Raw genomic sequence first — 53,182 nt, 5'->3', positions numbered from 1 at the left:
GCGAGAGACGGCTAAAACCGTCCGGGGGTTCAAATCCCTCCGCCACCGCTGAATCTGGTCAGACCTGGTCTGGTCCAATATGCTGTGCTTATGGTCGCCGACACCGTCAACGTCTACGACGCGAAGACAAACTTCTCGCGCCTGCTCGCCCGTGCGGAAGCCGGAGACGAGATCGTCATCAGCCGCCACGGCCGGCCTGTCGCGCGCCTGGTCCCCTACAAGCCCGACCGGGTGGAGCGGAAACCGGGCCTGTTGAAGGGCAAAATCAAGATCGCGCCTGACTTCGACGATTTCTCGACCTCGGACGAACGCGACTGGTATGGGGCATGAGGGGGCTGCTCGACACTCACGTTCTACTTTGGTGGCTCGCTGACGACACGAAGCTGTCGGCTGCTCATCGTGCGATGATCGCGGAACCTGACAACGAGCTCTTCGTCTCCGCTATCACCGTCGCTGAGGTTGCGATCAAGGCCTCTCTGGGAAAGCTGAAGGCTTCGGGGTTTCACGAGTCGTTGCATGAGGCGGGCTTTTGTGAATTACCTTTCACCGCAACGCATGCCGAGGCTCTGGGCGAGTTGCCCTGGCACCACCGAGATCCCTTCGATCGGATGCTCATTGCCCAGGCCATCGCCGAACGTTTAGACCTGGTGACAACAGACGCTCGGCTGCAGGCTTATCCAGTCGTCTGTGTGTGAGACTCAGCGATCCCGCGGAATCTCGCCGGCAATGAGGTCCATCAGCGCCGTGTAGCGCTTGGGCGCAACGTCCTTGCCGGGCTTGCCGCTGCTGACCAGGCCTGCCGCGAGCTTGCGCTGCGGGTCGGCCCAGATGGCGCAGTTGACCAGGCCCAGGTGTCCGAACGCCGCAGGCGCGTTGCGGCCGAACGGCCCGAACCTGTTGGAGCCCAGCATGAATCCCGTGCCCCAGCGCAGCGGCGCGCCTCCTGTCGCCACATCCGGTCGCAGCCGGCGACATTCGCGCACCGCACTCTGCAGGGTCTGCGGGCGCATGATCCGCACGCCGTCGAGTTCGCCTCCGCGGCGCCAGATTTCGGCAAAACGCGACAGCTCGTAGGCGTTCGACACGGTGTTCGACGACGGGACGACAGTGGTGAGGAACATCGGTGTGTTGGAAAGCGGGATGATCTGGTGTACCGTTCCGCCGATCGCCTTACGGAAGGCTACCGCGATCGGGGCGGGTAGTTGCCTGCCGGTGGCGTGGCTGGGTGCCACGAGCGGGAGATCCTGTTCAGCCACACCGAAATTGGTCCAGCGGAAGCCCAATGGGTCGAGAATCTCGGCGGCCAGAATCTCGCGGATGTCCTTGCCGACAGCGGCATAGACGATCTCGCGCATCAGCGGACCCCAGGTCAGCGCGTGATAGATGTGCACCAACCCGGGCCGGTACAGCGGCCGCAGCTTGCCGAGCTGTTCCTGCGCGTACTCGTGGTCGTCTGCCCGCTTGAGGTCCGGCCGGGGACCGGTGGGGAACGGGACACCCGCACTGTGCGTCAGCACGTGCCGGATCGTGGTGCGGTCCTTGCCGTGGCTGGTGTAGGTCGGAATGTAGTCGCACACCCGGTCGTCGAGCGAGAACTGGCCGCGTTCGACCAGCATGTGCACCACGGTCGCGGTGATCGCCTTGGCCGTCGAATACACACAGAACGGGGTGTCGGTCCTGACGGGAATCTTCTCGGCGTCGGGCGGATCGGTTGGGCCGTTGCCCCAGCCGTGCCCGATCGCACGGTTGAGCACCACCTTGCCGTCGTGCCACAGGCACAGCTGAATCGCGGGATGCATCCCCGCCTGATACCAGTAGCGGGCCGCCTGCCAGATGCGTTCGACCGCCGCGGGATCGATCCCGGACTGGTCTTCGTCACCAATTGCGGTGACGGCGTCGAGATCGGCTGGGACGCGGATCCTGCCGTCGTCTGTCATGCGTGCCTCTCTTCGAAAAATGAGCTGAGTCCCCTCCGCGAGGTTACGGCGCGACGGTCGCACCACCGACGTACGCTCTCGTTGTTTCGTCTGAGGAGGGGGCCATGCCGTTGTTCAGGAAGCGTCGGCCCGCGGCGACGACGCCCGGGTGGGGTTACGAGGCGCCGCCGCTCGAACAGATGCGTGACGAGCCTGCTTCGGGCGTCATGCCGCACGCCGGGCTTACGCCCCAGGATGTCCGCAGCGTGGTGTTCAGCAAGCCGCCCATCGGCAAACGCGGCTACAACGAAGACGAGGTCGACGCATTTCTCGACCGCATCGAGGAAGCGCTACGAAATCCGCGGGCAACCACCCTGAGACCTGAAGATGTCCGCAGCGTGGCATTCAACAAGCCGCCTCTCGGTAAGCGCGGTTACAACGAAGACGAGGTCGACGCATTTCTGGACCGCGTCGAGCAGCAACTGCAACAGCGACGGTGAACGCGATCAGTGCAGCGTCGGCGCGTACCGCAGTACAGCGCCCACGCCGTCGGCGGGCGCGATGCGTTCGTCGGTGCGGACCAGCGACGCCCCGACGGAAACCGCGAACAGGGGCAGCGCCTCGTCGGCCCGCAGCGTGCGATCGGCCGCGGCGCCCTGCTCGGAGAGCACGTTCGCGTTGGGTGCGACGGTCGTCAGGTCCTGGTCGGCAACCACCGTTTCGTCCCCGATGTCGCCGATGATCAGCGTTTCCACCGCGCCCTGACGCAGCGCCGAGCACACCGGCCCGAGCCCTTCGGCGGCCAGACCGGACCCCCGGCCGATCTCGGCCGTGAAACGCTGGGCGGCGTCATCGAGGACCGCCAGGCGGCGCTTGAGCAGCTCCTTCTCGATCGCCTGCTGCACCTCGTCGAAGTCGTGGCCGCTGTGGCGCGCGCCAACCCCCAACGGCACTGCCAGCGCCTTGACCCGGTCGGCCAACGTCGTCAGCAGATCCGAACGGGACCGCACCTCGCCGACCACGAAAACGACGTCGGCGCCGGCGTCGTCCACCAACTCGGCGACGCGATCGGCGACCGCGCGCAGGTTCTTGCGGGCCGCTTCGTCGGTGCGCAGCTGCGGGTCGCCGTAGCCGCCGGTTTCGGCCCCCGACGCCTTGTGCACGGGATGGCCGCCGCCGGCAACGGTTTCCGAGCTGAGCGTGCCTTCGACGTGCACGGTGATGTCGGCGCCGGTGTGGTCGACGGCCACCAACACGTAGGACGGGTTGTCGAAGCCGTGCTCGACGATCGGCACGATGTAGGGCAGTTCCGAGACCCGGACCACCGGGGCGGCGGTGGGGCGCAGCAGATGCTCGTTGAGCACGACGCCGTCGGCGCCGGCGACTATGCCGCGCCCGCTGCGGCCGATCGGCGGACGCAGATCCATCACGGCGCGTTCGATGTCGGCTGTCACCGCGTCGCTGACCCCGTGCTCGGCGAGCTGATCGCGGATCCCACGCCACTTCAGCTCGAGCTGGGTCTCGGCGTCCTGGGTGTCGTGGGTGTCCTCGAAGTAGACCGATGCGAACGGCCCTTTGGTGGTCAGCAGCGGGCGGAAGCGTTCCGAATCCATGCCTGTTTGGGTTGCCCGCGGGCCGCGCGGACAAACGGCCTCACTCGGTGTGTTCGAAGAACCGCCAATCGCCGTCGATGTTGACTTCCATCCGCCAGCCGAGCTCGCCTTTATCGGCCTTCTGGTCGACGAACCAGGCGTGCGCGTCGTCGGCGCTGGCGATGTCTTTGGTGGCGACGACCTCGCCGTGCGGGTTGATCACTCGGTAGTTGGACATAACCGAGTGTTCCCAATAGCGGGGGCCGTTATTCGCCGGTGAACTGCGGCGGGCGTTTGGCGAACGTCGCCGAGATGCCCTCGGACAGGTCCTTGGACGGCAGGAACGCCGCATTCCATGCCGCGACATAGCGCAGGCTCGCCGACACCGCCGAAATACGTTGCTGGTCAAGGACATCCTTGATGCCGTGCACAGTCAGCGGTGGGTTGGCGGCGATCTCGGCGGCGGTGGCGTGCGCGGCGGCCAGCGTGGCGTCGGCGTCGTCGAACACGTCGTTGACCAAGCCGATCTTCTCCGCACGCGCGGCGTCGATGTCCTTACCGGTCAGCGCCAGCTCCCGCAGATGGCCGTCGTTCAAGATCAACGGCAGTCGGGCCAGGCTGCCGACGTCGGCCACGATCGCCAATTTGACTTCGCGGACCGAGAACTTGGCGTCCGCGCTGGCGTAGCGGATGTCCACCGCCGAGATCAGGTCGACGCCGCCGCCGATGCACCAGCCGTGCACCGAGGCGATGGTGGGGGTGCGGCAGTCGGCCACGGCACTGATCGCCTTCTGCATGCGCAGCACCGTTTGGTGGAAGTCGGCCCGCGGCCGCGCCGACGCGCCCTCGGTCATGACCCCGGCCAGCGACCCGCCCATGGCCGGCAGGTCCAGGCCGTAGCTGAAGTTGCGGCCCGACCCGGTGAGCACAATGGCGCGCACATCGCGGTCGGCGTCGAGTTCGGCGAACAGCTCGGGCATCTCCGACCAGAACGCCGGGCCCATCGCGTTGCCCTTGCCCGGTCCGATCAGCGTGACCTGCGCGACGTGGTCTTTGGTTTCGACTGTGACGGATTCGTACGGCTGGCCCATGGGCAGACCGTACCGTGGACGTCATGCCTTCCGACCTGCGGCCCGGCCCCGACTCACCGCCTACCGACGAGCTCACCAGCGCAGAAGCCACGCTCGGCGTCTTGCAGCGCGTCCTGCATCCGATCGCCCGCGACGATTTGGCCAAACCCACCCCGTGTTCGGAATTCGACGTCTCGAAGATGACCGATCATCTGCTGAACTCCATCACCGTGCTCGGCGGCGCGGCCGGCGCGGAGTTCCCCGACCGCGACCCCGGCGACTCGGTAGAGCGGCAGGTGATCGGCGCGGCGCGGCCGGCGCTGGACGCCTGGCACCGCCGCGGACTGGACGGCACCATCACAATCGGCTCCAACGAGCTGCCGGCCAAGGTGGCCGCCGGGATCCTGTCGATCGAATTCCTCGTCCACGCTTGGGATTACGCGAAGGCGACCGGCCACCCCATTGATGTCGCCGACTCGGTTGCCGAGTATGTGCTGGGCCTCGCCAAGAAGAACATCACGCCGCAAGGTCGTTCGGTGGTCGGGTTCGACGACCCCGTCGACGTCGCCGACAACGCGCCGCCCCTCGACCGCCTGATCGCCTTCACCGGCCGCTCGCCTTATCGTTGACTCTGCGCTGACCAGGCAAGCTACTCGAACTTTCGCGTGGTAGCCGCAGAGTCAACGCGGACCGCTACACGCGCTCCAGATAGAAGTAGAAGTACCGGCCGCCATCGACGACGCCCTTGCCGTTCATGATGCCCATCACGGCGTTGTCGTCGATTTTCTTGAAGTGGTCATGCACGGGCTGACCGTCGTACACCATCGTCGCGGTGACCTCGCCGCGGAACTCCTCGAGCCACAGGCTGGCCTCGCCCTTGCCCATCTTGACGTTGGAGAACCGGTTGCCGTCGTCGTCGAGACACACCAGCGGCTGCACGTCGGTAGCCGAGTTGAAGGTCTTGCCGAACCAGCGGGACTTCTCGAGTTGGCCGTTCATCCGGTGGCCGGTGACGAATTCGCCGCCCTTCCACTCGCCGAGCATGCCGTCGATGGTGGCCGGCGGCAGGCTGGCCCAGTAGTCGTCGAGCTCCGCGTCGGCGATGGTGCCGGTGCGCTCCTTGAATTCGGTGAACTTTTTGCGCGCCAACTCGTCACTCATCAAATCCATCCTTTCGCGAACCGCAATAACGCGTCATTCTCCTCCGGCGCACCGATCGTGACCCGCACACCGTCGTCGGCGAACGGTCGCACCACGATTCGCGCGTCGGCGGCCTGTTGCACGAAATCCCGCGTGCGTTCGCCCAGCGGTAGCCAGACGAAGTTGGCCTGCGACGGCGGCAGCGTGAAACCGGCGTCGCGCAAAGCTTGAGAAACCCGCTCACGTTCGGCGACAACCGCGTCCGTGCGCGCGAGCAGCTCGTCGGCGGCGTCCAGCGACGCGATCGCCGCCGCTTGCGAGACGTTGGTCAACGTGAACGGCACCACGACCTTGTCCAGTGCCGCGATCACCTCCGGGTCACCGACCGCATAACCCACCCGCAACCCCGCGAGCCCATAGGCCTTCGAAAACGTGCGCAGCACAACAACATTCGGATACGCGCGGACCAGCCTCAGGCTGTCGGGCAGCATGCCGTCGCGGATGTACTCCACATAGGCCTCGTCGATCGCGATCAAAACGTCCGAGGGCACCGCCTCGACGAACCGGGTCAGCGCATCGGGGTCGACGACCGTGGACGTGGGGTTGTTCGGGTTGCACACGAAGACCAGCCGCGTACGGTCGGTGACCGCGGCGAGCATGGCGTACAGGTCGTACGTCTCGTCGCGCAGCGGGACCTCGACGGGAGTGGCGCCGGCTACCCGCACCTGCAGCGGATACATCCCGAAGCTGCGCCACCCGTAGAGCACCTCGTCGCCGACCGACGCCGTGGCCTGGATGAGCCGTTGGCACAGTGCCACCGAACCGCAGCCGACGGTGACCTGCTCGGGCGCAAAGTCCCCCAGATGCTGCGCCAGCCGTAACCGAAGCTCGACGTTGTGGTTGTCGGGATAGCGGTTGACGTCGCCGACGGCCTCGGCGATGGCCGCGCGCACGCTGGGCAGCGGCTCGTGCACCGTCTCGTTGCTGGCCAGCTTGATGGTGCCCGGGATGGTCTTGCCCTCGACGTAGGGCGCCACCTCGGCCAGCTCAGGACGCAGGCGGGCGGGCATTTAGACAGCATATGTGGGGGCTGTGTACGCTGTGCTCCGCGGCGGTTCCGGGGCCCGAGCCGGGTCCGGTACCCTCAGAAATCCAAGGAGGCGTGCCAGAGCGGCCGAATGGGACTCACTGCTAATGAGTTGTCCTCTTACCGGGGACCGGAGGTTCAAATCCTCTCGCCTCCGCCACCGTGGCGATCGCGAGCGCGGCGTAAGCCGGGCGAAGCGGGGCGCCACAAGGTACGAGACAAGTGAACACAGGCGCCCGTAGCTCAACGGATAGAGCATCTGACTACGGATCAGAAGGTTGGGAGTTCGAATCTCTTCGGGCGCGCTCAGTTACCCAGTTGTTGTATCGCCAGCGCAACTAGTCGCGGAAATCATCGCTTCCGCATACCGAGTGGAACCCCAGTCCCTTGGATGTGCGTCTAGCCACAACATTCGGTGGGCGGTCCCGAAGGCAAATATGTGGCGTTTTCTCCTACAGCTACCGCCGACGCTTCCCGGGAAGATTGATCTCGCGCGTAACCAATGGCAGCGGTTGACGTACGGCTATCACTCGTCGCCCAACATATTGCCCCTGACCTGTCAACAAATTTGTCTAGCACGATGCACTAGATAGTGTCTAGCGCGCTAGACTATGTCGTGGTCAAAGAAGAGCCCACCCGGTCAGTCACCAAACGACTTCGGAAAGCTGGATTCCGCCGCACCGACGCAGAAGGCAGCCACGAAGACCGCCGCGCTGCTGAATTGGCAAGCGTGCGTGCTCAACAAGAAGCAGCTGACTACGCCAATGCCTTAGCGAAAGCCGGCGTTCCGGTTCGTGATACGGCCGAGTTGTTACATGTTTCGCCACAACGAGTCAGCCAACTCGCGCGTTCAGCCCGCCGCTGACCTACCCAGTGTTCTCGACCGTTTCCCGCGGCCACACCGACATATCAGACCGTACGTTTAACGTAAAGCCGAGCGGAAGTGGGGAATCCGGCCCTCGTGACCAACACCTTTCGGAGGTCACGCCCGAGTGGGCGACCGCCGACGCTCTGCCGCAGTCGCTTCGGCTGATCTTCGCATGACGCGAACTTCCGGTTGCCCCACCGCCGGATCTGAACCCAGGCCAATCCGCATGACCGGCGAGCTGACCTTTCAAGTTATGGCCGGCAGCCCCCGGGTAGCACGGATTGCGACCTCGCAATGACGTCCAACCGCCAACGACTAGACGCTTATCAGTCCGCACGTGAATCGTCTTGTGGCGCAACGAATTGATCGGTGAGCTGGCCGGAGTCGAAGTAGTCACGCCATGCGGTGATCTTGCCGTCGTGTACCTCGAAGACGCCCACCACCGGCAACGCAATCGTTCGCTCGCTGCCGACAAAGTGATCGACTCGTTCGAGCATCACGACCGCAACCTCCGCGACGATGTGACGGATATCGACTGTCACATGGCCACCCATCGCCATGAAGCCCGCCACTGTCGCCGCAATTGCGTCCCGCCCCTGGACGGGATCCATCGGGATGTTGTGATAGACCGCGTCGTCGCTGAAGAAGGACGCAACCTGAGCCGCATCCCTGGTCGCCCAGGCCGACGCGAACACGGCCATGAACTCCTGGATCGTTTCGGTAGGAGTTGTCATCCGTTACCCAGCAATTCCAACATCACGTGGCTGGCGATTTTCGCCCCGAACGGGATCGCAGCAAGGTCGACGACGTAGTCGGGGCTGTGCGGCGAGTAGGGGAACAGCTTGCCGGCCGCTAACGCGTTGGCGTACACCTGCGGATCGGCGACGCCGAGGAACAGGTAGCACAGCGGCACGTCGGTGTGCGGGCCCTTGAGCAGGTGGCAGTCCTCGGAGGCGGTCACCGGCGGCATGTTCGTCAGCACGTTCGCGGATCCAATCGCACCGCCCAGCGTCGACGCCACACGCGAGGCGAGCCCGTCGTCGTTGACCAGCGGAGGCGAACCGCCCTTCACCGTGACCGTCGGCAGCTGGTCCTCGGGCATCCCGTAGCTGCGGGCAATCCCTTCGCTGACCGCCTTCACCCCGGTGAGCAGTTGTTCGCGGACGTGCGGGTTGAACCACCGCAGGTTGGCCTGCAGCAGCGCGTGATCGGGGATGACGTTGTGCGACGAGCCGGCCTGCACCGAACCGACCGTCAGTACCGCGGTCTCCTGCGGCGGGATCATCCGGCTGACGATGGTCTGGAACTGCACCACGGCCAGGGCGGCCATCAGCACCGGGTCCTTGGCCAGCTGCGGCATCGAGCCGTGACCGCCGACGCCCTTGAACATGATGTCGACCTGATCGGTGCCGGCCATCCTGGGACCGCCCGAGGCGGCCAGCATGCCGACCGGTACCGGAGCGGTGTGCATGCCGATCAGGCAATCCGGCTTGGGCACCACGTCGTAGAGCCGGTCGTCGACCATCGCCTGTGCGCCGCCGATCAGTTCCTCGGCGGGCTGGCCGATCAACACCGCGGTGCCCGACCAGGCGTCGGTCGTCGCCGTCAAGACCCGGGCCATCCCCAGCATCCAGGCGACGTGCGCGTCGTGGCCGCACACGTGCGCGACGGGTGACTCGGTGCCGCCGCGCCTGACCCGCACCGTGCTGGCGTAGTCCAGCCCGGTGGCTTCCTCGACGGGAAGGGCGTCCATGTCGGCGCGGTACATGACGGTCGGCCCGGAGCCGTTGCGCAGGATTGCCGCGACGCCGGTGCCGCCGATGCCGGTCGTCACCGCGAAACCCAGCTCGGTCAGCGCTTGCGCGACGATTCCCGCGGTGCGGGTCTCGGCGAAACCGAGTTCGGGGTGACGGTGGATGTCCTTGAACACCTCGACCAGGCGCGCCGTGTCGGCATCCACGAGGGTGTCGATGAGCTGCTGCGGCATTCTAGGCCTCCCCAGACAGGCTAAACGTCATGTCGACCGTGGTTCCCGACGACGTGCAAGCCATCTCGAGCCAGTCGGTGACCGCCCGGATCAGCAGTAGTCCCCGACCACGGTTACCCGGGTCGGCGGGCGCAGGCTTCCACGAACCGGTATCGACGATCCGCACCCGCACTTGCGCACCGTCGCAGTGGGCTTCGACGCGAACCTTGCCCGGTTCATGCCCCCGGTAGGCGTGCTCGATGCTGTTGGCGCACGCCTCGTTGACCGCCAGCACGACGTCGGCACACAAATCCTCCGGGACCGCGGCTTCCCGCGCCCAGGCGATCAGCCGATGCCGGATATCTGCCAATTCGACTGCGGCTGCATCGCTTTCGATGCTCAGCGGCCGATAGGGCCTGCGGTAGACCACGATCGCCACGTCGTCGTCGTATCCGTCGGGCGGTGCCATCTCGGCAAGCGCTGCGTCCGCGACGGCATCGGCCGACAGCGTCATCCCGTTGGCCACTACCTCGGCGACGCGCGCGATCCCGTCGTCGATCGATGCGTCGCGCCGCTCGACCAGGCCATCGGTGTAGAGCATCAACGTGGACCCGGGTGCCACCGTCACGGATGCCTGTCGGCGAGGACCCCTGCCGTGCACCGCAATTGGCACCGACTGCGCATCGGAGAGCAGGGTTGGCTCGCGCCGCGGTGCCACCAGGACCGCCGGCAGATGCCCGGCGCTGCTGTAGCGCAACTCGCCGGATTCGGTGTCGAGGATCGCCAGAAACACCGTGGTGCAGAAGGCATCCGGAATGAACTCGGCTGCGACGTCGAGTTGTTCGAGTAGCATCCCGGGTTCGGCGCCGGTCAACAGCAGTGCACGCGCCGAGCTGCGAAGCTGACCCATCACCGCCGCGGCGGATAGACTGCGGCCGACGCAGTCGCCGACGATGATGCCGATCTGATGTTCGCCGACCGGCAGCACCTCATACCAGTCGCCGCCGATCTCCAGCGGCGGCACGGCGGGTTCGTAGCGTACCGCGAAACCCGCCGGTGGATCGGTGGAGGGCAGCATGGCGCGCTGCAATGTCAGCGACGTCTCGCGGGCGTTCTCGAACTGGCGGACGTGCTGGATGGCCAGGCTCAGGTGACCGACCAGCATGGTGACCAGGAGCCGATCTTCGGCGCTGATCCGCCGCGGTGTCCCCAACTCCAGCCACAGGGCGACGTCTGCAGTTCCGGAGAGCACCGCCACGATTCCGCGGGACTGCCCCGGTGTGTCCGCCCATTCCACCGTCTGCACGGTGAGCGGCAACTGGCGCCGCGCATCCTCAAATGTTTGCCGCAGCAACGGATCCAGCTCGCGCCAGGTTGCCGCGTCGGGTTTCCCCGCCACCAGTACGGTCGGGTCGGCGCCGTTGGTGGCCCACAGTGCGGCGACCACTCGCGAAACGCCGATCACCGTTCGGCACTCGTCGAGCGTGATCGCCAGCACCTCGGCCACGCTTTTGGCCACACCCACGGCGGTGGCCAGGCGCAGCACCGCGTTTTCCCGTGCCGCAAAAGCCCGTTCGGCGGTGATGTCACGAATCGTCCCCACGTATGCGACGCCTTCGGCGCCCTGGGCTGTGCTGATGTTCACCGCCACCCACACGAGGTGGCCGTCGCGGTTGCGAATCGGCGTCTCGTATTGGACCTGGCTTTCCTCCGAGGTGAGCCGGGATTGTTGCAGTGCAGCGGTTTTCTTGTCGACCAGCCACGGGTGCGGCCACGGGTAGGGCACGCCGTCGGCCGGGTAGCCGGTGATCTTGGCGAAAGCCTCGTTGACCTCGATGACCGCGCCGTTGTCGTCGGCGACGAAGAAGCCCTCCTGCAACGAATTGACCAGCGCGCTGCGGAACTCGTCGCGGTCGGCGAGGTCATCCGCGCGCGCCCGCTGCTCCTCGTAACGCCTTGTGCCGTCTAGGAATCCGCGCGTTGCCACATCGAGCGGGGCGAGTGTCTGCAGCAGGAACTCCAGCGCCGCCGACGGGTCGAAGCCGGGTTCGGCCGCAAGGTCGCCCGTCAGCAGGACGTGCTTTTCGATGATGTCGAGCATGCTGATCTGTTCTTGCAGCGCGCGCCGCCCGAGTTCGTGGCCCACGGCGAGGCTGGCTTCGCCGCGCGCCTGCAGATAGGTACGCAGCGCGGCGGCGTACCGGGCGTGAAATTCCTCGGCGCGCCTCATCCTGTCGTGCCTCGATGACGGGCGGCGAGCACCAGCGCGTCATCGGTCTGCTTGCCGTGCCGGCTGAGGATCTGCTCGGCGATCACGGTGCTGGGCGCGGCGAAGTCGATGTCGGCCAAGTGGTCTTCGGCGATTCCGTCGCTGGCGATGACGAGCAGGTCACCGGGACGGATCGGCACTTCCTGCGGCGTTATCCCTTCGGGTAGCCGGTATCCGACAATGCCGCCGATGAGACGCGCGGACGACCGCACTTCGACGCCACCTGGATGTTTGGCGACGAGGTCGGCGCTGACGTTGCCGATTCCGATCCACCGCAGCGTGTCGGTTGCGCCGAAGTCGATGCGCGCCAACGTCATCGCGGCACCCCTGGTGCCCGACAGCGCGCGGTGGCAGTGTTGGACCAGTACCTCGAGCGGCTTCGCGCGGGCTTCGTCCAGCACCATCACCCCGCACAGCGCCGCCGTCGCGGCGTCCGCACCATGGCCGAGCCCGTCCAGCACTCCGATCAGCGCGGCGGTGCCGTCGACGGCGACCGCGATCGCACGGTCGCCGCACACCTGCTCGCCCGCTCGCGGGCGCACCGCGGTCGCCCATTCCAGCGGCCCGAGCCGGCCGTTCTCATTCATCGGGCGGAATCCATTTCCACATCTCGACATTCGTCCCGCGGCCGGGTGTGGACTCCACGATCAGCCGGTCCATCAGGCGGCGTGCGCCGGGCAGACCCATACCGAGCCCACGACCCGTCGAAAACCCGTCCTCCATAGCTCTTTCCACGTTGGCGATGCCCGGCCCGTCGTCTTCGGCGCGCACCACCAGCGCCTTGCGTCCCTCCCGGTCTTGCACGCTGACCCGGACCTCGCCGCGCCCGGCGTAGCTGGTGATGTTGCGGGCGATCTCGGAGATGGCGGTGGCGATCATGGTCACGTCGGTCAGCGAGAAACCCAGGTCGCGGGCCAACTGATGCCCTGCCTGTCGCGCGGCAACGATGTCGTCCGAGTTGACGATGTCGACTCGCAGGTCGACGCCGACGTTATCCGCCACTCTCACGTCCGATCGACTTTCGCAGGGCCAGTTGTCGATTCAGCAGCGCGAGGCCCTCCTCCAGGTCGAGCGCCGTATACATGTCGTCGAACGCCAGCCCGAGCTGGACCATCGCGAACGCCACTTCGGGCTGCAGGCCCACAATCACGGTGTCCGCGCCACGCAGCCGGGTCATGTGCGCGATCGTGCGCAGCGACCGGGCGGCGAAGGAATCCATCACGTCGATGGCGGTGACGTCGACGATGATGCCCTGGGCGCGGAACCGGCTGACCCGTTCCATCAGATCCTGACGGAGCCGTTCGGTGTCGGAGTCGGTGAGCGCGGCTTGCACGGTCGCGATGAGAATCGCGCCCTGCTTCAGGATGGGTACTGGCATGGGGCGCTCGTAATGGCGGTGCTCACCCGCTCTGCTCGCCGGTGCGGGTGACTTCGTAACCCAGCAGCCGCTCGGCCTCTTCGATTCCCCCCTGCAGGTCGCCGACCGCGTTCATCTTCGAAAGATCCAGTCCGATTGTCACCAGGGTCAGCGCGATCTCCGACGACAGGCCGGTGATGATCACGCTGGCGCCCATCAATCCCGACGCGTCGACGGTTTGCACCAGGTGGTTCGCGACGGTCGAGTCGATGGTGGGCACACCGGTGATGTCGATGACCACCACCTTGGCCCGGTTGGCCCGGATCGCCCGCAGCAGCTGTTCGGTGACCTGACGGGCGCGCTGGCTGTCGAGGATGCCGATGATCGGCAGGATCAGCAGCTGCTCGCGCACCTGCAGCACCGGCGTGGACAGCTCTCGGATGGCCTCCTGCTGTTGGCGGATGATGCGCTCGCGTTCCTGGACGAAGCTGACGGCAACGGTGTTGGCAATGCGGTTGGCGGCCGGCTCGTAGGCGTCGAGTACCCGGTTGAGCATCTTGAAGTCGGACTGGTACTTCTCGAACAGCGAGCGGGCGAGCACGTCGCGCAACAGCAACACGATGCCGACCACCTCGTCGGTCTCCACGCCCCGCGGGATGATGCGTTCGGACAGGTCGCGCGCGTAGGCCTGCAGGGCCTCGACGCTTCCGGTCTCGAGCACCTCGACGTAGTTGTCGTAGACGGCGGTGGCCTCGGAGAAAATCTCCTCCGGCGTCATCGCGGTGAGCAACTGCGCCTCGGTGATCCGCTGGGCCCATTCCTCACGCAACGCGGTGCGGTTCTGCCGCAGGTGCTGGACAAGCTGCGGCAGCAAACCCTCGGTGGAGACGCCCATTGGTTGGCTGACAGCGGTGGTGCTCGCTAAGCCCGTCGACGGATCCGACATCGAACCTCCCGGCTCCTGCCTGCACCCCCCGGCGGTGGCCCGCACATGCTTTGCCCAGCGTAACCGACCGCTAAGCGGCAGTGGTTGAAGTATCATTTCTGGCAGTCTGCGAGAGCGGGTTTGGGTCGGCACCACAGCTCGTATTGCAGCTCAGCGCCGGACGAAGGATGGCCGTTGTCAGCTCCGGATCCGATCAGTACCTCAGTCGAGCATCTCGACGGCGTCGCGGTGCTGACTGTGGGCGGCGAGATCGATTTGAGCACCGCCCCGGCGTTCGAGGCGGCAATCGACGAAGCGCTCGCCGGAGAGCCGGCGGTCCTGGTCGTCGAACTGTCCGCGACGGAGTTCTTGGCGTCCGCCGGTGTTCGGATCCTGGCAGCCGCCCGCGAAAAGCTCGGCGACGCGGGCCAGCTCGCAATCGTGGCGGACAGCCCGGTGACCAGGCGGCCTATCGATTTGCTGGGTCTCGACAAGACCGTGTCGCTGTACCCGACGCTCGAGGACGCCCTGAGGGCGCTGCGGACGAGCACCGAGTAGCGCTAGGGCGAGCGCAGCACCTGCCGGGCGATGGCGTACTTGTGCACTTCGGTCGGGCCGTCGTAGAGCCGGAACGCGCGCATGTCGGAGAAGATCATGCCAACCGGCGTCTCGTCGGAGATGCCGATGCCGCCGAGGATCTGCACACAGCGGTCGGCGACTTTGAACAACTCTTCGGACACGTAGGCCTTGACCATGGAGCTTTCGTGCCGGCCTTTCGCGCCGTTGTCCAGCGCCCAGCACGCCCACCAGATAGCCAGCCGGCATTGCTGCAGGGCGATCTCGTTGTCGGCGATCATGAAGCTCACGCCCTGGTGTTCACCGATGGGTTTGCCGAACGCGGTGCGGGTGCGGGCGTGGTGCAGCGCGATCGACTGTGCCCGCGAGGCGGCGCCCAGCCAGCGCATGCAATGGGTCAACCGCGCCGGGGCCAGCCGCAGTTGCGCGTAGCGCAGCGCCTGCCCCACCTCGCCGAGCACCGCCGACGCCGGCAGCCGCAGGTCGGTGAAGCGCACCACGCCATGGCCTTCGACGTAGTTGCGGTCCATCGTCGACATCACCCGCTCGAGCTCGATGCCGGCCGTTCGGCCGTCGCACACAAACAGCGTCGGCCCGTCGGCGCCGTGCGGGTTCGGCGCGACGCGGGCCATGATGATCCACGTCCGTGCACCCTGAGCCCCCGTGATCAACCATTTGCGGCCGTTGATGACGTAGTCGGTGCCGTCGAAGTGTGCCTCGGTGGCCAGCTGGTTGGGATCTGAGCCGGCGCCGTCGGGTTCGGTCATCGCGAACACCGACCGCTGCCTACCGTCGATCACCGGCAGCAGAAACTCGTCGACCTGCTGCTGGTTGGCCACCTTGGCGAGCAGGTACATGTTGCCTTCGTCGGGTGCGGCGCAGTTGAGCGCCACCGGTCCCAGCGTCGACCAGCCAGCCGCCTCGAACAGCACCGCTTGTTCGCGGTGCGACGGCTCCCGGCCGCCAAATCGCTTGGGCGCCTGGAAGGTCAGCAGCCCCGCGGCGCGGGCCAACTCCACCAGCTCGGCGCGCAACTCGTCGTCGGGACCGTGCCGAGTCAGACGCGGATCGGTCTCGTACGGAACGATCTGTTCGGTGACGAAGGTGCGGATCTCGTCGCGCAGCGCCGCTAGCTCTGCCGGGATGTCGAAGTCGATCAATTCATGAGCTCCAGCGCCTGCTCGAACAGCTTCACCGTGGCGGCGTGCAGGTGGTCGCCGACTTCCTTGGGCGCCTTGCCCGCACAGGCCCGCGCCAGCGTGCCCTCGATGACGATGCCGAGCTTGAAGCAGGCCAGCACGGTGTACCAGGTGATGTGTGACAGGTCGCGGGTGGTGTTGGCCGCATAACGCTCGATGAGGTCGTCGGGGCCGGCCAATCCGCCCATCTCGGTGAGGCTGTGGCCGAACACGCTGGTCCCGTCGGATTGCCGCCAGGTGGCCAGCATCCAGCCCAGATCCAGCAGCGGGTCGCCGATCGTGGACATCTCCCAGTCGACGATCGCGACGACGTCCGGGCCGGTGCGGGAGAACATCACGTTGGCGGCGTGGTAGTCGCCGTGCATGATGCCCGGCTGCCACCGCGTCGGCCGGTTTTCGTCGAGCCACTTGGCGACGTCGTCGACGCCGGGTATGTCCGGGCCGGGATAGTTCTCGAATTGGTTGTAGGACTCCAGTTCCGAAAGCCACCGTGGCACTTGGCGTTCCAGGAACCCCTCCGGCTTTCCGAAGTCGGCCAGCCCGACGGCCACATGGTCGACCGCGCCCAGCTTGGCCAGCGCGTCGGCCATCGACAGCCCCATGCCGAAGCGCACGCTGGCGTCGCTGGCATGCAGTGCAGGTAGCTCCTCGCCGGCGTTGAACCCGTCGACGGGCTCCATCAGGTAGAACACCGCATCGCCGAGCACCGACGTGTCGTCGCAGGTGGCGATCAGATGGGGATGCGGCACGTCGGTGTCAGCCAGGGCGGCCAGCACCCGGGTCTCCCGCAGAATCACCGTGTTGCTGCGGGGACGCAGGTGTCGCGGTCCGCGTCGTAGCACGTACTCCCGGCCGGAACGGGTGAACCGCAGCATGATGTTCTGTGTTCCGCCGCTGATCTCGCAAACATCCTCCAGCGGGCCCTCGTCCAGGCCCTGCCGCGACATCCATTCCGCGACCGCTTCCAGGTTCTCCACGGTGGAAAAGCTACCGTCTGCGAGGATCGGGCTATGACGCCACCAGTGATCGAGCGTTGGCTGCAGATCATCGAGAACGGCCGTGTCGACGAGCTGGACAGTCTGCTGGCCGACGATGCCGTGTTCTACTCACCGGCGGTCTTCGCCCCCCAGGGGGGCAGGCAGAAGACGGCGACCTACTTGCGAGCAGCGGCAAAAGTGTTTGGCGACACGGATTTTCACTAAATCGAGCAGTGGTATCAGGAGCGGTCCGCCATCCTCGAGTTCGCCGCGACCATCGACGGTGTCTACGTCAACGGAATCGACATGATCCACTGGAATGACGACGGGCAGATCGTGTCGTTCAAGGTCATGCTGCGCCCGCTCAAGGCACTACAGACGATCATTCCGGCGATGGCACAACTGTTGGGCCAGTGACGGATCGTCCGGCCCGACTGAGCGACGTCCACGAGACCGCCGCCGGAATGCCGTTCGCGCGGCGCATCGAAGGGCCGAAGGGTAACCCGATCTACCAGGTCGGCGGCAAGTCGTTCGTGTTCTTCCGCACCCCGCAGCCTGACGCCGCCGACCCCGACACCGGCGAGCGGTACGCCGACGTGATCATGATCTGGGTGGAGTCGGAGAGCGATAAATTGGCGTTGGTGCAGGACCCGGATTCGCCGTTTTTCACCACGGACCGCTTCGACGGCCACCCGTCGGTGTTGGTGCGGGCCAGCCGGTTGGCCGACGTCAGCAGAACCGAGCTGGCCGAGCTCATCCAGGACGCATGGCTGTCGCGGGCGTCGAAGCGTCGCGCAGCCGAGTGGCTGTCCGCTCACCGTCCAGACGGCTGCGATTGAGAGGTAATGGCGATGCCGAGAACCGACGACGACTCCTGGGACATCACCGAGAGCGTGGGGTCGACCGCGCTCGGTGTCGCTGCGGCCCGTGCCGCGGAAACCGCCGCCGCCGACCCGCTCGTCCGGGACCCGTTTGCCCAGCTGTTCGTGAACGCGGCGGGGCGCGGAATGTGGAGCCTGTTCACCGATCCCGCCCTTCGCGCTCAACTGATCGAACGTGATCCCGAGCTGCGCAGCCGGATGCAGGTCATGGTCGACTTCATGGCCGTGCGGACGGCGTTCTTCGACGAATTCTTTCTCGAAGCCGCGAAATCCGGCGTTCGGCAGATCGTGATTCTCGCAGCCGGTTTAGATGCGCGCGCCTGGCGGTTGCCGTGGCCGGACAAGACCACGGTGTATGAGCTCGACCAGCCGAGTGTCCTCGAATTCAAGTCGGCGACATTACGCCAGCACGGCGCGCGCCCGACGTCGCAGCCGGTGAACGTTCCGGTCGACCTGCGGCAGGACTGGCCAACAGCCTTGCAGGAAGCGGGTTTTGATCCATCGCGGCCGACTGCCTGGTCGGCTGAGGGGCTGATCCGCTACCTGCCGGCGTGGGCCCAGGATCTGCTCTTCGAGCGCATTCATGCGCACAGCGCGGCGGGCAGTTGGCTGGCCGTCAATGCACCTGCCCAGAATTTCCTCAACCCGGATCTCCTGGCCCGCCAGCGTGAACAGGCGCAACGCTTCCAAGCCGCGGCTGCCGAACTGCTCCGGACCGAGCTCCCCGACACCGACGACCTCTGGTACCGCGAGGAGCGAACAGACATCACCGATTGGCTGCACGAGCATGGCTGGCAGGCTGCATCAACTGGCATGGCTGCGATGCTGGCTCGTTATGGTCGTGATATTCCCGCTGAAGACGTAATGCCGCCAACGGTTTTCATCTCCGCACAGCGGTCAGGGTGACCGTGGTGTGTTTTGAAGCGCCGGAACGCGGGTAGGGCTGGCCGATGACTCCCACCACACCCGATCCGACACCAGAACGCGGCACCCCGCCAGAACCGCCCGAGCGGCTGACTCCGGCGGAGCCGCCGGAGCGGCTGACACCCGACGAACCGCCCGAGCGGTTGACACCCGCCGAGCCGCCGGAGAAGTAAATCCGGCGCAAATCGCCACCTGCCGCACAACATTTTCGCCTACCCTTGAAGGCAGAAAACTAAAAAACGACCTGCTGATGCCCTGCCACCAGCGCGTGTTTGGAAATTCCAACGCTGGGTAGACAGTGCACCAGAATTTGTGCCCGGACCAATGGAGGTCACTATGCGGTACGGCGGAATTATCAGCGTCATTGTGCTGATTTGGCTGATCATCGGGGCGATCGCCGTCTGGCAGCGCGGCTACTTCGAGAGTGAGGCAAAAACCTGTGCCTCCGTTGGCAACATCGCGCTGACGGTGATCGCGGGGCCATTGAACTACGCAGGCGTAAACCCGAAAGTCAGTTGTCATTTGCCGGAGCCCAGTTCGATGCCGGCGATCAACATCGAACACCTTGTTGGAATGGAGACATCATGATCGTCCTCGGAATCATTCTTCTGGTCCTCGGATATTTTTTGGCGGTCCCGGTTTTAGAGGTGCTCGGCATCATCCTGCTGGTGATCGGCGCGGTCTTCTGGATCATGGGCAGCGTCGGCCGCCCGGTCGCCGGCCGGCGATACTGGTACTGACCAGCGCCTGAACCGCTCACAGCGCGCGCATAGGATCGGCACAGCATCGACTCAGTTCGCTGCGCATACTAGGGAGTTGTGAGCCAACCCAGTGGCGATCACCGGCGCGGCGACGTGACCGTCGAACGCGTCGTGATGCGTCGTGCCGACGGCAATCCGATCAACGTGCTGGTGGTCGACGACGAGGCCGTCCTCGCCGAAATGGTGTCGATGGCGCTGCGTTACGAAGGCTGGAACATTTCCACCGCCGGGGACGGGGCCTCGGCGCTGGCGGTCGCCCGAAAGCAGCGGCCGGACGTCGTCGTCCTCGACGTGATGCTGCCCGACATGAGCGGGCTGGACGTGTTACGCAAACTGCGCGAACACAATCCGCATCTGCCTGTGCTGCTGCTCACCGCCAAGGACGCGGTGGAAGACCGCATCGCCGGGTTGACCGCCGGCGGCGACGACTACGTCACCAAACCGTTCAGCCTGGAAGAGGTGGTGTTGCGACTGCGGGCGCTGCTACGGCGCACCGGGGTGACGACGGTGGACAGCGGCGCGCAAATCGTCGTCGGCGACTTGGTGCTCGACGAGGACAGCCACGAGGTCACCCGCGCCGGCGAACCGATCTCGTTGACCTCCACCGAGTTCGAGCTGCTGCGGTTCATGATGCGCAACGCTAAGCGGGTGTTGAGCAAAGCGCAGATCCTGGACCGGGTGTGGAGTTACGACTTCGGTGGTCGGTCCAACATCGTCGAGCTGTACATCTCGTACCTGCGGAAGAAGATCGACAACGGGCGCGAGCCCATGATCCATACGCTGCGCGGCGCCGGCTATGTCCTCAAGCCGGCCCGTTAGCGCGCGGCGCACCTGGTCGCTTCGGGTTCGTCTGCTGGTCGGCCAGGTCATCGTATTGACCATCGCCTGCCTGGGAATCGGTGCGGTGACCGAGCTCGCGTTGTACCGGTACCTGGTCGGCCAGCTCGACGTGCAAGTGCACGACGCGTCGCATCGTTCGGTACGCATGTTCGGTGAACCACCGCCACCGCCGGTGCCGTGGCACCATCACCGCGCTCCCAGGCCGGGGCCGGGACCCGAATTCCTTGACGCGCCGGGCCAACCGGTCGGCATGGTGGCCGCAGTGGTCAGTGGCGGCCGGGCCGTCGACGCCGGATACCTGACCACCACCGGCTCGCGAGCCGCGTTGTCGGACAAGGCCAAAGCCCAACTGGACGCGGTCGTACCGAACCGCACACCGGTGACCCGCGACCTCGACGGCCTCGGCCGCTACCGCGTGATTGCCGCCCCTGCACGGCACGGCGGCGACGTGATTGTCACCGGGCTGTCGATGTCCAACGTGGACGCCACCATGATCCGGGTGCTGCTGATCTTCGGAGTGGTCACCGTGGTCGCCCTGGCCGCGGCGACCACTGCGGGCATCGTGATCATCCGGCGCGCCCTGGCCCCGCTGCGGCGCGTCTCGCAAACCGCGAGCAAAGTCGTCGACCTGCCACTGGACCGCGGTGAGGTGGCGCTGCCCGTGCGCGTGCCCGAACCCGACGCAAACCCGCACACCGAGGTCGGCCAGCTCGGGTCGGCGGTGAACCGGATGCTCGACCACATCGCCACCGCGCTGTCCACCCGACAGGCCAGCGAGACCAGGGTCCGCCAGTTCGTCGCCGACGCCAGCCACGAGCTACGCACCCCGCTGGCCGCGATCCGCGGTTATACCGAACTGGCGCAACGGGTTTCCCAAAAAGAGGGAGACAAGGATGCGGTTGCGCACGCGATGAGCCGTGTGCAGTCCGAGACCGAGCGAATGACCCGCCTCGTCGAGGACCTTCTGCTGCTGGCCAGGCTGGATTCTGGGCGGCCGCTGGAACGCGAACCGGTGGACCTGTCGCGCGTCGCGCTCGATGCGGTCAGCGATGCCCACGTCGCCGGGCCCGATCACCAGTGGGAGCTCGACCTGCCCGACAAGCCGGTGATGGTCACCGGTGACGCGGCCCGGCTGCATCAGGTGTTGACGAACCTGCTCACCAACGCCCGCATCCATACCGGCCCGGGAACCATTGTGACGACGGGGCTGAGCATCGACACAACGCATGCGGTGCTGACGGTGAGTGACAACGGCCCCGGAATTCCCGAACCGTTGCAGTCGGAGGTATTCGAGCGGTTCGCCCGCGGCGACACCTCCCGCTCCCGCAAGGGCGGCAGCACCGGGCTGGGCCTGGCGATCGTCTCGGCGGTGGTCAAGGCGCACGACGGCAGCATCGATGTGCACAGTGCGCCGGGCCACACGCAGTTCACGGTGCGGTTGCCGCTCACAGCCGAGGCATAGCCGCTACCCACTGCAACCCCACACCCGTCGCCGACGATCGGATCCATGACCACGATCGCATCGACCGGCGAGCGGGCCAAAGCCCGGCCCAGCGCCGCCCTGATCGCCGCGGAGCGGGGCGTACCGGTACTCGACATTGTCGTGCCGGTATACAACGAGCAAGCGGCCCTTGCAGATTCGATTCACCGCCTTCACGAGCACCTGACCCGCGACTTTCCGTTCACGTTCCGGATCACGATCGCCGACAACGCCAGCGTCGATGCCACACCGCTGATCGCGGAGGCGCTGGCCGGCGAACTGGCCGAGGTGCGGGCAATCCGGCTGGAGCAGAAGGGCCGTGGCCGCGCCCTGCATGTGGTGTGGGAGGAGTCGGATGCGCCGGTGCTAGCCTACATGGACGTCGACCTGTCGACCGACCTCGCCGCGCTGGCACCGCTGGTGGCGCCGCTGATCTCCGGGCATTCCGACTTGGCAATCGGGACGCGGCTCGACCACGGGTCGCGCGTCGTGAGAGGCGCCAAGCGCGAGGCGATTTCGCGCTGCTACAACCTGATCCTGCGATCGACACTGGCCGCCCGGTTCTCGGACGCCCAATGCGGGTTCAAGGCAATCCGCTCGGACGTCGCGCGACGGCTGCTTCCGTACGTGCGCGACACCGGTTGGTTCTTCGACACCGAGCTGCTGGTGCTGGCCGAACGCAGCGGGTTGCGGATCCACGAAGTACCGGTGGATTGGATCGATGACCCCGACAGCCGTGTGGACATCATCGCGACGGCGTTGGCCGACCTCAAGGGAATTGCCAGGCTGGTCAAAGGCTTTGCGCGCGGCGAGATACCGGTCCAGGCAATCGGCGCACAGTTCGGCCGCGGCGCCGGTGCGTCCCGGTCGTTGCTGGGCCAGACCGTGCATTTCGGCGTGATCGGGGCCCTCAGCACGCTGGCCTACCTGGCGCTGTTTCTGTTGCTGCACCCGCTGGGCGCGCAGCCCGCCAACCTGATCGCACTGTTGGCGACGGCGCTGGCCAACACTGCGGCCAACCGCCGCTTCACGTTCGGCGTGCGCGGCCGTGCGGGAGCGGCCCGCCATCAGTTCGAGGGCCTGGTGGTGTTCGCGGTCGGCTTGGGGCTGACCAGCGGGGCGTTGGCCATGCTGCACAATGTCACCGATCCGCCGCGGCTGCTCGAGCTCGCCGTCTTGGTGCTGGCCAATCTGGCCGCGACCGTGGTGCGATTCGTACTACTGCGCGGGTGGGTGTTCCATCCCGGCCGCGCAGACAAGGAGGAACTGCGATGATGCTGGTGGCAGACGTTGCACCGGAGGCGATTTCGGCGCCGCCCGCCGATTCGCGGCGACCGCGATGGGAGCGCCGTGCGCTGTGGGCGCTGCTGGCGGCGACGGCGGTGCTCTACCTGTGGGACCTGAGCGCTGTGGGCTATGCCAACGAGTTCTACGCCGCCGCCGTACAGGCCGGCACGCAAAGCTGGAAGGCGCTGTTCTTCGGCTCGCTGGATTCGGGCAACGCCATCACGGTCGACAAGCCGCCGGCAGCGATGTGGGTGATGGGATTGTCGGCACGGCTGTTCGGCTTCAGCACGTGGTCGATGCTGGTGCCGCAGGCTCTGATGGGCGTCGGGTCGGTGGCCCTGCTGCACGCCGCTGTGCGACGGGTCGGCGGTCCGGCCGCGGGCCTGCTGGCCGGAGCGGTGTTGGCGCTGACTCCGGTGGCGGCCTTGATGTTTCGCTACAACAACCCGGATGCGCTGCTGGTCTTGTTGCTGGTCGCGGCCGGCTACTGCGCGGTCCGTGCGCTTGACGGGTCATCCGGTCGATGGCTTGCGCTCGCTGGAACCGCGCTCGGGTTCGCTTTCCTCACCAAGATGATGGAGGCCTTCCTGGTGGTGCCGGCGCTGGCGGTGGCGGTGCTGGTTGCCGCCCCGGGTTCGCTGTGGAAGCGAATCGGCGATCTGCTGATCGGTGCGACAGCCATGGTGGTCTCGGGTGGCTGGCTGGTTGCCCTGGTGAGCCTGTGGCCCAAGGATTCTCGACCCTACGTCGGTGGGTCTACCGACAACAGCCTGCTGCAGCTCGCGCTGGCCTACAACGGCGTCGGCCGCGTATTGGGCGGCGACGGCAACCACGGCCCGGGTGCCAAACCGGGCGGCGGATCGCCGATGTTCGGTGGCGGACCGGGCATCACAAGGCTGTTCGGGGCGTCGATGGGGACCGAGGTTTCCTGGTTGCTGCCCGCCGCGGTGATCGGACTGATCGCCATGCTGTGGTGCGTGCGGTCTGCGCCGCGGACCAGCCGGTTGCGGGCGGGATTGCTGCTGTGGGGCGGTTGGCTGTTGGCGACCGCGCTGGTATTCAGCTACATGCAGGGCATCATGCATCCCTACTACACCGTTGCGCTGGCACCGGCGGTCGCCGCCGTCGTGGCGATCTCGACTCGGGAGCTCTGGCGGGGCCGGCAGTACGTGTCGTCGCGAATCACGCTGAGCGCCATGGTCATTGCTACCGGTGTGTGGGACTTCGTCCTGCTGGACCGCACACCGCAGTGGCTGCCCTGGCTGCGCTGGACCGTGCTTCTCGGGACCGTCGCCGTCGCAGCGGCACTGCTGATCGGCCCTGCGCTACGCCGGTACCCCGCCGTGCTGGCCGCGGCCGGCCTGTTGTTCGGGTTGGGCGGTACTGCGGCATACACGATGGAAGCCGTCGCGGTCTATCACGGCGGCGCCATCCCCAGGTCGGGGCCAGCGCGCGCGTCGGACCGTGGCCCCGGCGGCCCGGGACCACAGGTCGGCGACAACAAGGCCCTGGACGCGCTACTACTGACCGCTGCCGACAAGCGGTGGGCCGCAGCAACAATCGGCTCACACATGACCGATAGCCTCGAGCTGAGCACCGCGACGTCGGTGATGGCGATCGGCGGCTTCAGCGGTCAGGACAACTCGCCGACGTTGGCCCAGTTTCAGCAGTATGTTGCCGAGGGTCAGATCCGCTACTTCATTGCCGACGACGGCCGCGCGCATCCGGGTGCACCCGGTGGTCCGCGCAAACCGTCCGGCACCGCCGCCGCCATTATGGAATGGGTCAAGGCGCACTACACACCGCAGAAAGTAGGCGGGACGACGGTCTATGACCTCGCCGGTTGACCTGGCGCTACGGGCAGGTCACGTCGACCTCGAATGGCTTGCTCACCATGCCTGCCATCGGATTTGACGGGTCGACGCCGGTTGCCGTCCCGGTGAACTTGTAGCCGTCGCCGTCCTTCGACGCTTGGGCGCTGGCTCCGGGACTTCCCTGCTGGTATGCCAGGTTCACACCGTTGACGGTGCCCAATGCGATCTGATGAACCACGGGCGGATTGGCGTCGGTGGCCTGGACTGCGACGGCGCCCGACGAGCCAGGCTGGCCGATCCCGATCTGGAGCTCTCCCGCCGCCTTTTGGCAGGTGACCTGACCCTTGGCGTTCTGATCCTGGCCGTCGACCACCACCTTGGCGTGGCCCTTGGTGCTGACCTTTTGGCCTCCACCGCCGGAACAGCCCGTCAAACCCGTGACGACGATCGCCGTCGCTGCTGCAGCGATCGTTACTGAACGTTTCACCCGTGCTCCTTTGTAGTTGTGGCGGCCTGTCGACATCGATGGACCGTTTCGGCAGTATGCAGCTTGGCGAGATCAGGAGCATCACATTCGACAAAAATTTAATTGCCACGTCACAAAGCTATTTTCGCTCGATCGGTTTTGATCCGGCGCAGATGAATTGATGGCACCGTTATGACGGTGGAACACAAGCCGCCGATCGATGACATAACCGATTTCGCCGATGCCGACCGCGGTTTCATTGCCGCGCTGAACCCCTGCGTCGTCAACTCCGCCGCCGGCGGCGTGGTGTGGGACAACGATGCTTACTCGTTTCTCACCGGTGACGCACCGACATCGGTGCATCCCAGCCTGTGGCGCCAGTCGAGGCTGACCGCCAAACACGGCCTTTTCGAGGTGGTGCCGGGCATCTACCAGGTTCGCGGCATGGACATCTCCAACATCAGCTTCGTCGAAGGCGATACGGGGATCATCGTGATCGACCCACTGGTTTCCACCGAAGTTGCTGCCGCCGCGCTGGCACTGTATCGCGCCCATCGCGGGGACCGCCCCGTCGTCGCGGTGATCTACACCCACAGTCATGTCGACCATTTCGGCGGCGTGCTCGGGGTCACCTCGCAAGCCGACGTGGACGCGGGAAAAGTAGCGGTGCTGGCTCCCGAAGGATTCACGCGGCACGCCGTGCAGGAAAACGTCTACGCCGGCCCGGCGATGGCCCGTCGCGCGACCTACATGTACGGCACCATGCTGGCGCGCGGCCCGCAGGGCCAAGTCGGTTGTGGGCTGGGTCAGGCGCCGTCGACCGGCGAGGTGGCGCTCATCGTCCCGACGGTCGATATCCGCGCCACCGGTGAGAGGCACACGATCGACGGAGTGAACATTGAATTCCAAATGGCGCCCGGCACCGAAGCGCCCGCCGAAATGCATTTCTACTTTCCGCAGTTCCGGGCGTTATGCATGGCAGAAAACGCCACCCATAACCTGCACAACCTGCTGACCCTGCGCGGCGCGCTGGTGCGCGACCCGCACGTGTGGTCGGGATATCTCACCGAGGCGATCGACATGTTCGCCGCCCGCGCCGATGTCGTGTTCGCCTCTCACCACTGGCCCACCTGGGGGCGCGATCGGATCGTCGAGTTCCTGTCGCTGCAGCGCGATCTGTATGCCTATCTGCACGACCAGACGCTGCGCCTACTCAATCAGGGCTACACCGGCGCGGAGATCGCCGAAGTGTTCGAGATGCCACCGGCGCTGGAGAAGGCATGGCATACTCGCGGCTACTACGGGTCGGTCAGCCACAACGTGAAGGCCGTCTACCAGCGCTACATGGGCTGGTTCGACGGCAATCCGGCCCGGTTGTGGCCGCATCCTCCCGAGGCGCTGGCCAGTCGTTACGTCGACGCCATGGGCGGTGTCGACCGTGTCGTCGGGCTGGCCCGGCAGGCTTTCGATTCCGGTGACTTTCGGTGGGCGGCAACACTACTCGACCATGCGGTGTTCACCGACAGCCAGCACGGCGCGGCGCGCCACCTCTACGCCGACACGCTGGAACAGCTGGCTTATGGCGCCGAGAACGCGACATGGCGCAATTTCTTTCTCTGCGGAGCCGCCGAATTGCGCGACGGCAACTTCGGGACCGCGACACAGACAACCTCGCAATCGCTGCTGTCCCAACTGACGCCGGAGCAGATCTTCGACACGCTGGCGATCAGCGTCAACGGGCCCCGCGCATGGGATTTGGATCTGACACTGGATATCACCCTGGCCGATCTCGCCACCAATTACCGGCTCACTTTGCGCAACGGAGTACTGGTCTATCGCAAACTGCCCGCCGACTCCGCGACCGCGGACGCGACGGCGCGGCTGGACACCAAGGACCGACTGCTGGCCGCCGCCGCAGGCGATTTCACCTCACCGGGCCTGGAGCTTTCCGGCGATCAGACGACGCTGCAGGCGCTGCTGGGTGTCCTCGACCGGCCCGACCCGGCGTTCAACATCGTCACGCCATGACATTGTCAATCGACCTCGATGACGACCTTGCCGATCGATTTGCGTTCGGCCACATACCGTAGTGCCGCCGGAGTGTCGGCCAGCGCGAACCGCGCACCGATGTAGGGCCGGATGCGCCCGTCGGCCAACATCGCTCTCAGCTCGGCCATGTCGCGCTCCGCCTCGACCGGATGGTCACCGAGAAACGTACGGATCTCCATGCCGCGGATCGTGATGCCCTTCAGCAGCACGAGATTGAGTGGTATCGCCGGAATCGCTCCCGCGGCGTAGCCCAGCGTCACAAAGACGCCGCCGCGGCCGAGTCCTCGTAGGGCCGGCTCCGAATAGGGCCCACCGACGGGATCGAGGACAACGCGCGCACCGTCGCCGGTGAGTTCGCGGATGCGGGACTTCAGATCCTCACGGTCGTAGTCGACTGTCGCCTCGGCGCCACGCCGCCGGCACACCTCGAGCTTCTCCTCGGTCGACGCCGCGGCCAGTACCCGGGCCTTCATCGCGACCGCCAGGTCGACCGCGGCCAGCCCGACCCCGCCGGCTGCGCCGAGAACCACCACCCAATCGCCTTCTGCGACTTGGGCAACCGATCGCAGGGCGTGATAGGCGGTGCGGTAGGCGACGCCGAACGCGGCCGCGGCAGCGTAATCCGCGCCATCAGGAATGGTCGACACCGCCTCGGCGGGCAGCAATGCCTGTTCGGCGAACGCCCCCACGAACGCGGTACCACTCACCCGCTCGCCCGGCGCGAGGTTGACGCCTTCGCCCACGGCTACCACGTCGCCGGCCAGTTCACTGCCCGGCGTGAACGGCACCGGAATCCTGACCTGATATTTGCCGTCGATCAGCAGCACGTCGGGGAAGTTCACCGCCGCGGCCCGCACCCGCACCACCACCTCGCCGGGGCGCGGCGTCGGGTCGGGAACCTCATCGATGACAAGGTCTTCCGGCGGACCGTACCGACGGCAGACAACGGCTCGCATTACGTCACGCCCAAGCCGCGCAAGCAGAACTGGACCAAATGATCGACGTCGTCGCGACTGGGACGAGCGGACGAATCCAGGTAGCGGCGTAACGTTGTGGCGGTGCAGTAGAACACCGCGTCGGCATCACGCTTGACGTCGTTACTGCCCAGCGCGGCAACAGGTTCGGTCAGCAGGTCACGCATCGGCCGCATGACCTCCTCGCCAGCGTTGGCGGTCGCCGACATCTGCCCGGCCGCCGCCCGGCTCATGCTCAGCAGGTGCGGATCGGCGACTTGGGCCAGCACACCTTCGATCCACCGTGCGATTTTGCCTTGCGGCGTCGGCTCTTTGGCCATCTGATGCGCAAGGTAGGAGACCACGATGCCCACACCGCGCTCCATGACCGCCAGAATGAGATCGTCCTTGCCGGCGAAGTACCGGTAGAACGCCTTGTTCGACGATCCCGCCTCGGCGACGATGTCGCTGACCCGCGGCGGATCGGGGGCAGCCCGTTCCATCACCCGCACCGCCGCGGCCAAGATCCGCTCGACCTCCTCGGTGGCCTCGCGCTGACGTTCGTCGAGCGCGCGCTCGACGGCCGCCGTGAGCCGGCTACTGGTCAACGAGGTCACCGTACTTCGCACGCGCGGCGTCGCGGCGGACGTCGAGCATCTCGCTGGGCCATTCCGGGTCCTCGGCCTCGTAATCCTTCAGCAGCATCCGGGCCAGGTTCACCTTGTGTGCCTCGGTGGGCCCGTCGGCCAGCCCGAGCGCCACACCGCCGAGCAGCACATTGGTCAACGGCAATTGGTCGGTCAGCCCCAACGCGCCGTGGACTTGAATCGCGCGCAGCCCGATCGACTTGAGTACCTGCGACGCCAGGATCTTGCACGCGCCGATCTCAGTGCGGGCCGCATGTTCGCCCGCGGTGTCGCACAGCCACGCGGCATGCAGCACCGCCAACCGGAATGGCATCAGTTCGGTGTAGGAGTCGGCGATAAACGCCTGCACCAGCTGCTTGTCGGCCAGCGAACTGCCTTGGGTGAAACGGCTTTTCGCGCGTCGCGCCATCATGTCGATGGCGCGCTGGGCCATGCCGATCGAGCGCATCGCGTGATGCAGCCGGCCCCCGGCCAGGCGGGTCTGCAGGATCAAGAAGCCCTGCCCGGGTTCGCCGAGCAGCGCGTCGGATGGCACCCGAACGTTGTCGTAGCGCACCAGCGAATGACCGGGCTCATGCGGGAGCGCGCCGGTCAGATGATGGGTGGCTTCCACGACCAGGCCGGGCGTGCCGGCCGGGATCAGGAACGTCGACGCCCCGCGGTGCACCGGCACGTCCGGGTCGGTGATCGCGACGACGATGAAAAACGATGCGACGGAGGCGTTGGAGGAGAAGTATTTTCGCCCGGTGATCACCCACTCGTCACCGTCTTTGACCGCGCGGGTGGTGAATACGCGGGGGTCGGCGCCGCCCTGCGGCTCCGTCATCGAGAAGCACGAGAAGATCTCGCCGGACAGCAACCCGGCCAGGTAGCGGTCCTTTTGCTCCTGGGTGCCGAAGCGGGCCAGGATTTCGGCGTTGCCGGTGTCCGGTGCCTGGGTGCCGAATACGATCGGCGCCCACGGGCTGCGTCCCAGGATCTCGTTGATCAGCGTCAGCTTGACCGCCCCGAAGCCCTGCCCGCCGAGTTCAGGCCCGAGGTGCGGGGCCCACAATCCTTGGTCGCGGACTTGTTGTTTGAGCGGGTCGACGATGCGGCGACGCTCGTCGGTCAGCGGCAGGAACTCGCATCCCGGGAAGAGCACCTCCAGCGGCTCGACCTCTTCGCGGACGAACTCCCGGATCCAGTCCAGCTTCTTCTCGAACTCCGGCTCGGTGGAGAAGTCCCATGCCATGTCGCAACTCCTAGGTTGATTGGCGGCGACCCACTGCGCCCGGCTTCGCCGCGCTTGTGATCGCCGCTCAGGGGATCCCGCCGTCGGCCCGCACGGTCGAGCCGGTGGTGAAGCTGGACGCGTCCGAGGCCAAAAACAAAGCGGCCCCGACAATTTCGGCCGGATCACCGGCTCGCTGCAACGACAGGTGCCGGAAGGGGTTTTCGGTCGCCTGCTCCAGACCCCACGCCTTGCTGACGTCCGTCAGAAACGGGCCGGCCATCAGCGTGTTGACCCGCACCGTCGGCCCGAACGCTTTGGCCAGCGCCTCGGTCATAGCGTTGAGCCCGGCCTTGGCTGCTGCGTAGGGGATGATGTCCGGCGTCGGGCGCAGCGAGCCGGCGGTGCTGACGTTGATGATCGAACCGCTCCCGGCAGCGACCATGCGCTCACCGACCAACGCCGACAACCGGAACGGTCCTTTGAGGTTGAGGTTGACGACGGCGTCGAACAGCTTCTCGGTGACGTCGGTCAGCGTGTCGTAGAGCGGGGACATGCCGGCGTTGTTGATCAGCGTGTCGATCTTGCCGAACCGGTCGTAGGTCGCGTCGACGAGGCCGTCGAGTTGGTCCCACCGCCCGACATGTACCTGATACGGCATGGCGGTCCGTCCGGTTTCGGCCTCGATCTCCTTGGCGGTGGACACGCAGTTGTCCATGTTGCGGCTGGCGATCACCACGTCGGCGCCGCAGCGGGCCACCCCGAACGCCATTTCCCGGCCGAGTCCGCGGCTGCCGCCGGTGATCAGAACCACCCGATCGGTCAGATCGAAAAGCTGCTCGGCGTAGCTCATTTCGAACGCGCCAATTCGGCCGCCGTGGCGATCAGCTGCAGGATCATCGGACCGAACGCCTCGGTGATCTTCGGGTCGACCTTTCCGGTAAGCACACCGGCAGCGTAGGTCTTTTCCAGCACGATGCCGAGCTTCCAGTTGGCCAGCACCAGGTAGTAGTCGATGTTCTCGGTCGACAGTCCGCTGATGTTCTCGTAATGCTCGAGCAGTTCGCTGCGCGCCGGCATGCCAGCCATGTCCAGATAAAACCCGTCGGCGCGCGGGTGTTCGCCGTCGTAGCCCAGCAGGCACCACGCCAGGTCAAGCAGCGGGTCGCCGATGGTGGTCATCTCCCAGTCCACGATCGCGGCCAGCCTGGCCGGAGCCCCGTGCGCGAACATCACATTGGCGAACTGATAGTCGCCGTGCATGATGCCCGGCGTGTAGTGGCTGGGCCGGTTGCGGCGCAACCAGTCGGCGGCCTCGTCGAGGCCTGGAAGCTCGCGCACCCGATAGGCGTCCAGAAAGGCCAGCCAGCGGTCGACTTGCCGCTCGTGGAAACCGTCCGGACGGCCGAAGCCCTCCAGCCCCTGCGCATGCCAGTCCACCCGGCCCAGCCGTGCCGCACCGCCGACGAGTTCGAACGCCAACTCCCGCCGCGCCGCCAGGTCGGTGTCGAACGGCGCCGGCCAGCCGCCGTCCATCGGGCTCCACCCGTCGATCGCCTGCATGACGTAGAAGGGCATGCCGAGCAGATCGCCGGCATCGTCGGCGGCGATCAGCGCGGCATGCGGCACATCGGTGCCGGACAGGGCCCGCACCAGCCGGATCTCGCGCCGCACGCCGTCGATCCGGGCGGCGTCCGCGCGGGCGCCCGGCATCCGCAGCACCATCCGCTCGCCGCCGCGCTCGACCAGATACAGCGTGTTCTGCGAGCCACCGGACAGCGGCTTCAACGCCGGTTCCTCGCCGGCGGCCGGTACGTCATTTGCATCCAGCCAGCGACCGAGCACGCCTGCGTCCAGCATCCGCACACCTCACTCTCCGTGCAGAGAATAGCATTCTCCGCCTGCGTGCGAGAGCACTTCGCCCCGGGTGCGAGGCTGAGCGGATGCAACTGCTCCTGGTCCGGCATGCCCTGCCGCTTCGTAGCGAACCCGGCCAAGGGTCCGACCCCGACCTGTCCGACGAGGGGTTCACGCAGACCGAAAGGCTGCCCGGGGCGCTGGCCCGCTTTCCGATCACCCGGGTGGTCAGCAGTCCGCAACGACGCGCCATCCAGACCGCCGAACCGGTCGCCGCCGCACGCGACCTCGCCGTCCACGTCGACGAACGGTTCGCCGAATACGACCGCGAGCTCCCCGTCTACATCCCCATCGAGCAGATCCGCGAGGAGAAACCTCAGGAGTGGGCGCGGATGGCCGAGGGGCGGTTACCCAGCTCGGTCGACGAGGTCGCTTTCCGCGCCCGCGTGAACGCCGCCGTCGACGACGTCGTCGCAGCGGCCGATCCCGACGACACCGTGGCGGTGTTCAGCCACGGCGGGGTGATCAACGTGGTGCTACACGAAATCCTGGGCACCCGGCGGCTGTTGTCGTTTCCGATCGACTACGTGTCGGTGACCCGCCTGCTGTTCTCGCGGTCCGGGCAGGCCAGCGTCGCGGCGGTCAACTGCACCGAACACGTATGGGACCTGCTGCCCCGGAACCAGCGTTAACGCCGACCCGAGGCGTGCTTCTTCGCCGCCCGGCGCAACTGGTAGATCCGCGCGGTCCCGGCCAGCACCGTGATCAGCCCGCCGCACACCGCCGCCAGCAGAATGGCCACCCCCAGCGGCAGGCTCCAGTGCCAGCCCAGAAATTGGAACTGTGCCGACGCCGTGTTCTGGGTGATGAAGATCAGCAGCACGATCAGAATCAGGAACCCGACGGTCAGCGCCGTCCACACCGCGCCGGCCCGGGTGAACATCACCGGCGAACCCGACGGTGGTTTGGCGGCGTCGCGCGCCGGTACTTCGGTCGGAGGCGGCTGATCGGGCGATACAGGTGGATCGCTGCTCATAGTGCCATCTTTGCAGGAATCACCGCCCTGTGGCACAGCTTCTGGCGATAGTGTCGGCAAGTATGGGCACGCTGCGACGCCGCGCGGCGGTGTGGCTTGCGACGTGCCTTGTGGTGGCAGGCTGCGGCAGTTCCAACCCGCTTGGGGGAATGTCGGGCAGCATGAAGTCGATCGTCGTCGGGTCGGCCGACTTTCCCGAATCTAAGATCGTTGCCGAGATCTATGCACAGGCGTTGCAGGCCAACGGTTTCGATGTCGGGCGCCGGCTGGGGATCGGCAGCCGCGAAACGTATATCCCGGCGCTCAAAGACCATTCGATCGACTTGGTTCCCGAGTACATCGGCAACCTGCTGCTGTATTTTCAGCCCGACGCGACGGTGACCATGCTCGACGCCGTCGAATTGGAGCTCTACAAACGGCTGCCGGGCGACTTGTCGATCTTGACGCCGTCGCCCGCATCGGACACCGACACGGTCACCGTGACCGCCGCCACCGCCGCCATGTGGAATCTCAAAACCATCGCCGACCTGGCTCCGCATTCGGCCGAGGTGCGCTTCGCGGCGCCGTCGGCGTTTCAGAGCCGGCCGTCGGGACTGATGGGGCTGCGGCAGAAGTACGGCCTGGACGTCGGTCCCGGCAACTTCGTCGCGATCAGCGACGGCGGCGGCGCGGTGACGGTACGCGCGCTGCTGGACGGAACGGTCAACGCGGCCAACATCTTCAGCACCTCGCCGGCCATACCACAAAATCATCTGGTTGTGCTCGACGATCCCGAGCACAATTTCCTGGCGGGCAACATTGTGCCGCTGGTCAACTCGCAGAAGAAGTCGGACCGTCTCAAAGATGTGCTCGATGCGGTGTCGGCCAAACTCAGCACCGCCGGGCTGGCGCAACTCAACATGGCGGTCGCCGGCAACTCCGGTGTCGACCCCGACGAGGCCGCGAGAAAGTGGGTGCGAGACAACGGCTTCGACCACCCGGTCCGGGAATGATCGGCTTCGAGGAGGTCAGCAAGGTCTACCCCGACGGCACCGTCGCCGTCGACCGTCTGTCCCTGGACGTGCCGAAGGGGGCGCTGACTGTCTTCGTCGGCCCGTCGGGTTGTGGCAAGACCACCTCCATGCGGATGATCAACCGGATGATCGAGCCCACGTCGGGCACCGTCACCGTCGACGGCGCCGACGTGGCGGGCATCGATCCGGTGAAACTACGCCTGGGGATCGGCTACGTCATCCAGGGCGCGGGCCTGATGCCGCATCAACGGGTGATCGACAACGTCGCGACCGTGCCCGTGCTCAAGGGCCAGTCGCGCCGGTCCGCGCGCCAAGCCGCCTACCAAGTGCTGGAGCGGGTCGGGCTGGACCCCAAGCTGGCTAGCCGCTATCCCGCGCAGCTCTCGGGCGGCGAACAGCAACGCGTCGGCGTCGCCCGAGCATTGGCGGCCGACCCGCCGATTCTGCTGATGGACGAGCCGTTTTCCGCCGTCGACCCGATTGTCCGCCGCGAGCTGCAACGCGAAATCGTGCGCCTGCAAGGCGAATTACGCAAAACCATCGTGTTCGTCACGCACGACATCGACGAGGCGGTCCGGCTGGCAGATTTCATCGCGGTGTTCGGTCCGGGCGGTTCGCTGCAGCAGTACGACGAACCCGCGCGGCTGTTGTCGCGTCCGGCCAACGATTTCGTATCGAGCTTCATCGGTCTCGGCCGCGGCTACCGGTGGCTGCAGTGCCTGGATGCTGACGGCCTGCCGTTGCACGACATTCCACGGATCGCGGAATCCGAGGTCGGCACCGCGCAATTGCGTGACGACTGGACGCTGGTGGTTCACCAGGACGGCAGGCCGCTGGGATGGATCGACGCGGCAGGCCTGCGGCTGTACCGCGACGGCGCGTCGTTGTCGGACAGCGTGACCGCCGTCGGTTCGCAGTTGCGCCCGGACGGAAACCTCAGCCAGGCATTGGACGCCGCGCTGGCTTCGCCGTCCATGCTGGGCGTGGCAGTGGACAAGGCGGGCAAGGTCATCGGCGGAGTGCTGGCCACCGATGTGTTGGCCGCACTGGAGTCGCGGCGGCGGGACTAACCGTGCATTACCTGCTCACCCACCTGCCGGCGGCTCGGACGCTGACGGTGATTCACCTGCGGCTGTCGCTGGTGCCGGTGCTGCTCGGGCTGGCGATCGCACTGCCGCTGGGTGTGGCGGTGCAACGCCGGACCACGCTGCGGCGGCTGACCACCGTGACCGCGAGCATCGTGTTCACCATCCCGTCGCTGGCGCTGTTCGTGCTCTTACCGCTGCTGATCCCGACGCGCATCCTCGACGAGGCGAACGTCATTGTGGCGCTGACGCTTTACACGACGGCGCTGCTGGTGCGAGCGGTCCTCGAGGCGCTGGACGCAGTCCCGCAGCAGGTGCGGGACGCCGCCACCGCGGTCGGCTACCGGCCGAGCAGCAGAATGCTGAAAGTCGAACTGCCGCTGGCTATTCCGGTCCTGGTCGCCGGACTGCGGGTCGTCGTGGTGACGAATATCTCGATGGTCTCGGTCGGCGCGGTGATCGGCATCGGCGGCCTGGGCACCTGGTTCACCGAGGGCTATCAGGCCGACAAGAGCGACCAAGTGGTCGCCGGCATCATCGCGATCTTCGGGCTGGCGGTCGTCATCGACATGCTGATCGCGCTGGCCGGCCGGCTTGCCACACCGTGGCAGCGCACCTCGCGGATGAGCCGGCCCATCCGCCCCCTGCGGGCTCCGATCGTGGGCGGCTCGCGATGAACTTTCTCGCCCAGGCACTGTCCTACCTCTTCACCGCCGCCAACTGGACCGGGCCGGACGGGCTGGCGGTCCGGACACTGGAGCACCTGGAATACACCGCGCTGGCGGTCACGGCGTCGGCGCTGATCGCCATCCCGATCGGGTTGGCCATCGGGCACTCCGGTCGCGGCGCGCTGGTAGTGGTCACCGCGATCAACGCGCTGCGTGCGCTGCCCACCCTTGGCGTGCTGTTGTTCGCCGTGCTGGTCTGGGGTTTGGGGCTGGGACCGCCGATCGTCGCGCTGATGCTGCTGGGCATCCCGCCGCTGCTGGCCGGCACCTACGCCGGGGTGTCCAACGTCGATCCGAAGGTCGTCGACGCCGCCCGCTCGATGGGCATGACCGAGCTGCGGGTGCTGCTGCGCGTCGAGGTGCCGAACGCGCTGCCGCTGATCGTCGGCGGGCTGCGCACCGCCACCCTGCAGGTGGTGGCCACCGCGACGGTGGCGGCCTACGCCAGCCTGGGCGGGCTGGGCCGCTACCTGATCGACGGCATCAAGGTGCGCCAGTTCCACATCGCGCTGGTGGGCGCGCTGCTGGTAGCCGCTTTGGCGTTGATCCTCGATGCCGCACTGGCGTTCGCGGTGTGGGTGTCGGTGCCGGGCACCGGCCGGCCGCGACGGCTCGTGCCGACCAGACAGCCGGACTGTTCGACACCCGACCCGGTCGCCTACGGTATAGCGCGTGAGCCCAGCCCCTCGTGATGCGACGTCGAGCACCTGGCCGGCGATGCTGACCTGGCGCGCGCCCGACTGCTACCGCATGGAATCGGTACGGGTGCAGTTGTCCGGCAATCGAATCAAGGCCAACGGCCGTATTGTCGCCGCGGCCACCGACACCCAACCGGCGTTCGGCGCCTACTACGACCTGCAGACCGATGAGACCGGCGCCACCAAGCGATTCGGGTTGACGGTGACACTGGCCGAGCGGGAGCGCCAGCTCTCCATCGCGCGCGACGAGGAGAACATGTGGCTGGTCACGGACCACGCGGGGGAGTCGCGGGCGGCCTTCGACGGCGCTCTCGACGTCGACGTGGTGTTCAGCCCGTTCTTCAATACCTTGCCGATCCGACGTCACGGCCTGCACGAGCGGCCCGACTCGATCATCGTTCCCGTGATCTATCTGGGGCTGCCCGACATGTCCATCACGTCAGCAGTCGTCACCTACAGCAACGCCAGTTCGGCCAGCATCGGGGAGGTCAAGGTGAAATCGCCGGTCTCCGACACCACTTTGTTGGTCGACACCGACGGCTTCATCGTGGACTATCCAGGCTTGGCAGAGCGGATCTGATCACCCCACCGGCTCGTCCGGCGGCGGCAAGTTCGTCGCGCCAATTCTCGGCGCCGACGAAGACGGTGACGATCTCTGGCCGCGAGAAGCTGTCGTAGCGGGTGCGTGCGGCGTGCCCGGCTTCGACGAGCTCGGCCACAGAGTTGTTGTGCGCCAATGAATCCCGCGCATTGCTGAGTATTTCGATGAAGCGGTCCACCATCGGTAGAACCTGGCCGGCGTTGGCTTCACACATAGCGCGGACCAGATCCGGCGCGGTGACCGCCACCCTGGTGCCGTCGCGGAACGACCCGGCGGCCAGCGCGAAGGCCAGCGGGACCTCGGCGGCGGTGACGGCCAGCGACTCGGCGAGCAGATGCGGCAGGTGCGAGATCGCGGCCGCGGCTGCGTCGTGCTCGTCGGAGCGGGCCGGCACCACAACCGAGCCGCAGTCCAGTGCCAACGTCATCACCAACGTCCACACCGCAGGGTCGACGTGGTCGTCGACGCTGACCACCCAGGGCGCCCCGCTGAACAACCGGACATGTCCGGCCGCCCAACCCGAGTGCGCGGTTCCGGTCATCGGGTGGCCACCGACAAAGCGAGCTCGCAGACCGGCGGCGGTGACCTCGTCGAGCACCGCGCTTTTCACGCTGGTGACATCGGTGAGCGGACAGTCCGGTGCCAAGTCGGCGATGTGGGCGAGCAGCGACGGCAAAGCCGGCATCGGTACGGCCAGCACGATCAACGCGCCCGCCTCGGCGGCGCGGGTCAGGGCCTCGCTGAGATCGGTGGTGGCGTCGAACCCGTCGAAGCGGGCCGCCTGGACGCCCTCGACGGAGCGGTTGTAGCCGAAAACCTCGTAGTCTGCCGAGGCCGCGGCCCGCATGATCGATCCGCCGATCAGCCCCAGCCCAAGTACGCACACCGGTGTCTTTGCCACACCTCAAGGTTGGCACATTTCGCGGCAAGTTCGCTGGTCAAGCTGCACCGTCAGGGACTAGCGTTGCGCGCATGGGACCACAGCGGGCCTCTGCGCAGGCGGATACGCCGGACGGCTTCGGCGTTGCCGTCGTGCGCGAAGACGGCAAGTGGCGCTGCGCTCCGATGCGCCGCAAGGCGCTGACCAGTCTGGCCGAAGCCGAGACCGAGCTGCGCGAGTTGCGCAGCGCCGGGGCCGTTTTCGGGCTGCTGGACGTCGACGACGAGTTCTTCGTCATCCTGCGCCCGGGGCCGTCGGGGACCCGGATGCTTCTCTCGGACGCCACGGCGGCCCTCGACTACGACATCGCGGCCGAGGTGCTGGAGAACCTCGACGCGGACATCGATCCGGAGGACCTGGAGGACGCCGAGCCGTTCGAGGAGGGCGACCTGGGGCTGCTCTCGGACATCGGGCTGCCCGAGGCGGTGCTGGGCGTGATCCTCGACGAGACCGACTTGTACGCCGACGAGCAGCTGGGTCGCATCGCGCGGGAGATGGGCTTCGCCGAGGAGCTATCGGCGGTGCTCGATCGCCTCGGTCGGTGATCGAGGACGCGGACCTGATCCGTGCCGCGCTGGCGGTCGCCGCCACCGCGGGGCCGCGCGACGTCCCGGTGGGTGCGGTGATCATCGGACCCACCGGCACAGAATTGGCCCGCGCGGTGAACGCCCGGGAGGCCCTCGGCGACCCGACGGCGCACGCGGAAATCCTGGCGATGCGGGCCGCTGCCGGCGTGCTCGGCGACGGGTGGCGGCTCGAAGGTACGACGCTGGCCGTCACCGTCGAGCCGTGCACGATGTGCGCGGGCGCGCTGGTCATGGCGCGGGTGGCGCGGCTGGTGTTCGGGGCGTGGGAGCCCAAGACCGGCGCGGTCGGCTCTCTTTGGGACGTGGTGCGTGACCGGCGTCTCAACCACCGGCCCGAGGTACGCGGCGGCGTACTGGCCGACGAGTGCGCGGCGCTGCTGGAGGACTTCTTCGCCCGCCAGCGATTGGGGTGAGCGGGCCCGCGTTCGGTAAGCTGTCCGGCGGTGGCGTGTCCGAGCGGCCTAAGGAGCACGCCTCGAAAGCGTGTGACGGGTAACCCCCGTCCGAGGGTTCAAATCCCTCCGCCACCGCCAAATTTTTCTCGCCATGGCCTGCATGGCGGCAACAGCCGGCGTTGAACTCAGTGACCACACTGGCCCGAGGGCAGGGCACGCAGATGCGCGGCCAGCCAGTCGGCGATCGCGGTGAGAACTTGCGTGCCCTCCTCAAACGATCCCGATACGGGTTGCGCGGCCAACGCCACCGCGGTTGTGCCGGTCGGTGTGTTGAGTAATCCCATTTGCCGTACCAGGTGATTACCGGACGGCGACGGCCCCCAGCCACCTTTGAATCGAGCACCTGGTATGACGCCGATGCCCCAACACTGGTCAGCCGTGATGTCGTTCATCAGTGCGAAGATCGGTGCGTTTCGGTTGTCGCACACGGCAGTTGAGATGAACCGAGCCTGTTCAGCGAGCGGCCACTGTGTTTGGCCGAATGCCGTGAATTCGGGACGTACCCTGTGCGACTGGACTACCGTCGGGTCGCCGCACTCTCTCAGTACCGCTTCGACCTTGCGCGCTGCGGTGCCTGGATCTCCCAGGCTCTGCCAAAGCGATTCGGCTGCCGCATTGTCAGACTGCGTGATAGCAGTGTTCATTGCATCGGTTACTTTCGGCGGGTCCTCTTCCCGTAGCGCAGCAATCGCGAGAGGAACCTTCATCGTCGACCAGGCCGGTCCACTTTGCCAGTGTCCCAACGTCATTGGTCCTTGCGCCGATCCCACGGCACTAAGTGCTACACCGGCCACCGCGTGCAGTTTCGTTTCCAAATCCGCGAAATCCGCAGCCAGCGTTGCCGAACTTTGTGACATCAAGCGTTGACCTAGCTTGCCGCCTGCGTCCCGCCGAGATACGTGACTATCCCCTGCGTAACTGCGGCGGCATATCGTGCCCGCCCCTCTGGGCTTTCCATCTCAGCGGCATCCGCCGGATTCTTCGTGTTGCCGAGTTCGACTAGCACCGCTGGGTATTGGGCAAGGTTCAACCCGGCGAGATCTGCTCGGCCATACAGACCGTCCGACCCGATGTAGGTGGACCTCGTCAGGCCTGACGCGGCGAGCGTGTCGCGCATCGTGCTCGCCAACCGCATCGCTGGACCAGCCTGCGCGTCGTTCAGCGGTGGACTCGAGTAGTTCACGTGGAAGCCGTGGCCCGACGGCGGCCCACCGTCGGCGTGGATACTGACGATCGCGTCCGGGTGCATAGCGTTTGCCGCCGCGGCGCGTTGATCGATGCACGGCGCGAGTCCACTGTCGTTGTCGCGTGACAGCGCTGTTCGTACGCCCATCTGGGTCAGCGCGCCATTGATGCGTTGGACGACGTCCCAGTTGAAGCTGTGCTCCGCGTAGCCATTGCTCGTGGCAGCGCCCGTCGTTTCGCAATTCTTGGTACCTCCGCGGCCGTTCGGGACTTGTCGGTTAATCGAAGCGTCGTTCGCACCGTTGTGGCCCGGGTCGAGAAAGACCGTCATTCCAGAGATGGTCGGGGCTGCCGCCGCGACCGGAGCCTCGACGGTCGAAACCTGGCAACAAATTGCCAGGACAAGTGCGGCAACTGCCACGGCGCGCGGCATCGCGAAAGGGTAGCAGCCATTGCCGCGGCGAGTAGGGTCAAAGCATCGGGGTCAAAGGGGGGCCAGCGGCCGCTCACCGCTTGGAGGAACTGTGGACATCGTGCTCGGGGTGTCGATGGCGCCCACCACCGTCCGCATGGTGCTGGTGGAAGGCGAAAACGCGGACGGCGCCACCGTCGAAGAGGAAAACTTCGCTGTCCCGGTGGACGAACACGCCGACACCGCGCCAACCACCAGCGCCGCCGACCAGGTGATCGCGGCCATCCTCGGCACCCGCGAAAGCGCGGCCGAGGGCGGCTACCGGCTGGCCTCGACCGGCGTCACCTGGACCGACCCCGTCGAAGCGAGCGCGCTGCGCGACATGCTGGCCGCCCGCAAGGTCGAAAACGTCATGCTGGTGTCGGCGTTCCTGGCCGCGGCCGCGCTGGCCCAGACCGTCGGCTCTGCGCTCGGCTACGCGCACACCGGGTTGCTGTTCATCGAACCGGACAGCGCGACGTTGGCCGTCGTCGACTCCGCCGACGGATCCGTCGCCGACGTGCGCCGCGAGGTCTTGCCCGACGACGACACCGAGGCCGTAGGCAGGATCACCGCGCTGACCTCGGCTGCTGACGGACTGCCGTCGCGGCCGGAAGGTCTGTTCGTGGTGGGCTCGGGCGTCGACGTCGGGATGATCAAGTCGGAACTGGAGGCCGCGACCACGCTCGCGGTGAGCGCAGCCGAGGAACCGGAGACCGCGCTGGCCCGCGGCGCGGCGCTGGCCTCGGCGCACGCACCGCTCTTCGAGTCCTCGACCGCGGCGGTGGCCTACGCGCAAGATCCCGGCACCGGTCACGTCGACCCGGAAAGGGCGCTGGCCGCCGGTCTGGCGCCCGGCCCCCCGCCCGCCGACGACGGCCAGCCCCTCGCGTATAGCGCCGACCCCGTCGACGGCGCCGACGAACTCGACTTCCAAAGCGACGCCGACCACGCGGAGCGCAAGCCGTTCCTGGTGGCGCTGGGAGTGCTGACTATCTTCGTCGTCGGTGTCGCCGCACTGGCGATTGCGCTTGCGCTCGATATCCGGCCGCATGTCAACCAGCGGCCCAATCTGGGCCAAAGTGTCGTCGTCCCAACCAAACAGGCGCCGCCACCTCAGCCGGCCCCGCCACCCAAAGCACCAGCCCCTGCGCCGGCGCCCGTGGCGCCCGCACCGGCCCCGGCGGCTCCGGCGCCCGCGCCCGCAGCCCCGCCACCCCCGCCGGCGCTTCCGCCGCCGCCGGCATTGCCGGCCCCTCAACTCCCCGCGCCTCAGCTGCCGGGGCCGGGCATTCCGGGACCGAACCTTCCGGGTCCAAAGATTCCTGGCCCTGGGCTTCCCGGCATTCCTCATGGCGGCGGGCCGCACGTACCGGGATTACCGGGTATCCCCGGAATACCGGGTCTGTAGACCCTTGGGCCAGTTGCTATTTGATTGATCCAGGCGATGTGTTTGCCAGCCGCGGTTTAATTGTTTGATGGAGCTGATAACGCCCACCGACTCGATATTCCTGATCGGCGAAAGCCGCGAGCATCCGATGCATGTCGGGGGTCTGCAATTGTTCGAGCCGCCCGAGGGTGCCGGACCGGAGTTTCCCCGGGAGACCTACGAATCGCTGGTGGCGCAGCGAGATTTCCAGCCCACATTTCGCAAGCGTCCCGCCAGGCTGCTGGGCGGCATCGCCAACCTCGGCTGGGCCTACGACGACGAGGACGACATCGACATCGACTACCACCTGCGGCGCTCCGCGCTGCCCCCGCCAGGACGGGTCCGCGACCTGCTCGAGATGAGCTCCCTGCTGCACGGCAGCCTGCTGGACCGCCACCGCCCACTGTGGGAAGGGCATTTTGTCGAGGGCCTCAACGACGGGCGCTTCGCTCTCTACACCAAGTTCCACCACGCCCTCATCGACGGCGTCTCAGCGGTGAAGTTGATGCAGCGCGCGCTGTCCACCGACCCCGACGACACCGAGGTCCGGGCAATCTGGAATCTGCCCCGCAGGCATCGGCCCGGCGGCGGTTCCCGCCTGCAAATGCTGACACGGGCTACCAAAGGCATTGCCGCCCTTGGCCCTTCGACTTTGTCGCTGGCCCGAGCCGCGCTGCTCGAACAGCAACTGACGCTGCCGTTCGCCGCGCCGCGCACCATGCTCAACGTCCGCATCGGCGGCGCACGCCGGGTGGCAGCGCAGTCGTATTCGCTGGAGCGCATCAAGAGCGTCAAGCGGGCTGCCGGCGTGACCGTCAATGACGCGGTGCTGGCGATGTGCGCCGGCGCGCTGCGCTACTACCTGACCGACCAGCACGCGCTGCCGGACACGCCGTTGGTCGCAATGGTTCCGGTGAGCCTGCGCAAAGAGGACGAGGCCGACAGCGGCGGCAACATGGTCGGCACCATCTTGTGTAATCTGGCCACCGACGTCGACGATCCGGCGGCCCGGCTGCGGACGATCAGCGAGTCGATGCGCCGCAACAAGAGGGTGTTCTCCGAACTGCCCCGACTGCAGGCGCTGGCGTTGTCGGCATTCATGATGGCGCCGTTGGCACTCTCGGTGGTTCCTGGCTTCGTCTCGACGGCCCCGCCGCCGTTCAACATCGTGATCTCCAACGTGCCCGGACCGACGCAGCCGATGTACTGGCGGGGCGCTCGGCTCGACGGTAACTATCCGCTGTCGATCCCGCTCGACGGGCAGGCATTGAACATCACCCTGGTCAACAACGTCGGCAACCTCGACTTCGGTCTGGTCGGATGCCGGCGCAGCGTTCCGCATCTGCAGCGGCTGCTCGGGCATCTGGAGACCTCGCTCAAAGATTTGGAACGCGCGGTCGGGGTGTAATCCGTATGCCCAAGCTGAGTGCGGGGCTGCTGCTGTATCGGGTGCGCGAGGGGGTCGTCGAGGTGTTGATCGCGCATCCGGGCGGACCGTTCTGGGCCCGCAAGGACGACGGCGCGTGGTCGATCCCGAAAGGGGAGTACAGCGACGGCGAAGTTCCGTGGGTTGTCGCGCAGCGCGAATTCGAAGAAGAACTCGGTCTGCCCGTGCCGGCCGGGCCGCGCATCGACTTCGATCCGCTCAAACAGCCCAGCGGCAAGGTCATCACCGCGTTCGCGGTGGAAGGCGATCTCGACATCACCGACGCGCACAGCAACACCTTCGAACTGGAATGGCCCAAAGGCTCCGGAACCATCAAGGAATTCCCTGAGATTGATCGGGTCGGCTGGTTCCCGGTGGCGCAGGCCAGGGTCAAGCTGCTCAAAGGCCAACGCCCGTTCCTGGACCAGCTGATGTCGGCCCTAGCCGACTGAACTAGCGGTATGTTCACCCTCATGCAAACATTGCGAACACCCGACGATCGGTTCGCGGAGCTTCCCGAATTCCCTTATGCCCCTAGGTACTGCGATATCTCCGACGACGAGGGTGGCACGCTGCGGATGGCCTGGGTGCAAGACGGCCCTGACGACGCCGACCCGGTACTCATGCTGCACGGCGAGCCCTCGTGGTCCTTCCTGTACCGCAAGATGATCCCGGTACTGGCCGGCGCGGGGCATCGGGTCGTCTGCCCGGACCTGGTCGGTTTCGGCCGCTCCGACAAGCCGACCCGACGCGAAGACCACACCTACGCACGTCACGTCGAGTGGGTGCGCAGCCTGGTTTTCGACGAGCTGGATCTGCAGCGGGTGACGCTGGTCGGCCAGGACTGGGGCGGGCTGATCGGGCTGCGGCTGGCCGCCGAACATCCGGACCGGTTCAGCCGGATCGTCGTCGCCAACACCGGCCTGCCGACCGGCGACACTCCGATGCCCGACATCTGGTGGCAGTTCCGCAATGCAATCCAGGGCCTGCCGACGCTGGACATCGGACGATTCGTGGCGGCGGGGTGTCGCCGCCCGATGAGCGACGCGGTGCGGGCGGCGTACGACGCGCCGTTCCCCGACGATTCGTATTGTGCAGGACCGCGGGCCATGCCGGGCCTGGTCCCGACGTCGCCAGATGACCCCGCCGCACCGGCCAACCGGGCGGCGTGGGCCAAGCTGTGCGAAAGCCCGACCCCGATGCTGGTGGCCTTCAGCGACGGCGACCCGATCACCGGCGCGATGGCCCCGATCTTCCAGCGCCAGATGCGCGGCGCCCAGGGCATCGACCATCCGGTGGTGAACGACGCCGGGCACTTCCTCCAGGAGGACGCCGGCGAAGAGCTGGCCGGCTACATCGTCGAGTTCCTGCGCTGCTAACCCGCGCCGAATGGCCAGTTATCACACACTTTTCGCGCTTTTGCGTGTCATAAGTGGCCGCTCGACGATCTAGATTAATTGCGCTCCCAGGGCGGGTTTTCGCCCATCTTCTTGTAGTACTTGGCCAGATGGCTCTTGACCCGATCGATGTCGCTCTTGGGCAGGTCGATACCGCCGCGTGCGCCGTCCATGATCGCGCCGGCGATCATCACCCCGCGCGGCACCGCCTTGAGCTTGCCGTCGATCACGTCGGCGATCAGCAGCTTGTACGCGGTGAAGTTGTCCTTGTTGGCGCTGTCGTACCAAACATGGGCGTCGCGGTATTTCTTGTTCGGTTTGTCCTGCGCGTCGGCCCACTTACGGACGCGCTTCTCGGCGGCGTCGCCGTCCCATTTGCGGTCACGGTCGGCCAACGGCAGGTCATGAAACGCTGTCACAGACATATGCGTCGCGTGCCCGATCGCGGTGCAGGATAAACACGTGGTTGCCGAAGCGGTAGCGGCGCGGGGGGACTCGGCCTGATCGGCGGCGGCTACGGCAACGAGGATTGGCCGGCCCGCCAGTTCGACCTTGCCGCGGGGTTCCGCGTCGGCTGCGGATTCATCACCTGGTCGTTGGCGCAACCGCTTGCGGCTTGGTCAACGCCGCCGTATCGGCCGCGGACGTGGTTACCGGCATGGCCCAGCAGGCCACGATGGCGCTGACACGGGGTTCAGAATCGACCTAGGCCCGGCACGATGTCGCCCAGCCTGAACGTCAGCGGACGCTCGAGTTGGGCATAGGTGCACGAACGCGGGTCGCGGTCGGGACGCCAACGCTTGAATTGTGCTGTGTGGCGGAATCTTTCGCCTTCCATGTAGTCGTAGCGCACCTCGACCACGCGTTCGGGTCTCAGCGGTACGAACGAGAGGTCCTTACCCGCGTTCCAGCGGGAAAACTCGTTCTTGCGTGGCGTGCGTTGGCCCGCTTCGTGGGCGGCCCAGTTCCACGGGTGGCCGTCGAATGTGGTGACGAGCGGCTGCAACTCGGTGAACAAGCGCCGTCGTTCGGCCATCGTGAAGGCGCCGATGACGCCGACGGACGCAAGGGTGCCGTCGTCCTTGTAGAGGCCGAGCAGCAGCGAGCCGATCGCGTCGCCGCCGGACTTGTGTACGCGATAGCCGGCGACCACGCAGTCGGCGGTCCGCTCGTGTTTGATCTTGAACATCACCCGTTTGTCCGGCTGGTAGGTGATGCTCAGCGGTTTGGCGATGAGCCCGTCGAGGCCTGCACCTTCGAATTCGTCGAACCAGCGCCGGGCGGTTTCCAGGTCGGTGGTCGCGGGTGTCAGGTGGATCGACGGGCCGGAGTCGGCCAACGCGTCGACGAGTGCGGCGCGACGCTCGTGGAATGGCCGGCCGGTGTAGTCGTCGTCGCCGAGAGCGAGCACGTCGAAGGCGATGAACGACGCCGGTGTCTTCTCGGCGAGCATGCGCACCCGCGAATCGGCGGGATGGATGCGCTGTTGCAGCGCCTCGAAATCCAATCCATGGTCGGTGGCGACGATGATCTCCCCGTCGATCACACACCGCTCGGGCAGCTCGGCTTTGATTGCCGCGACGAGCTCGGGGAAGTAGCGGGTCATCGGCCGTTCGTTGCGGCTGCCGAGCTCGACGTCGTCGCCGTCGCGGAAGCATATCGACCTGAACCCGTCCCACTTGGGCTCGTAGGACGCGTCGGGCGGGATCGACGCGACCGGTTTGGCCAGCATCGGCGAAACCGGCGGCATGACAGGCAGGTCCATGGACTCATTGTGCTGGAATCAGGTATGGCAACGCCCGCAGAAGAACTTGACGTCGACGGGGTGACGGTCCGGTTGACCAACCCGGACAAGGTGTACTACCCGAAGCTGGGCTCAGCCGGCACCAAACGCAAACTCGTCGAGTATTACCTGGCGGTGGGGCGTGGGCCGATGCTGTCCGCACTGCGCGACCGCCCCACTCATCTGCAGCGGTTTCCCGACGGCATCGACGGCGAGGAGATCTACCAGAAGCGCATCCCGCAGCACCACCCCGACTACCTGCAGACCTGCCGCGTCACGTTTCCGTCCGGACGGACCGCCGACGCGCTCAAGGTGACGCATCCGTCGTCGATCGTGTGGGCCGCTCAGATGGGCACGATCACACTGCACCCCTGGCAGGTGCGCTGCCCGGACACCGAGCACCCCGATGAGTTGCGTATCGACCTGGATCCGCAACCGGGCACCGGTTTTCAGGAGGCCAGCGCCGTCGCGGTCGACGTACTCAAGCCGCTGCTCGACGAACTGGGTCTGGTGGGCTACCCGAAAACCTCGGGCGGACGTGGCGTGCATGTGTTCCTGCGGATCGCGACGGACTGGGACTTCATCGCCGTGCGCCGGGCCGGGATCGCGCTGGCGCGCGAGGTGGAGCGGCGCGCACCCGATGCGGTGACGACGTCGTGGTGGAAAGAGGAACGCGGCCAACGGGTGTTCATCGACTTCAACCAGAACGCGCGCGACCGCACCTTCGCCTCGGCGTACTCGGCGCGCAAGACGCCGATCGCGACGGTGTCCACGCCGCTGACGTGGGATGAGCTCGCCGGCGCGGATCCCGACGACTACACGATCGCGACGGTGCCGGATTTCGTTGCGGGACGCGATGATCCGTGGGCGGACATCGATTCGGCGAAGCAGTCGATCGCGCCGCTGCTGGACATGGTCGCTGCCGACGAGGAGCGCGGGCTCGGCGACCTGCCCTACCCGCCGAACTATCCGAAGATGCCGGGCGAGCCGAAAAGGGTTCAGCCGAGTAAGGACACGGATCGAAAGTCTTAGCTTGTCGGAGGCTCGACGCATACTTCCGGGAGGCGTCATCAAATGATGACGGCCGTGGAGGGAGTAGTGGTATGGCCACGGACAAGCCGTGGTGGGCAGGCGACTCCAAGCTGACCGAGATCCGCCGCCGTACCCTTGCCGGAGTTCGAGCGGGAGCTTGACCGACGGGACCCATTGCCGCCGACTGCGCCTGATGCCGTGGTCGCGACATTCTCAGCGGTGCCGGCGTGCGTGAGCTAGCCGATGCCCGCGACGATCTGCAACGTGCGCGCGCCCGCTACGAGCAAGCAGTCCTGGCCGGCCGCGCCGCCGGACTGTCCTGGAGCGAGATCGGCAAGGTCCTCGGGGTGCCCAAGCAACTGCTGCACGGCCGGTTCCGCTGGTTACGGCTCGTCTAACACCCGCAGCGGATGCAGGCCGTCGACCGCGCCGATGAACGGCGGGTGGATGCTGTAGCCGAGCATGCGGCGAATGTCGTCGGAGACCGTTCGGGCGATCTCGCGCGGGACCGAGAGCAGGTAGGCCTCCATCGGCCGCAGCCACGGCTGGCAGTACTGGGCGGTGATCGCAAGGCGGTCGCGGCTGCTGGTGTTGGCGCCGCCGCCGTGCCACAGGGTGCCGACGAAGAACACGCACGAGCCGGCCGGCATCACGACCGGCAGCAGCGGGTCGTCGGGGCCGGGCCGGCGCTTGCCCCAGCGGTGGCTGCCGGGGACCAGCACGGTGGCGCCGTTGTCGGCGGTGAAGTCGTCGATGGCCCAGATCGTCGCGGCAGCCAACGGTGCCCGTGGCCGCGGAACGGGATAGAAGCCGTCGTCGTGGTGGAGCAGCTGGGCGGACTCACCATGCTGAATATTGATGGCCTGCAACGCCGAAAGCAGGTAGTTGGGCATCAGTAACCGGTCGAGAACCGCCAACACCCGTGGATGGTCGACAAGCCGGTCGCAGACCCGCGTCCTGCTGAGCAGGCTGTAGATGCGCTGGGTGCGCCGGCCCTCGAACGAGTTGCGCCCGGCATGCCCCAGCCAGGGGCGGACAACCTCGCGGATCGTTTCGCATTCCTCGGCGCTGAGCAGGTTTTCCCACACGACGTAGCCGTCGCGGTCCAGGGTCGCCCAGTCGGCGTCGACGACGGCGGGGTCGACCGAGCTCCCGCCGGTGGGTGTCCACTTGTACCGCTGAGCCAGATCGCCCCGAAGGTCCTCTAGCGTGGTGGCGGACTGGTCGTCGTTGGTCATAGTCGCTCCGCAGCAAATACCGCGGCCTGATCGATCAGGTCCGACCCCACGTAGGATACGTGCGCGATCGGGTTGTTGCCCTCGGAGCAGATGGAATCGTCGGGAACGCAGAAGTCCATCGTCTTCGGCTGATAGGCAGGGCTGATCACCGGCAGCGGACCGCCCCACGAGTTGCTCGCGTATGTGCTGGCCGGGCGGCCGAAAAGGACAACCGCAGCCACATGGTCGGCCTCCGGCGGCGGCAGCTTCCCGGTGGCCGAACTGGCGACTCCGGCGCCCTGCGAATATCCGCCGAGCACCGTCTTCGTGTTCGGGCAGGCGGCCACCGTCTCGCGAACGTGAGCGCTTGCATCGTCGGCACCCTCTGCGGCGCTCTCGGCGTAGTTCGGGGTCGCCGGATAGTTGACCGGATACACCGCGACTGACCGCTCGGGAAGGTGCGAACTCAGCGAGTCGACGAACGCCTGCCCGACCCCGCCGGGCCCGGGTGGTTCGCCAGTGCCGCGGGCGAACACGACCTCGACGTCGGGGCACGGCGGGTCGGCAGAAGCGGAGGGAATGGCGATGCCGGCGGCCCATCCCGTCAGCGCCACCACGGACCCGAGGATGCGCGTGACTCTCATTGCTAAATGCTCACATATCGCCGGTGGTCGCCACGGCGGATGGGGGTGCGAGATGCTTGGCATGCCGACCGGGATAACCAATCGTAAGAACGACTAACCATGGCCGTGACAAGAGCGTTATAGTAGCCGCATGCGTCTTTCTCGCCTGAGCCCTGGTGTCCGCGCCGGTGTCGCAGCCCTCGCCCTGGGCGCCGCGGCAACAGCGTTCGCCGGCACCGCCCGCGCCGACTCCACCGAGGACTACCCGATCCCGCGGCGGATGATCAACACCACCTGCACCGCCGAGCAAATCCTTGCGGCGGCAAGGGATTACGCTCCCGTGTACTACGAGCGGTACATGAACGACTACCACAACCACGAGAATTTCCACCAGGCCGTGCAAGACAAGGCGCACTGGTTTTTCTCGCTCTCACCCGCGGAGCGCAGGGAATACTCGGAGCACCTCTACGAACCCGGTGTTCGCGACCCGATGACGATCAACTGGGTCAACAACTTCAAGATCTTCTTCAACAACAAGGGCGTCGTCGCCAAGGAAACCGACCACTGCGCGGAGTACCCGCCCGGTGACATGTCGGTGTGGGACTGGTAAGCCAGCCCTACTCTGCTTGGGCGATGAGCCCCAGACACGTCGCGGTGAGCAGCCGGGTCAGCGAAGACGCGAAGTCTATGTTCCAGTCGGGCGGGACGTCTGCTTCCTCGGTGTAGGCCTCCCTGAGCCCCTCTGGAGGATGGGCGATCTGCCACAGCGGGGCCGCCAGTGAGTAAGCGGCAAGCAGGACGTCAAGGGCACCTGAGCGCCCCAACGTCGGCAGTGCCTGCTCTATGGCATCCGCGAGCGACGTTATCGCGGCGGTACTGACTCGCCTGACCTCGATCACCCGGTCGAGATCCACTTCATGCTCGAGATGAAGGTGCAGGTTGGCAAGCAGATCGCAAAACAGCGGGTCGGACGCCAGCCCATTGGCCAAGGTCTCGGCGACTCGTGAAGGCGACATCGGACCCGGCTGGCGCAGCCCGTCACACACGGTGTCCGACCACCGAACCCAGCCTTCGGCGGCGAGGTGCAGCAGCACTTCCTTGTGCGACGTGAAGTAGCGGCGCACCGCTGAATAGTGGATCCCGGCGCGGCTGGCGATTTCGGTCAACGTCACCGACGCGACCCCGACCTCCAGTGCCAGCGAGCGAGCCGCCTCCACAAGCGCCGCCGCGCGCTGGCGTTTCTTCTCTTCGGTCCGGGCGCGCTGAAAAGTAAGTTGCGCCACGGCCAGAGGGTAACGCACACCGTGTGATTTGCGGGCGAAGTGCGCAAATGGCAGCTTCGACCCGACGGCACGCTTAAGCGCGCCGTTCAGTCAGCGCGCATCGGTGGTCAGCAACTCGCGAACCACGGGTCGCGGGGGGTACGGCCGCAGGAGGGCACTGGCCGGCCGGGGACGCACCTTCTGCGGCCACCAGAACCAACGTCCCAGCAGCGCGGCGATCGCCGGCGTCATGAACGACCGGACGATCAACGTGTCGAACAGCAGACCCAACCCGATCGTCGTCCCGACCTGCCCGATAACACGCAAGTCGCTGACCACCATGGCCATCATGGTGAACGCGAACACCAGACCCGCCGAGGTGACGACGGAGCCACTGCCGCCCATCGACCGGATGATGCCGGTTTTCAGCCCGGCATGGATTTCCTCCTTGAACCGAGCCACCAACAGCAGGTTGTAGTCCGAACCGACGGCCAGCAGGATGATGACCGACATCGCCAGCACCATCCAGTGCACGTCGAGCCCGACGATGTGTTGCCAGATCAGCACGGACAGCCCGAAGGCGCTGCCCAGCGACAGCAGCACCGTGCCGACAATGACAGCAGCACCGATGATGCTTCGCGTGATCACCAGCATGACGATGAAAATCAGGCACAGCGAGGCTATTCCGGCGATGAGCAGGTCCCACATGGAGCCGGTGGACATGTCCTTGTAGATGGCTGCGGTCCCACCCAGGTAGACCTTGGACCCCTCCAATGGGGTGCCCTTAATCGCTTCGTGCACAGCGTGTTTGATCGGATCGACGTGCGAAATGCCTTCGGGCGACGCGGGATCGCCTTCGTGGGAGATGATCATCCGGACCGCATGGCCATCGGGCGAGAGGAACATCTTCAGGCCGCGCTTGAAATCGGGGTTGTCGAAGGCCTCCGGGGGCAGGTAGAACGAGTCGTCGTTTTTGGCGTCATCGAACGCGTGACCCATTGCCGACTGGTTGTCCATCGCCGCCTGCATCTGATGCTGCAGCCCGCCCATGGTTTGCTGCATGGTCAGCATCATGGTCTTCATGGTCTGCATAGTGGCGATCATCGGCGGCATGATCGTCAGCATCTGCGGCATCAAGGTATCCAGCCGGTCCATGTCGGGCATCAGATTCTGGATGTCGTCGGTCATGATGTCGACGCCGTCGAGTGCGTCGAAAACCGACCGCAGTGACCAGCAGATGGGGATGTCGAAGCAGTGCTTCTCCCAGTAGAAGTAGCTGCGGATCGGCCGCCACATGTCTTCGAAATCCGCCATGTTTTGCCGCAGATCCTGGATGTGGCCCTCCATCTCGTGCATCTTGCCGACCATGCTGTGCGTGGTGTCGGCCATCTGCCTGGTGATGTCGAGCATCTTTTCCATGTTGTTGATGGTCTTCTGCATTTCGTCGGCCTGCACCAGCATGTCGTCCATGCGGTCCAGCATGTATTTCATGTTCAGTTGCTGGGTGGTGCCCTGCATGCTGATCTGGAACGGGATGGTCGAGTGATTGATCGGAGTGCCCTGCGGCCGGGTGATCGCCTGCACACGCCCGATGCCGGACGTCCGGAAGACCGCCTTGGCCACCTTGTCGATCACCAGGAAATCGGCCGGATTACGCATATCGTGGTCGGTTTCGATGAGCAGCAATTCCGGGTTCATCCGCGCCTGGGAAAAGTGCCGGTCCGCGGCGGCATATCCCACGTTGGCCGGAATGTCGGACGGCATGTAATTGCGGTTGTCGTAGCCGGGTCGGTAACTGGGCAGAGTGATCAGGCCCACCAGCGCAATCGCCACCGTGGCGGCCAGGACGGGCCCCGGCCAGCGCACGACCGCCGCGCCGATCTTTCGCCAGCCGCGGATCCGCATCGCGCGTCGCGGCTCGAGGAGACCGAAGTGACTTGCCACCGCCACGACGCCGGCTCCCAGCGTCAGCGCGGCGAACACCACGACGAGCATGCCGATCGCCAGCGGGACACCGAGGGTCTGGAAGTACGGCAACCGGGTGAAGCGCAGGCAGAATGTTGCGCCGGCGATCGTCAGGCCCGAACCGAGGATCACGTGGCCTGTCCCGCGGTACATCG

At 66.4% G+C, this 53,182-nt stretch carries 61 protein-coding genes, 4 tRNA genes and 4 pseudogenes (2 of these 69 cut by a window edge); 38 read left to right on the top strand and 31 right to left on the bottom strand.

Going from position 1 to position 53,182, the window contains the following annotated elements:
• The 3 genes from AWB95_RS20085 to AWB95_RS20075 all read left to right on the top strand — a co-directional run.
• Window positions 1-48: transfer RNA gene (locus AWB95_RS20085), tRNA-Ser, on the top strand; it begins 39 nt to the left of the window's first position.
• 42 nt (window positions 49-90) lie between these two features.
• Window positions 91-330 carry a type II toxin-antitoxin system Phd/YefM family antitoxin gene (locus AWB95_RS20080; protein ID WP_062540661.1) on the top strand — a complete coding sequence of 80 codons (240 nt, stop codon included), beginning with the start codon at window positions 91-93 and terminating at the stop codon, window positions 328-330.
• Entirely contained in the window at window positions 327-695 is a 369-nt protein-coding gene (locus AWB95_RS20075; protein ID WP_062540662.1) for a type II toxin-antitoxin system VapC family toxin, read from the top strand. The genes AWB95_RS20080 and AWB95_RS20075 overlap by 4 nt, the downstream gene beginning before the upstream one ends.
• Window positions 696-698: 3 nt before the next feature.
• Here the strand turns inward: AWB95_RS20075 and lipE are convergent, their stop codons facing one another.
• On the bottom strand, window positions 699-1,937 hold the full coding sequence (gene lipE, locus AWB95_RS20070; RefSeq protein ID WP_085168553.1) for a lipase LipE: 1,239 nt from the start codon (window positions 1,935-1,937) through the stop codon (window positions 699-701).
• A 206-nt stretch (window positions 1,938-2,143) separates the two neighbouring features.
• Here lipE and AWB95_RS23370 point away from each other — a divergent pair.
• Window positions 2,144-2,269, top strand: a pseudogene (locus tag AWB95_RS23370) (DivIVA domain-containing protein); the annotation flags it as partial.
• A gap of 21 nt (window positions 2,270-2,290) precedes the next feature.
• Window positions 2,291-2,401, top strand: a pseudogene (locus AWB95_RS23365) (DivIVA domain-containing protein); the annotation flags it as partial.
• A 21-nt stretch (window positions 2,402-2,422) separates the two neighbouring features.
• Here AWB95_RS23365 and AWB95_RS20060 read toward each other — a convergent pair.
• The 3 genes from AWB95_RS20060 to AWB95_RS20055 are packed head-to-tail and all read right to left on the bottom strand — an operon-like array spanning window position 2,423 to window position 4,599.
• Complete coding sequence (locus AWB95_RS20060; protein WP_062540664.1) at window positions 2,423-3,529, bottom strand: Rv2629 family ribosome hibernation factor; 1,107 nt, start codon at window positions 3,527-3,529, stop codon at window positions 2,423-2,425.
• Window positions 3,530-3,569: 40 nt separating this feature from the next.
• Window positions 3,570-3,746 carry a hypothetical protein gene (locus AWB95_RS23360; RefSeq protein ID WP_099539661.1) on the bottom strand — a complete coding sequence of 59 codons (177 nt, stop codon included), beginning with the start codon at window positions 3,744-3,746 and terminating at the stop codon, window positions 3,570-3,572.
• Between the two features lie 28 nt (window positions 3,747-3,774).
• Window positions 3,775-4,599 carry a crotonase/enoyl-CoA hydratase family protein gene (locus tag AWB95_RS20055; protein ID WP_062540665.1) on the bottom strand — a complete coding sequence of 275 codons (825 nt, stop codon included), beginning with the start codon at window positions 4,597-4,599 and terminating at the stop codon, window positions 3,775-3,777.
• Window positions 4,600-4,622: 23 nt separating this feature from the next.
• On the opposite strand from AWB95_RS20055, the gene AWB95_RS20050 reads away from it, so the two are divergent.
• Complete coding sequence (locus AWB95_RS20050) at window positions 4,623-5,207, top strand: TIGR03086 family metal-binding protein (protein WP_062540688.1); 585 nt, start codon at window positions 4,623-4,625, stop codon at window positions 5,205-5,207.
• 64 nt (window positions 5,208-5,271) lie between these two features.
• Here the strand turns inward: AWB95_RS20050 and AWB95_RS20045 are convergent, their stop codons facing one another.
• Together AWB95_RS20045 and hisC are read right to left on the bottom strand one after the other, a co-directional pair.
• Complete coding sequence (locus tag AWB95_RS20045) at window positions 5,272-5,739, bottom strand: DUF4334 domain-containing protein (protein ID WP_062540666.1); 468 nt, start codon at window positions 5,737-5,739, stop codon at window positions 5,272-5,274.
• Complete coding sequence (gene hisC, locus AWB95_RS20040) at window positions 5,739-6,788, bottom strand: histidinol-phosphate transaminase (RefSeq protein WP_062540667.1); 1,050 nt, start codon at window positions 6,786-6,788, stop codon at window positions 5,739-5,741. The genes AWB95_RS20045 and hisC overlap by 1 nt, the downstream gene beginning before the upstream one ends.
• Window positions 6,789-6,874: 86 nt before the next feature.
• On the opposite strand from hisC, the gene AWB95_RS20035 reads away from it, so the two are divergent.
• The 3 genes from AWB95_RS20035 to AWB95_RS23115 all read left to right on the top strand — a co-directional run bounded on the left by AWB95_RS20035 (window position 6,875) and on the right by AWB95_RS23115 (window position 7,670).
• Window positions 6,875-6,965 (top strand) — tRNA-Ser (locus AWB95_RS20035).
• Window positions 6,966-7,037: 72 nt separating this feature from the next.
• A tRNA-Arg gene (locus AWB95_RS20030) sits at window positions 7,038-7,110 on the top strand.
• A gap of 311 nt (window positions 7,111-7,421) precedes the next feature.
• Window positions 7,422-7,670, top strand: coding sequence for a hypothetical protein (locus AWB95_RS23115; RefSeq protein WP_139818525.1), 249 nt, complete (start codon window positions 7,422-7,424; stop codon window positions 7,668-7,670).
• A gap of 329 nt (window positions 7,671-7,999) precedes the next feature.
• Here the strand turns inward: AWB95_RS23115 and AWB95_RS20025 are convergent, their stop codons facing one another.
• From AWB95_RS20025 to AWB95_RS19995, 7 genes are read right to left on the bottom strand one after another with little or no spacing between them, the layout of a single operon-like run.
• On the bottom strand, window positions 8,000-8,407 hold the full coding sequence (locus tag AWB95_RS20025; RefSeq protein WP_084707187.1) for an SgcJ/EcaC family oxidoreductase: 408 nt from the start codon (window positions 8,405-8,407) through the stop codon (window positions 8,000-8,002).
• Window positions 8,404-9,660: an amidohydrolase gene (locus AWB95_RS20020; protein ID WP_062540668.1), complete on the bottom strand. Its 1,257-nt coding sequence runs from the start codon at window positions 9,658-9,660 to the stop codon at window positions 8,404-8,406. The genes AWB95_RS20025 and AWB95_RS20020 overlap by 4 nt, the downstream gene beginning before the upstream one ends.
• 1 nt (window position 9,661) lies before the next feature.
• Entirely contained in the window at window positions 9,662-11,869 is a 2,208-nt protein-coding gene (locus AWB95_RS20015) for a SpoIIE family protein phosphatase (protein ID WP_062540669.1), read from the bottom strand.
• A complete protein-coding gene (locus tag AWB95_RS20010; protein WP_062540670.1) occupies window positions 11,866-12,495 on the bottom strand; it encodes a SpoIIE family protein phosphatase in 630 nt (209 codons plus the stop codon). Before AWB95_RS20010 ends, AWB95_RS20015 begins: the two co-directional genes overlap by 4 nt.
• Window positions 12,488-12,910, bottom strand: coding sequence for an anti-sigma regulatory factor (locus AWB95_RS20005; protein WP_062540671.1), 423 nt, complete (start codon window positions 12,908-12,910; stop codon window positions 12,488-12,490). The genes AWB95_RS20010 and AWB95_RS20005 overlap by 8 nt, the downstream gene beginning before the upstream one ends.
• On the bottom strand, window positions 12,900-13,286 hold the full coding sequence (locus AWB95_RS20000; protein ID WP_062540672.1) for an STAS domain-containing protein: 387 nt from the start codon (window positions 13,284-13,286) through the stop codon (window positions 12,900-12,902). Before AWB95_RS20000 ends, AWB95_RS20005 begins: the two co-directional genes overlap by 11 nt.
• 22 nt (window positions 13,287-13,308) lie before the next feature.
• Window positions 13,309-14,211, bottom strand: a complete 903-nt coding sequence (locus tag AWB95_RS19995; protein ID WP_062540673.1) for an STAS domain-containing protein — start codon at window positions 14,209-14,211, stop codon at window positions 13,309-13,311.
• Between the two features lie 174 nt (window positions 14,212-14,385).
• On the opposite strand from AWB95_RS19995, the gene AWB95_RS19990 reads away from it, so the two are divergent.
• Entirely contained in the window at window positions 14,386-14,748 is a 363-nt protein-coding gene (locus AWB95_RS19990) for an STAS domain-containing protein (RefSeq protein ID WP_062540674.1), read from the top strand.
• 2 nt (window positions 14,749-14,750) lie between these two features.
• Here AWB95_RS19990 and AWB95_RS19985 read toward each other — a convergent pair whose 3' ends face one another.
• Together AWB95_RS19985 and AWB95_RS19980 are read right to left on the bottom strand one after the other, a co-directional pair.
• On the bottom strand, window positions 14,751-15,926 hold the full coding sequence (locus tag AWB95_RS19985) for an acyl-CoA dehydrogenase family protein (protein ID WP_062540675.1): 1,176 nt from the start codon (window positions 15,924-15,926) through the stop codon (window positions 14,751-14,753).
• Window positions 15,923-16,912, bottom strand: coding sequence for a phosphotransferase family protein (locus tag AWB95_RS19980; protein WP_062540690.1), 990 nt, complete (start codon window positions 16,910-16,912; stop codon window positions 15,923-15,925). Before AWB95_RS19980 ends, AWB95_RS19985 begins: the two co-directional genes overlap by 4 nt.
• A gap of 63 nt (window positions 16,913-16,975) precedes the next feature.
• Here AWB95_RS19980 and AWB95_RS19975 point away from each other — a divergent pair.
• The 10 genes and pseudogenes from AWB95_RS19975 to AWB95_RS19940 all read left to right on the top strand — a co-directional run bounded on the left by AWB95_RS19975 (window position 16,976) and on the right by AWB95_RS19940 (window position 24,962).
• Window positions 16,976-17,359 (top strand): annotated as a pseudogene (locus AWB95_RS19975) (nuclear transport factor 2 family protein).
• On the top strand, window positions 17,356-17,781 hold the full coding sequence (locus AWB95_RS19970) for an MmcQ/YjbR family DNA-binding protein (protein WP_062540676.1): 426 nt from the start codon (window positions 17,356-17,358) through the stop codon (window positions 17,779-17,781). The pseudogene AWB95_RS19975 and the gene AWB95_RS19970 overlap by 4 nt, the downstream one beginning before the upstream one ends.
• Window positions 17,782-17,793: 12 nt before the next feature.
• Window positions 17,794-18,729, top strand: coding sequence for a class I SAM-dependent methyltransferase (locus tag AWB95_RS19965; protein WP_062540691.1), 936 nt, complete (start codon window positions 17,794-17,796; stop codon window positions 18,727-18,729).
• Between the two features lie 44 nt (window positions 18,730-18,773).
• Window positions 18,774-18,920, top strand: a complete 147-nt coding sequence (locus AWB95_RS23355; RefSeq protein ID WP_169714713.1) for a hypothetical protein — start codon at window positions 18,774-18,776, stop codon at window positions 18,918-18,920.
• A 151-nt stretch (window positions 18,921-19,071) separates the two neighbouring features.
• The gene (locus AWB95_RS19960; RefSeq protein WP_062540677.1) at window positions 19,072-19,335 is read left to right on the top strand and encodes a hypothetical protein; all 264 of its coding nucleotides are present in this window, start codon (window positions 19,072-19,074) and stop codon (window positions 19,333-19,335) included.
• Complete coding sequence (locus AWB95_RS23110; protein ID WP_099539658.1) at window positions 19,332-19,487, top strand: DUF6131 family protein; 156 nt, start codon at window positions 19,332-19,334, stop codon at window positions 19,485-19,487. Before AWB95_RS19960 ends, AWB95_RS23110 begins: the two co-directional genes overlap by 4 nt.
• A gap of 135 nt (window positions 19,488-19,622) precedes the next feature.
• On the top strand, window positions 19,623-20,327 hold the full coding sequence (locus tag AWB95_RS19955) for a response regulator transcription factor (protein WP_062540692.1): 705 nt from the start codon (window positions 19,623-19,625) through the stop codon (window positions 20,325-20,327).
• Window positions 20,305-21,810: a sensor histidine kinase gene (locus AWB95_RS19950; RefSeq protein WP_062540678.1), complete on the top strand. Its 1,506-nt coding sequence runs from the start codon at window positions 20,305-20,307 to the stop codon at window positions 21,808-21,810. The genes AWB95_RS19955 and AWB95_RS19950 overlap by 23 nt, the downstream gene beginning before the upstream one ends.
• Before the next feature lie 45 nt (window positions 21,811-21,855).
• Window positions 21,856-23,103, top strand: a complete 1,248-nt coding sequence (locus AWB95_RS19945) for a bifunctional glycosyltransferase family 2/GtrA family protein (protein WP_062540679.1) — start codon at window positions 21,856-21,858, stop codon at window positions 23,101-23,103.
• Window positions 23,103-24,962 carry an ArnT family glycosyltransferase gene (locus AWB95_RS19940; protein ID WP_084707188.1) on the top strand — a complete coding sequence of 620 codons (1,860 nt, stop codon included), beginning with the start codon at window positions 23,103-23,105 and terminating at the stop codon, window positions 24,960-24,962. The genes AWB95_RS19945 and AWB95_RS19940 overlap by 1 nt, the downstream gene beginning before the upstream one ends.
• Before the next feature lie 7 nt (window positions 24,963-24,969).
• On the opposite strand, the gene AWB95_RS19935 is transcribed toward AWB95_RS19940, so the two are convergent.
• A complete protein-coding gene (locus AWB95_RS19935; protein WP_084707189.1) occupies window positions 24,970-25,416 on the bottom strand; it encodes a lipoprotein LpqH in 447 nt (148 codons plus the stop codon).
• A gap of 177 nt (window positions 25,417-25,593) precedes the next feature.
• Between AWB95_RS19935 and AWB95_RS19930 the strand changes: the two genes are divergently transcribed.
• A complete protein-coding gene (locus AWB95_RS19930; protein WP_232315712.1) occupies window positions 25,594-27,423 on the top strand; it encodes an alkyl/aryl-sulfatase in 1,830 nt (609 codons plus the stop codon).
• A 5-nt stretch (window positions 27,424-27,428) separates the two neighbouring features.
• Here AWB95_RS19930 and AWB95_RS19925 read toward each other — a convergent pair whose 3' ends face one another.
• From AWB95_RS19925 to AWB95_RS19905, 5 genes are all read right to left on the bottom strand, one after another.
• Window positions 27,429-28,400, bottom strand: coding sequence for an NADPH:quinone oxidoreductase family protein (locus AWB95_RS19925; protein WP_062540683.1), 972 nt, complete (start codon window positions 28,398-28,400; stop codon window positions 27,429-27,431).
• A complete protein-coding gene (locus AWB95_RS19920; RefSeq protein ID WP_062540684.1) occupies window positions 28,400-29,014 on the bottom strand; it encodes a TetR/AcrR family transcriptional regulator in 615 nt (204 codons plus the stop codon). The genes AWB95_RS19925 and AWB95_RS19920 overlap by 1 nt, the downstream gene beginning before the upstream one ends.
• Window positions 28,995-30,278, bottom strand: coding sequence for an acyl-CoA dehydrogenase family protein (locus AWB95_RS19915; protein WP_062540685.1), 1,284 nt, complete (start codon window positions 30,276-30,278; stop codon window positions 28,995-28,997). Before AWB95_RS19915 ends, AWB95_RS19920 begins: the two co-directional genes overlap by 20 nt.
• Before the next feature lie 67 nt (window positions 30,279-30,345).
• Complete coding sequence (locus AWB95_RS19910; protein WP_062540686.1) at window positions 30,346-31,110, bottom strand: SDR family NAD(P)-dependent oxidoreductase; 765 nt, start codon at window positions 31,108-31,110, stop codon at window positions 30,346-30,348.
• The gene (locus AWB95_RS19905) at window positions 31,107-32,117 is read right to left on the bottom strand and encodes a phosphotransferase family protein (protein WP_085168552.1); all 1,011 of its coding nucleotides are present in this window, start codon (window positions 32,115-32,117) and stop codon (window positions 31,107-31,109) included. The genes AWB95_RS19910 and AWB95_RS19905 overlap by 4 nt, the downstream gene beginning before the upstream one ends.
• An 83-nt stretch (window positions 32,118-32,200) precedes the next feature.
• On the opposite strand from AWB95_RS19905, the gene AWB95_RS19900 reads away from it, so the two are divergent.
• Window positions 32,201-32,806, top strand: a complete 606-nt coding sequence (locus AWB95_RS19900) for a histidine phosphatase family protein (RefSeq protein WP_062538397.1) — start codon at window positions 32,201-32,203, stop codon at window positions 32,804-32,806.
• Here the strand turns inward: AWB95_RS19900 and AWB95_RS19895 are convergent.
• The gene (locus tag AWB95_RS19895; RefSeq protein WP_062538396.1) at window positions 32,803-33,150 is read right to left on the bottom strand and encodes a LapA family protein; all 348 of its coding nucleotides are present in this window, start codon (window positions 33,148-33,150) and stop codon (window positions 32,803-32,805) included. The two genes, AWB95_RS19900 and AWB95_RS19895, sit on opposite strands and share 4 nt — an antisense overlap.
• 62 nt (window positions 33,151-33,212) lie before the next feature.
• Here AWB95_RS19895 and AWB95_RS19890 point away from each other — a divergent pair, with 62 nt between their 5' ends.
• From AWB95_RS19890 to AWB95_RS19870, 5 genes are read left to right on the top strand one after another with little or no spacing between them, the layout of a single operon-like run.
• Window positions 33,213-34,142: an ABC transporter substrate-binding protein gene (locus AWB95_RS19890; protein ID WP_062538395.1), complete on the top strand. Its 930-nt coding sequence runs from the start codon at window positions 33,213-33,215 to the stop codon at window positions 34,140-34,142.
• Window positions 34,139-35,233 (top strand): ABC transporter ATP-binding protein, encoded by a 1,095-nt coding sequence (locus AWB95_RS19885; RefSeq protein WP_062538394.1) that lies wholly within the window; start codon window positions 34,139-34,141, stop codon window positions 35,231-35,233. The genes AWB95_RS19890 and AWB95_RS19885 overlap by 4 nt, the downstream gene beginning before the upstream one ends.
• A 2-nt stretch (window positions 35,234-35,235) precedes the next feature.
• Window positions 35,236-35,925: an ABC transporter permease gene (locus AWB95_RS19880; protein ID WP_062538393.1), complete on the top strand. Its 690-nt coding sequence runs from the start codon at window positions 35,236-35,238 to the stop codon at window positions 35,923-35,925.
• Entirely contained in the window at window positions 35,922-36,668 is a 747-nt protein-coding gene (locus AWB95_RS19875; protein ID WP_062538392.1) for an ABC transporter permease, read from the top strand. Before AWB95_RS19880 ends, AWB95_RS19875 begins: the two co-directional genes overlap by 4 nt.
• Window positions 36,649-37,254 (top strand): putative glycolipid-binding domain-containing protein, encoded by a 606-nt coding sequence (locus tag AWB95_RS19870; RefSeq protein ID WP_373280746.1) that lies wholly within the window; start codon window positions 36,649-36,651, stop codon window positions 37,252-37,254. Before AWB95_RS19875 ends, AWB95_RS19870 begins: the two co-directional genes overlap by 20 nt.
• Here AWB95_RS19870 and AWB95_RS19865 read toward each other — a convergent pair.
• Window positions 37,217-38,161 carry a prephenate dehydrogenase gene (locus AWB95_RS19865; protein WP_062538398.1) on the bottom strand — a complete coding sequence of 315 codons (945 nt, stop codon included), beginning with the start codon at window positions 38,159-38,161 and terminating at the stop codon, window positions 37,217-37,219. The two genes, AWB95_RS19870 and AWB95_RS19865, sit on opposite strands and share 38 nt — an antisense overlap.
• Window positions 38,162-38,247: 86 nt before the next feature.
• Between AWB95_RS19865 and AWB95_RS19860 the strand changes: the two genes are divergently transcribed.
• The 3 genes from AWB95_RS19860 (at window position 38,248) to AWB95_RS19850 (ending at window position 39,335) form a co-directional block, all read left to right on the top strand.
• Window positions 38,248-38,760, top strand: coding sequence for a tRNA adenosine deaminase-associated protein (locus tag AWB95_RS19860; RefSeq protein ID WP_062538390.1), 513 nt, complete (start codon window positions 38,248-38,250; stop codon window positions 38,758-38,760).
• Complete coding sequence (locus AWB95_RS19855) at window positions 38,757-39,215, top strand: nucleoside deaminase (protein ID WP_085168551.1); 459 nt, start codon at window positions 38,757-38,759, stop codon at window positions 39,213-39,215. Before AWB95_RS19860 ends, AWB95_RS19855 begins: the two co-directional genes overlap by 4 nt.
• 29 nt (window positions 39,216-39,244) lie before the next feature.
• Window positions 39,245-39,335: transfer RNA gene (locus AWB95_RS19850), tRNA-Ser, on the top strand.
• A gap of 47 nt (window positions 39,336-39,382) precedes the next feature.
• Here AWB95_RS19850 and AWB95_RS19845 read toward each other — a convergent pair.
• Both AWB95_RS19845 and AWB95_RS19840 read right to left on the bottom strand, forming a co-directional pair.
• The gene (locus AWB95_RS19845) at window positions 39,383-40,114 is read right to left on the bottom strand and encodes a serine hydrolase (RefSeq protein WP_062538196.1); all 732 of its coding nucleotides are present in this window, start codon (window positions 40,112-40,114) and stop codon (window positions 39,383-39,385) included.
• Between the two features lie 11 nt (window positions 40,115-40,125).
• Window positions 40,126-40,875, bottom strand: a complete 750-nt coding sequence (locus AWB95_RS19840) for an Rv3717 family N-acetylmuramoyl-L-alanine amidase (RefSeq protein ID WP_062538197.1) — start codon at window positions 40,873-40,875, stop codon at window positions 40,126-40,128.
• Window positions 40,876-40,966: 91 nt separating this feature from the next.
• On the opposite strand from AWB95_RS19840, the gene AWB95_RS19835 reads away from it, so the two are divergent.
• The 4 genes from AWB95_RS19835 (at window position 40,967) to AWB95_RS19820 (ending at window position 45,127) form a co-directional block, all read left to right on the top strand.
• Window positions 40,967-42,304: a DUF7159 family protein gene (locus AWB95_RS19835; RefSeq protein WP_085168550.1), complete on the top strand. Its 1,338-nt coding sequence runs from the start codon at window positions 40,967-40,969 to the stop codon at window positions 42,302-42,304.
• 67 nt (window positions 42,305-42,371) lie between these two features.
• Window positions 42,372-43,730 carry a WS/DGAT/MGAT family O-acyltransferase gene (locus tag AWB95_RS19830; RefSeq protein ID WP_062538245.1) on the top strand — a complete coding sequence of 453 codons (1,359 nt, stop codon included), beginning with the start codon at window positions 42,372-42,374 and terminating at the stop codon, window positions 43,728-43,730.
• 5 nt (window positions 43,731-43,735) lie between these two features.
• Window positions 43,736-44,200 carry an NUDIX hydrolase gene (locus tag AWB95_RS19825; RefSeq protein WP_085168549.1) on the top strand — a complete coding sequence of 155 codons (465 nt, stop codon included), beginning with the start codon at window positions 43,736-43,738 and terminating at the stop codon, window positions 44,198-44,200.
• A 21-nt stretch (window positions 44,201-44,221) separates the two neighbouring features.
• Window positions 44,222-45,127 carry a haloalkane dehalogenase gene (locus AWB95_RS19820; protein ID WP_062538244.1) on the top strand — a complete coding sequence of 302 codons (906 nt, stop codon included), beginning with the start codon at window positions 44,222-44,224 and terminating at the stop codon, window positions 45,125-45,127.
• Between the two features lie 74 nt (window positions 45,128-45,201).
• On the opposite strand, the gene AWB95_RS19815 is transcribed toward AWB95_RS19820, so the two are convergent.
• Complete coding sequence (locus tag AWB95_RS19815; protein WP_062538243.1) at window positions 45,202-45,570, bottom strand: hypothetical protein; 369 nt, start codon at window positions 45,568-45,570, stop codon at window positions 45,202-45,204.
• A 54-nt stretch (window positions 45,571-45,624) separates the two neighbouring features.
• Between AWB95_RS19815 and AWB95_RS23105 the strand changes: the two are divergent.
• Window positions 45,625-45,750: pseudogene (locus AWB95_RS23105) on the top strand (nitronate monooxygenase); the annotation flags it as partial.
• An 89-nt stretch (window positions 45,751-45,839) separates the two neighbouring features.
• Here the strand turns inward: AWB95_RS23105 and AWB95_RS19810 are convergent.
• On the bottom strand, window positions 45,840-46,910 hold the full coding sequence (locus AWB95_RS19810) for an ATP-dependent DNA ligase (protein WP_062538242.1): 1,071 nt from the start codon (window positions 46,908-46,910) through the stop codon (window positions 45,840-45,842).
• Between the two features lie 24 nt (window positions 46,911-46,934).
• On the opposite strand from AWB95_RS19810, the gene ligD reads away from it, so the two are divergent.
• Together ligD and AWB95_RS19800 are read left to right on the top strand one after the other, a co-directional pair.
• The gene (gene ligD / locus AWB95_RS19805; protein WP_062538241.1) at window positions 46,935-47,960 is read left to right on the top strand and encodes a non-homologous end-joining DNA ligase; all 1,026 of its coding nucleotides are present in this window, start codon (window positions 46,935-46,937) and stop codon (window positions 47,958-47,960) included.
• A gap of 227 nt (window positions 47,961-48,187) precedes the next feature.
• A complete protein-coding gene (locus AWB95_RS19800) occupies window positions 48,188-48,358 on the top strand; it encodes a hypothetical protein (protein WP_232315443.1) in 171 nt (56 codons plus the stop codon).
• Here AWB95_RS19800 and AWB95_RS19795 read toward each other — a convergent pair.
• Together AWB95_RS19795 and AWB95_RS19790 are read right to left on the bottom strand one after the other, a co-directional pair.
• Window positions 48,344-49,198 carry a phytanoyl-CoA dioxygenase family protein gene (locus AWB95_RS19795; RefSeq protein ID WP_062538240.1) on the bottom strand — a complete coding sequence of 285 codons (855 nt, stop codon included), beginning with the start codon at window positions 49,196-49,198 and terminating at the stop codon, window positions 48,344-48,346. The two genes, AWB95_RS19800 and AWB95_RS19795, sit on opposite strands and share 15 nt — an antisense overlap.
• The gene (locus AWB95_RS19790) at window positions 49,195-49,821 is read right to left on the bottom strand and encodes a cutinase family protein (RefSeq protein WP_084706884.1); all 627 of its coding nucleotides are present in this window, start codon (window positions 49,819-49,821) and stop codon (window positions 49,195-49,197) included. The genes AWB95_RS19795 and AWB95_RS19790 overlap by 4 nt, the downstream gene beginning before the upstream one ends.
• A 130-nt stretch (window positions 49,822-49,951) precedes the next feature.
• On the opposite strand from AWB95_RS19790, the gene AWB95_RS19785 reads away from it, so the two are divergent.
• Window positions 49,952-50,410: a DUF5078 domain-containing protein gene (locus tag AWB95_RS19785; protein ID WP_062538239.1), complete on the top strand. Its 459-nt coding sequence runs from the start codon at window positions 49,952-49,954 to the stop codon at window positions 50,408-50,410.
• Window positions 50,411-50,417: 7 nt separating this feature from the next.
• On the opposite strand, the gene AWB95_RS19780 is transcribed toward AWB95_RS19785, so the two are convergent.
• The gene (locus AWB95_RS19780) at window positions 50,418-51,101 is read right to left on the bottom strand and encodes a TetR/AcrR family transcriptional regulator (protein WP_099539646.1); all 684 of its coding nucleotides are present in this window, start codon (window positions 51,099-51,101) and stop codon (window positions 50,418-50,420) included.
• 72 nt (window positions 51,102-51,173) lie between these two features.
• A protein-coding gene (locus AWB95_RS19775; protein ID WP_062538237.1) for an MMPL/RND family transporter crosses the window boundary here: on the bottom strand, window positions 51,174-53,182 show its 3' portion. It continues 904 nt past the right edge of the window; the window shows 2,009 of its 2,913 coding nt (coding positions 905-2,913); its start codon lies beyond the right edge, outside the window — the gene reads right to left on this strand; it ends in the stop codon at window positions 51,174-51,176.

Source organism: Mycobacterium celatum (assembly GCF_002101595.1).
Taxonomy (GTDB): domain Bacteria; phylum Actinomycetota; class Actinomycetes; order Mycobacteriales; family Mycobacteriaceae; genus Mycobacterium; species Mycobacterium celatum.
The sequence above is the reverse complement of the archived record's forward strand: the minus strand, read 5'-3'. Positions and strand labels throughout refer to the sequence as shown.

What these genes read in the sequence shown, in the direction of transcription:
- AWB95_RS20080 (WP_062540661.1), top strand. Translation starts at nt 91, where the DNA reads ATGGTCGCCGACACCGTCAACGTCTACGACGCGAAGACAAACTTCTCG.
- AWB95_RS20075 (WP_062540662.1), top strand. Translation starts at nt 327, where the DNA reads ATGAGGGGGCTGCTCGACACTCACGTTCTACTTTGGTGGCTCGCTGAC.
- lipE (WP_085168553.1), bottom strand. Translation starts at nt 1,937, where the DNA reads ATGACAGACGACGGCAGGATCCGCGTCCCAGCCGATCTCGACGCCGTC.
- AWB95_RS20060 (WP_062540664.1), bottom strand. Translation starts at nt 3,529, where the DNA reads ATGGATTCGGAACGCTTCCGCCCGCTGCTGACCACCAAAGGGCCGTTC.
- AWB95_RS23360 (WP_099539661.1), bottom strand. Translation starts at nt 3,746, where the DNA reads ATGTCCAACTACCGAGTGATCAACCCGCACGGCGAGGTCGTCGCCACC.
- AWB95_RS20055 (WP_062540665.1), bottom strand. Translation starts at nt 4,599, where the DNA reads ATGGGCCAGCCGTACGAATCCGTCACAGTCGAAACCAAAGACCACGTC.
- AWB95_RS20050 (WP_062540688.1), top strand. Translation starts at nt 4,623, where the DNA reads ATGCCTTCCGACCTGCGGCCCGGCCCCGACTCACCGCCTACCGACGAG.
- AWB95_RS20045 (WP_062540666.1), bottom strand. Translation starts at nt 5,739, where the DNA reads ATGAGTGACGAGTTGGCGCGCAAAAAGTTCACCGAATTCAAGGAGCGC.
- hisC (WP_062540667.1), bottom strand. Translation starts at nt 6,788, where the DNA reads ATGCCCGCCCGCCTGCGTCCTGAGCTGGCCGAGGTGGCGCCCTACGTC.
- AWB95_RS20025 (WP_084707187.1), bottom strand. Translation starts at nt 8,407, where the DNA reads ATGACAACTCCTACCGAAACGATCCAGGAGTTCATGGCCGTGTTCGCG.
- AWB95_RS20020 (WP_062540668.1), bottom strand. Translation starts at nt 9,660, where the DNA reads ATGCCGCAGCAGCTCATCGACACCCTCGTGGATGCCGACACGGCGCGC.
- AWB95_RS20015 (WP_062540669.1), bottom strand. Translation starts at nt 11,869, where the DNA reads ATGAGGCGCGCCGAGGAATTTCACGCCCGGTACGCCGCCGCGCTGCGT.
- AWB95_RS20010 (WP_062540670.1), bottom strand. Translation starts at nt 12,495, where the DNA reads ATGAATGAGAACGGCCGGCTCGGGCCGCTGGAATGGGCGACCGCGGTG.
- AWB95_RS20000 (WP_062540672.1), bottom strand. Translation starts at nt 13,286, where the DNA reads ATGCCAGTACCCATCCTGAAGCAGGGCGCGATTCTCATCGCGACCGTG.
- AWB95_RS19995 (WP_062540673.1), bottom strand. Translation starts at nt 14,211, where the DNA reads ATGTCGGATCCGTCGACGGGCTTAGCGAGCACCACCGCTGTCAGCCAA.
- AWB95_RS19980 (WP_062540690.1), bottom strand. Translation starts at nt 16,912, where the DNA reads ATGTCGCGGCAGGGCCTGGACGAGGGCCCGCTGGAGGATGTTTGCGAG.
- AWB95_RS19965 (WP_062540691.1), top strand. Translation starts at nt 17,794, where the DNA reads ATGCCGAGAACCGACGACGACTCCTGGGACATCACCGAGAGCGTGGGG.
- AWB95_RS23355 (WP_169714713.1), top strand. Translation starts at nt 18,774, where the DNA reads ATGACTCCCACCACACCCGATCCGACACCAGAACGCGGCACCCCGCCA.
- AWB95_RS19960 (WP_062540677.1), top strand. Translation starts at nt 19,072, where the DNA reads ATGGAGGTCACTATGCGGTACGGCGGAATTATCAGCGTCATTGTGCTG.
- AWB95_RS23110 (WP_099539658.1), top strand. Translation starts at nt 19,332, where the DNA reads ATGATCGTCCTCGGAATCATTCTTCTGGTCCTCGGATATTTTTTGGCG.
- AWB95_RS19955 (WP_062540692.1), top strand. Translation starts at nt 19,623, where the DNA reads ATGCGTCGTGCCGACGGCAATCCGATCAACGTGCTGGTGGTCGACGAC.
- AWB95_RS19950 (WP_062540678.1), top strand. Translation starts at nt 20,305, where the DNA reads ATGTCCTCAAGCCGGCCCGTTAGCGCGCGGCGCACCTGGTCGCTTCGG.
- AWB95_RS19945 (WP_062540679.1), top strand. Translation starts at nt 21,856, where the DNA reads ATGACCACGATCGCATCGACCGGCGAGCGGGCCAAAGCCCGGCCCAGC.
- AWB95_RS19940 (WP_084707188.1), top strand. Translation starts at nt 23,103, where the DNA reads ATGCTGGTGGCAGACGTTGCACCGGAGGCGATTTCGGCGCCGCCCGCC.
- AWB95_RS19925 (WP_062540683.1), bottom strand. Translation starts at nt 28,400, where the DNA reads ATGCGAGCCGTTGTCTGCCGTCGGTACGGTCCGCCGGAAGACCTTGTC.
- AWB95_RS19915 (WP_062540685.1), bottom strand. Translation starts at nt 30,278, where the DNA reads ATGGCATGGGACTTCTCCACCGAGCCGGAGTTCGAGAAGAAGCTGGAC.
- AWB95_RS19910 (WP_062540686.1), bottom strand. Translation starts at nt 31,110, where the DNA reads ATGAGCTACGCCGAGCAGCTTTTCGATCTGACCGATCGGGTGGTTCTG.
- AWB95_RS19905 (WP_085168552.1), bottom strand. Translation starts at nt 32,117, where the DNA reads ATGCTGGACGCAGGCGTGCTCGGTCGCTGGCTGGATGCAAATGACGTA.
- AWB95_RS19900 (WP_062538397.1), top strand. Translation starts at nt 32,201, where the DNA reads ATGCAACTGCTCCTGGTCCGGCATGCCCTGCCGCTTCGTAGCGAACCC.
- AWB95_RS19895 (WP_062538396.1), bottom strand. Translation starts at nt 33,150, where the DNA reads ATGAGCAGCGATCCACCTGTATCGCCCGATCAGCCGCCTCCGACCGAA.
- AWB95_RS19890 (WP_062538395.1), top strand. Translation starts at nt 33,213, where the DNA reads ATGGGCACGCTGCGACGCCGCGCGGCGGTGTGGCTTGCGACGTGCCTT.
- AWB95_RS19885 (WP_062538394.1), top strand. Translation starts at nt 34,139, where the DNA reads ATGATCGGCTTCGAGGAGGTCAGCAAGGTCTACCCCGACGGCACCGTC.
- AWB95_RS19875 (WP_062538392.1), top strand. Translation starts at nt 35,922, where the DNA reads ATGAACTTTCTCGCCCAGGCACTGTCCTACCTCTTCACCGCCGCCAAC.
- AWB95_RS19860 (WP_062538390.1), top strand. Translation starts at nt 38,248, where the DNA reads ATGGGACCACAGCGGGCCTCTGCGCAGGCGGATACGCCGGACGGCTTC.
- AWB95_RS19845 (WP_062538196.1), bottom strand. Translation starts at nt 40,114, where the DNA reads ATGTCACAAAGTTCGGCAACGCTGGCTGCGGATTTCGCGGATTTGGAA.
- AWB95_RS19840 (WP_062538197.1), bottom strand. Translation starts at nt 40,875, where the DNA reads ATGCCGCGCGCCGTGGCAGTTGCCGCACTTGTCCTGGCAATTTGTTGC.
- AWB95_RS19830 (WP_062538245.1), top strand. Translation starts at nt 42,372, where the DNA reads ATGGAGCTGATAACGCCCACCGACTCGATATTCCTGATCGGCGAAAGC.
- AWB95_RS19825 (WP_085168549.1), top strand. Translation starts at nt 43,736, where the DNA reads ATGCCCAAGCTGAGTGCGGGGCTGCTGCTGTATCGGGTGCGCGAGGGG.
- AWB95_RS19820 (WP_062538244.1), top strand. Translation starts at nt 44,222, where the DNA reads ATGCAAACATTGCGAACACCCGACGATCGGTTCGCGGAGCTTCCCGAA.
- AWB95_RS19815 (WP_062538243.1), bottom strand. Translation starts at nt 45,570, where the DNA reads ATGTCTGTGACAGCGTTTCATGACCTGCCGTTGGCCGACCGTGACCGC.
- AWB95_RS19810 (WP_062538242.1), bottom strand. Translation starts at nt 46,910, where the DNA reads ATGGACCTGCCTGTCATGCCGCCGGTTTCGCCGATGCTGGCCAAACCG.
- ligD (WP_062538241.1), top strand. Translation starts at nt 46,935, where the DNA reads ATGGCAACGCCCGCAGAAGAACTTGACGTCGACGGGGTGACGGTCCGG.
- AWB95_RS19795 (WP_062538240.1), bottom strand. Translation starts at nt 49,198, where the DNA reads ATGACCAACGACGACCAGTCCGCCACCACGCTAGAGGACCTTCGGGGC.
- AWB95_RS19790 (WP_084706884.1), bottom strand. Translation starts at nt 49,821, where the DNA reads ATGAGAGTCACGCGCATCCTCGGGTCCGTGGTGGCGCTGACGGGATGG.
- AWB95_RS19785 (WP_062538239.1), top strand. Translation starts at nt 49,952, where the DNA reads ATGCGTCTTTCTCGCCTGAGCCCTGGTGTCCGCGCCGGTGTCGCAGCC.